A 57,671-nucleotide genomic window follows, 5' to 3' on the forward strand; every position below is an offset into this window, starting at 1 on the left:
ATGCCGTGGGCCTCTATGCCGCTGTCTAACTCCTGCAGCTCAGGGCTGGGCTGAAAATCAGGCCTCGTCTCCTCCGGCACGTGCTCCTGGCGCACTTCACTTCTGACAGGGGCCTCTGTATTATTTCCCGGTGCCGGGCGGTAGCTTACGGACCTGGGCTGCTCCGGCTGCCTGTAGGAACGGACAACCGTCTTTCTCTGCCCTCCCCCTGCCGAAACGGCCTGCTGGTCCACAGTCGCAGGCGCGGCTGCCGGCCTGACCGGTTCTGACTGAACCGGTTCTGACTGGATTGGCTCCGGTTGTATCAGGTCCGGCTGGATCAATTCTGCCTGAACCGGCGCTGTCAAAGAGGCCTTTGCCTCTTCCTGTTCACAGAGCAAATCTATAATTTCAGCTTTCCGCATAACGCTGCATCCCTTGATTCCCTGAGCCTTTGCAAGCTCCTTCAATTCCGTCAGCGGCAATGTTTGTAATTTTTCACGCATATAATTCTCCTTCTGAATTTTTATAAGGAAGTCCGATTGTTAAAAAAATATCGGCTGCCTGATTTCCATAAAAAATCAAGCCAATGTTTTGCAAGTTTGGGAATGACCTACGATAGAATATCGCAAACAGATGGCCGGAAATGATTCCGGCCCAAATCACGCTAAATCAGGTCGTATGATACGCTCATTATATACCTTAACAGGAAAAAAGAAAAGTCATTTTTTCAGAAAACTCAAGTGTTCTTTTATTTTTTTCTCATAGCCATTTTCCGTAGGGCGGTAAAAAGAGGCGTCCTCCATGCCATCGGGAAGGTACTGCTGCCTGACATAATGGTTTGGATAGTCATGGGCGTAAAGATAACCCTGTCCATGGCCCAGCTTTCCCGCTCCCTTGTAATGGGAATCCTGCAGATGAACGGGCACAGGCATGGTCTTCTGGCTTTCCACCGCATGAAGCGCTTCAAATACAGCGTTACAGGCCGCATTGCTCTTAGGGGCTGACGCCACATAGGTGACCGCCTGGGACAGAATGATCTGAGCTTCCGGAAGCCCGATTCTCTCTGCAGCCTGGGCAGCCGATACCGCCACCACAAGAGCCTGAGGGTCCGCATTTCCCACATCCTCAGAAGCACATATCATAATTCTTCTCGCTATAAATTTGATATCCTCTCCCGCATAGATCATCCGGGCCAGATAATATACGGCTGCATCGGGGTCTGACCCCCTCATGCTCTTAATAAAGGCAGATATGGTATCATAGTGGTTGTCGCCCGCCTTATCGTAGCGGATCGCCCTCTTTTGAATGCATTCCTGGGCCACATCCATATTAATATGAATTTTTCCGTCTGATGTGTCCCGTTCTGTCGTCATGACGCCAAGCTCCACCGCATTTAAAGCGGCTCTGGCATCTCCGTTTGCCACGTCAGCTAAAAAATCCATGGCATCCTCATCAATGACAGCCTGATAAGAGCCCATCCCCTTTTCCCTGTCATAAACAGCCCGGCGGATCAGCTCCCTGATATCGTCTTTTTCCAGGGTTTTCAGTTCAAAAATCCGGGACCTGGAAAGAAGAGCCCCGTTTACCTCAAAATAAGGATTTTCCGTGGTAGCGCCGATGAGGATAACCGTCCCATCCTCAACAAAAGGAAGGAGGTAATCCTGCTGCCCCTTGTTAAAACGGTGAATCTCATCCACAAACAGGATGGTCTTTTTCCCGTACATCCCCAGGGCATCCTTGGCTTCCTTTATGATCTCTTCCATGTCCTTTTTCCCGGCCACAGTCGCATTTAACTGCTTAAAATCCGCGCTGGTGGTATTGGCGATGACCCTGGCCAACGTGGTCTTTCCCGTCCCCGGAGGCCCGTAAAAGATCACTGACCCCAGCTTGTCCGCCTTAATGGCCCGGTAGAGCAGCTTATCCTTTCCGATGATATGCTGCTGCCCCACCACCTCATCAAGGGTGGAGGGCCGGAGCCTGGAGGCAAGAGGGGACTCCTTTTCCATGGTGTTTTCCCTCATATAATCAAATAAATCCATGTGCTTTCTCCTGTAATCCTAAAATCCTTTATACTTCCTCCGGATACTTTAAATCCCAGTCATTCCGGATTTTTGTCATAATTCTCATCACATCTTGCGAGTATTCCAGGTGCATTTCATCCGCTTCCCCGGACACCGCTCTCTCCATATCCAGAATTTCATACAGCAGGGCGTCGTCCGTATTTCCTTCCTCAATCACTTCCCGGCTGTTATCCTCCGTATAAGTGATCACCGCCTGATGAGCCCTGGGATATTCGTAAATTTCAATATACCCCTTATCAAAAGCCACCATTCCACGCTTGGGCTGCTTTGCCCTGAGAGAAAGGGATATGGAAGCCATTTCCTGACATTCATTCATCAAAAGGATTCCCGCCTGTTCATCGACACCGGTTGGCGCAAACTTCACCTGGGAGGTGATCTGATCCGGAGCCTCTGTCATAAACCATCTCACAAAAGAAATGGCATAGACTCCGATATCCAACAGGGCCCCTCCCGCGAGATTCCGGTTAAAAAACCGGTTTTTCTCATCGTATTCTTTATAGCTTCCAAAGTTCATCTGAATCAGCCGCAAAGGCCCCAACCTGCCGCTTCTTACAATCTCCCGAAGCTTCTTATAAAGAGGCATATGATAAATGGTCATCGCCTCCCCAAACACCACACGATTGTCCCTTGCGATCTGAACCGCCTCATCCAGTTCCGCAGAATTTAAGGTGACGGATTTTTCACACAGCACATGTTTCCCATTTCTCAAAGCCTCTTTGATATAGGGAATATGAGTATTATGAGGTGTGGAAATATAGATGATATCCAGGTCTTCATCCACAAACATGTCCTGAACCCGGTCATAAACCTTAGTCACGCCGTATGTCTTTGCAAAACTGACAGCCTTTTCATGGGTTCTGTTTCCCACTCCATACAGGGTCCTTCCCTGCTTTTTCATGTTTTCTGCCAACTGCTTTGCGATCTCACCGCAGCCCAGTGTTGCCCATCGGTATTCTTTCATTGCTCCCCCTCCTCCATGACTTGTGCCGAAACTGTCTCATAGGTTCATTATGAACATAACTTGTTCTTTTGTCAAGCGGAGTCCCCGCTGCCTTTCAAAATGCAAAAACCGGAACAGTTTCACACCTGCGTTCCGGTTTTTCTCCCTTACAATGAGACACAAACCGTCTTATTGCAGGACTCCAAATATATAATTCTGTTTTCAATATCGTATAATTCCTTCACAGCCTCTTCCGTAATAATGTCCTTCCCTTTTCCCACGCAATGCTTTTTGTCCTTATAAAGCAGCAGCACATTGGCATCCTCTAAAAATCCGTGATCCGGAAAATGGGTGGTCATGATGACAGTCCTTCCAAGTTTCTTAACCAGACCGCAGATGTGGGAAATAATCCTGGCCTGGTTTCCAAAGTCTAAATTGGAAACAGGCTCATCCAGAACCAGTATGGGGGTTTCCTGGGCAATGGCCCTGGCAATCAATGTGAGCTGCCTCTCCCCGCCGCTGATCCTCATGTAATCTTTGCTGCTCAAATCTCCGATTCCCAGCAGCTCTATGGCCTCTTCCACCGCCCGCTTATCTTCCGGACTGAGCCTTCCCATGCCCTGCTGATGGGGATTTCTTCCCATGGCAATGACCTCCTTCACCGTAAAGGCAAAGGGCGGAACGTGGTTTTGAGGGACATAAGCGATCTGCTTTGCCAGCTCCTTCCGGTTCCATTTATCAATGGAAATATCATTTAATGTGATATCCCCTTTCACCGGATTGAGCAGGCGAAGGGCTGACTTAAAAAACGTGGTCTTCCCCACCCCATTGGCCCCCAGCACACACCACATCTCTTTTGAGCCGATGGTAATATTGATATCTTCAATCACCGCATGGCCGTTATAGCCGCAGCTTAGATTTTTCATTTCCATTTTCATCTGTTTCACCAACTGCTTTCTCTCTTACTCATTAAAAATATAAGAAAAGGAATTCCAACCAGGGATGTGGTGATTCCCAGAGGAATTTCTATGGTCATCAGGCTGCGGCATAAATCATCCATGAGCAAAAGGTAAACAGCCCCTAAAAGCAGGGAGCCTGGAATCACGTGTTTAAAGTTAGGCCCCATGACCATTCTCGTCAGATGAGGGACGATCAGCCCGATCCATCCGATTGTCCCGGTCACCGATATGGAATAAGAGGTCAAAATAGTGGCCGAAATGGTGATGACAGCCTGCAAAAGCCTGGTGTTCACCCCCAAAGCCTTTGCCTCATCCTCCCCTAAGGAAAGGATGTTGATTTTATTGCTGCAGATTACCAGAACCCCGATGCATACGGAAAACGGCACCACCATGCCCAGGACATCCCGGTAAGTGGCCTTATTCAAGCTTCCCATGAGCCAGAAGGTGATTTCCGGCAGCTTATTATCCGTATCCGCCGTATATTTCATCAGAGTGATCAGGGACTGAAACAAACCGCTGACTAAAATGCCTCCCAGCACCAGCAAAAAAACCGTATTGTTTCCCTTTCCAATCCGGGCCGCAATAAACCAGGTCATCATAACAGCCAGAAGTCCGAATAAAAAAGCCATCAGCTTGGTGCCCCCAATGCCCACTGACAAAACAATGCCCAATACCGCACCGAAAGACGCTCCCGAAGACGCTCCCAAAAGGTCCGGGGACACCAGAGGATTTTTAAACATCCCCTGGTACGCCGCACCGCTGACCGATAAGGCTCCCCCCACCAGAATGGCGGCAAATATCCGCGGCAGGCGAACCTGATAAATAATGTGGGCGACCTGCTCGTCCTCAGAGCGCCCTAAAAGGGCGTGTACAACACCTGATAAGGATATGGGGTAACGTCCGGCCAGCAGGGACACAAGCACGGAAGCCAGCAGGAAAATGACCAGCATCCACAGCATCTGCCCAGGCAGTATTTTATTTTTTGTTCGCTCCAAGCCCCATCATCCTATCTTCATTTTCTTAATATTTCCTTTTTGGAAGGTCTCTCCCACCCTTGTCTCTCCAAGGCAATAGGAACAGAGGGCCGCAGGCATGGCAAACCGCAGACGGCAGTCCTTAAGACGGCCCGAATCAAGACTTTTCCCCTTGCGGAAATACTCCGCTCCGTCAAAAGAGCCCTGCCCCGTAATTCCGTTTAGAAACAGGATGTCCGCCTTTGGATTGGCCATCTTCACCTTAAAGGCAAAGACCTCCCGCTCCGCCTGGGATACAATATCCCCCTTCGTGATCATGACCAGGTCCGCATAGCGAAGCATGGGCCCGATCTTATGGGGCGTATTAATGCCTGATAAGTTGTCAATGACGCACACGCCTAAAAATTCCCGCAAATGGGGAGAACACCGGTTGCAAAGCCCGGCACTTTCAATCACGAGATATTCAAAGCCATTTTTTAAGCCCCACTCCACACACTCTTCGATGTTGCTGACAAAGAAGTGGTCCGGACATAAATTTCCTGAAAGCCCCACAACAGAGCTGATCTGATGCTCTTCAAACCGCTCTGCGTCAGAGCTGGATAAGCAGTCAAACTTTGCCACTCCCACCTTGTCCTTTCCCAGTTGTTCAATAATCCGGATCAAAACAGAGGTCTTTCCCGCAGAAGGAGGGCCGGAAACCGTAATTAATTTCATGGGCATAGCACACCCCCTGGATGCAGCCTCTCCCACTCCTGCCAGAAGACTTCCAGACAGTGTTCTGCCAGAGAGGGAATATCATGGCTGCGGATAAAATCCCAGCCAAGCCACTGGAAACCGGCTCCAGGAGGCAGCTTGGCATCCACCTCTCCATTCATAGGTGGCGTATAGGCCTTTACACAGGCTTCTGCAAACTCCCTTCCGGCAATATAATCTGCAATGTCCTTTACCCTCTCCGCATCATCCTTTCTCACCAGCATGTACATGGGCAGGGTAATGGCTCCGTCATCGGGCCAGACAATCTCCACGTCCTCCCGCACACAGGTCTGGGCAAAAAACCAGGAAACCAGATAAACTGCCCCGCCTTCAGACCGGTTGCTCCCGGCGGTCTTGGACATAACGCTTCCGTGAAGGGCATGCTTCACATTCCTGGCAAACTTCCTGATTCCTTCCTCTCCATACTCCTTGTAAAAGTATAAGAACAGGGCATTGGAAATGGTTTCCCGGTCCTTTCCAAAGATGATGATGTTGTTTTCATAAATGGGGTCCAGCAGAGCCTCCAAAGTCCTGGGAACGGGAAGATCGCCCAGACGTTTTTTATCGATTAAAAATGTTTCCGCCATCACGCCGTAAACCTGATAAACATCTTCCGGATCACAGAGACCGGCTTCCATTAAGGCAGGATTCACCTTATCATAAAAACCTCCGGTGAACATCCCCTTCATCTTCTTCTGAAAGTCCAGTCCCAGGTATTCATTGAATTCCTTTGAAAAGAACACCCCCGGAAACTTCTCAGGATCGCCGTGGTCCCAGGCTTCCTCACACGTATCATCGGTCATTTTTCCGAATTCCAGATAACACTTTCTGGAAACCCCGTGCTGCTTTCTATATTCCCGTTCAATCTCTTCCAGGGCATCCCGGAAGGTGAATTTCATGGGACAGATGGTATTTCCGTAAAAATCCAGCTTTTCTCCCGGCTCAAAGTCCTCCAGCAAATGCTGGCGCTCCGCCTCTGCCTTTAAAACGACATTGTCCAGATGATACAAAAAAAGCTCCTGATTGATTCCCCGCACATAAAGCAGGGTTCTCAGCATGGTATCCGGGCCCGCCACCTTTAAAAAGTCCTCCGGCCGCTCATAGTCAAATCCATTGGAGCGGAATACCTCAAAGCTCTCCGGATAATGCTCCAGAATTTCCCTTACCTTCATCGTTCCTGTTATCACAAAAAACCTCCTGACTAAAGCGTGGTCACCGATGTTTCCGCCCGTTCTCCCGCGCGGAGCATCTGCAGCAGCTTTGTTGTTTTTCTGTCCATATCTTCCAAGTCTTTTAAATTCTGTTTTTCCAGAGCGCTGGTTTCCAGCACCGCCTTCATGCCGCCGTTTTCAATGATAATGCGCTTGTCCCCCATCAACGCAAGGATGGGGTCATGGGTGGACATGAGCACGATTTTCTGCTCCTGAGCCAGCAGATGCAGCGCCTTTTTCCGGTCCACTCCCGCATTTTCAATTTCATCAATCAGCACAATGGGAGAAGCGCTTAAAAATGCGGTATCCGCAATCATGAGAGCCCGCGACTGGCCTCCGCTCAACTCCGTCAAAGGCGTTTCCCTGGAAAAACGCTCTCCAGCCAGGTCATTGGCGGCATCAAAAATCTTCTCAACCACCCGGTCAAGGTCTTCTATCATCCGGCTCTCCCCGTGAAGGCGCAAAAAGTCAAAAACCTTCAGATCCATAACAAAGTTCATGTTCTGGGACAACTGGGCGATGAGCTTGTTTTCAATTTGAAAGCGTTCCCTTTCACTGGGAACGCGTCCGTCAATGAGAATCTTCCGTTTTGTCTGGGTATCGCCCTGAGCCAGGCACTCAATGTCTGCCAGCAGACAGCTTTTTCCGGAACCCGTAGGCCCCATCACAGTGATGATTTCACCTTTTTCAATGGAAAAAGTGAGATTTTCCTGTTCCCCCAGTTTGTTTTGCCCTCCCATAATGGTAATCTTTTCCACACTCTTCTTTTTCTGTTTCAAGGCTTCCATCCGGTTTAAAAACAGGATAAAATGCTCTGCAAGCTGGGCGTGGGAGGCACCGATATCCTCCAGCAGGGCTTCGGGAACTTCCTCAATATACTGCCTGACCGTCAACTGAGGCCGGTCTGAAAAGCCCTCTATGCCGGAGGCTGCAAAAAAGTCACCGGCATAAGGATATGTGTTTGAAACACTGGCTATGTCATCTGTCAATACTTCATTCGTTATCATGGCTTTATTCACTTTCGCAGAGCGTTCTTTGTGATGGTTTCAACATCTTCATCGCTCAGTTCCACATGGTAAAACAGCTTGTAGAATTCCTTTGTCTCTTCTTTGATATCGTAATCCACATATTCCGGATACAAAATGGAATGAACCCATTTGATTCCGATGATGGTATTGACGGAAGGGGGCCTGTCAAACCAGTTCTGAGGCTGCATAGGCGTTTCAAATACGAGTCCGCTCTTCACTGCCGGAATGGTGGACCACTTGCTGTCAGTGGTAACGGTGGTATAGCTGCTGGAATCTGCAAATCCGTTGTCCACGCTGCAGATGATCAGCTCAGGAGCCCATTGCATGACCTGCTCAATGGTGACAGCGGTCCGTCCGTATCCCGGCGTAATTTCGCAGTCAGCCACATTGATGCCGCCGCATAAGTCAATCAACTGGGAATGGGATGAGCCTGAAGGGTCGGTGTGAAGGCCGTCCTGCTCCTCCGCATAGTAAACCCGGATTTTTTTATCCTCCGGAATCTTGGCTGTGATCTCCTTTGCACGGTCCAAAGTGGCCTCTGTATACGATGCCAGCTCCTCTCCCCTGTCTTCCCTGTTAAAAAGCTTTCCTAAGAAACGGTAGGTTTCCGGTAAGTCCTGCAAATCGCTTTTCACCAGCACCACCGGGATGCCGAGCTGCTTTTGAAGCTGCTCTGCCTGGTCAATGCTGCCCTGGTCCGTTCCGCTGGATAAGACCACATCGGGAGCGGCCTTAATGATCTCTTCGATATTTCCCTGATTCCCTTTGCCGTACCAGCCGCCTAAATGGGGAAGATTCACATAGTAATCGGTCAGGTACGCCTTTTCCGCATCGGATATAATTACATTGACACCGGCCACCATCCTGTCGTCAAAGGTATACATCAGCATGGTTCCAATGGGGCTGGTTGAATATACGCTCTTAATTTCTCCGGGCAGTTCAAGCTTTCGCCCTGCATGGTCTGTAACCTCCTGAACGGCCAGGCCATCCTGTGATGCCTGGGAGGATTCCTCCGCTGCTTGTCCTGACTGGGCGGCTGTGCTTTCTGCTGTTGTCTGTGTCTCCTGTGCCTGTGAACCGGTTGTGTCTGCTGTTGATTTGCAGGCGCTGAGTGCAACTGTGATGCATAAAACCAGCCCTGCCATATAACAGCTTGTCTTCATTGTCTTTTTCCACATGATATGGGATTCCTTTCTTTTTTCGATATAAATATCTTAATATATCGGGATTGAAAAATCAAGAAACAAAAATATTTTTTAATTTCAGCACATTCTCCTTGCTATTGGCCCGAAACCTTTGTTATAGTAAAACTGAGGTGATTAACTATGCGTGTAGTGACGAGAGTGAGAATCGGTAAAAATAAAATTTTCATGGGAAAAGGCGTGAAAGAAATGCTGGATGCCATTGAAATGCATAAATCTATCAAAAAAGCGACAGAATATACAGGAATCTCCTATCCAAAAGCCATCCGGATGGTCCGGACCCTGGAGGAGGAGCTGGGATTTCCTGTGGTCATTTCTGAAAAAGGGGGAAGTGAAAGAGGCGGAACCCGTTTGACGGAAAAAGGCAGGGAAGTGCTGGAAACTTACCGGAAAATCGAGAAAGCCGTGGAAGAATATGCGGAAAATCTCATCCGTCAGGAGTTCCATTTTTAGAGCCTTCCCTTGATTTACATAAGATTTATTCTGACCATTTGACCCCGGAAGAGAAATTGACGCTATTTAATGCCATTTAAACCTTGCATTTTTCGTTCTTTTCCTTTACAATAATAAGTATGAAAACATTAAGAACACTAAAAGAAGTATTTTTATCCTCGATTCCTCTGGTAATCATTATTGTTCTGGTTTGTGTCTTTATAGCGCCCATGAAAAACCCCTCTGATTATGTTAAGCTGACTTTAGGTTATGCCAGCGTTGTGTTCGGTCAGGCCTTTTTCCTGGTTGGATTGGATTCCAGTATCCTTCCCATCGGAAAAATCGTAGGCAGCTCCTTAATCAAATTTAAAAAGGGAATTTTCATCATCTTTTTCGGCGTTTTATTCGGAATTCTTGCCACAGTAGCGGAACCGGCTCTGGCAGTTTTAGCACAGCAGACTCACATGATTATGGAGGAAGTCAACAGAACTGTTTTTGTATGGGTCTTAAGCTCAGGAGTGGGGATATTCGTAGGCTTCGCCTTATTCCGTATCATTAAGGACTTAAATATCAAGGTCATATTCGCAGTACTTTATACCATGGTATTTTTGACCGTAATCCTGGTCCCGGAAGAATTCGTGGCCCTGGCATTTGACGGAAGCGGCGCTACTACCGGAGATATTTCAGTCCCATTCATCCTGGCCCTGGGCATCGGTATTTCAGCGACCATGTCAAAGCATAAGACCAATGATGACACCTTTGGAATCATTGGAATTGCTTCCGTAGGCCCCATCATGGCGGTATTTATTTACGGCATCATTCTCAGCATCAAGCACGACGGAGTTATTCCTCCTGCAGGGCTCTATGATCCGGGGGCGGCAGAGAGCTTTACCGACATCGTAATTTCCAATATTTCCGGTGTGGCTCTGGCTTTATTCCCCATTGTTATCGTTTTCTTACCGTTCCAGCTTTTCCTCAAGTTCCCGAAAAAGCAGTTTATCAAGATGATGCTGGGCATCATACCCGTTTACGCAGGTCTGCTCATCTTCTTATCGGGAATTGATTACGGCTTTGCATTTGCAGCAAAGTACATCGGCGAGGTATTCTTGGAGACTTCCCGCCCCGATTGGTTTAAATGGCTCCTTCTGCCCCTGGGATTTGTCTTAGGAGCGGCCATAACCTTATCGGAACCGGCGGTAACGGTCTTAGGAGAACAGCTTGAGGAAATAACCAACGGCCATATCCAGAAAATGACGATCCGGATCACCCTGGCACTTGGAATCGGATTTGCCTCCCTGCTTTCCATGCTGAAAATTTTAACCCAGATCAATATTCTGTGGTTCTTGGTCCCGCTCTATTTCTTATCCATCATTATGATGCGGTATACATCTTCTCTTTTTGTGGGGCTGGCCTTCGATTCAGGAGGCGTAACAGGCGGTGCGCTGACATCGGCCTTTCTGACACCGCTCACTCTGGGCACGGCCCAGGCTGTTGCCATGTCGGCAGGTTCCAAGGCCCAGTCTGTGCTGACAAACGGATTTGGTATCATTGCATTTATCTCAGTAACTCCTCTCATTGCAGTTCAGCTCCTTGGAATCATTTATGAAGCTAAGGTCAAGAAGACATTAGAACTGAACAAAGAGCATGAGACGAAAGAGTTTGAAGAGCTGTCCATGTATGCCGGTGATCTGGAAGAAGACAGCCCGGATTACACGGACGACATGAACGACGACGACGAATATAATATAGAAGAAAGCTCCGGCTTACAGGAGGATGCCTATGAACAATCAAGCAATTGATAATATTGAATTTCTGATATTGATTGCCGGAAGAAAGCAAAAAGATGCAATACTGGAAAGAATATGCAGCATTGACTGCCGGGTTGTCAATACGGTATACGGAAAAGGAACCGTAAAGCCCAATTATCTTTTGGATATGCTGGGTCTTGTTCCCGAAGAAAACAAGATTATTATGACTTCCGTATTGCCAAAAGAAAAAGCGGATGCTATATTTACTATGCTGCTGGATGAATTTCACTTTGGCCAGCCCAACAGCGGCATAGCCTTTACCCTGCCTATTTCAGGCATGTCATTTTAACTTTTATTTTACCAGGAGGAAACAAACCCAATGGATGGTTGTGATCAAATGAAAGCACTTTTTATTATAGTCAATGCCGGCTTTACGGAAGCTATTATGGATATCGTAAGGGCGGAAGGCGCAAACGGTGCTACTATAATAAATGCGAGAGGCGAAGGTGCGCAGCATGAGTCGTTTATGGGCATCACCGTAGACTCTGAAAAAGAAATCATTCTGACGATTACCGATATCCCCACAGCAAAACATATCATGCATGCAATCAAGGAAAAAGCAGGCTGGAAATCTCCCGTACACGGAATATGTTTTGCAATGCCGGTAAATAAGGTCATTGGAATGAGTTCTGTTACCCCAAAGAAAAAAGAAGACACTGAAACAAAATCATAAACAAAATATAAGCTCCTGTTCCATGGGAATTGCAAAAGCGCATTCCCATGGAACAGGAGCTGTTTTTGCCCCGTAGAGCCCTCTCAGTCCACCAGCAGCTCATCCACTGTAACAAAGGTGTATCCCTGCTTAATCAGGGTATCAATGGCCTCCAGAGCAGCCTCTACGGACGTGGGATACACATCGTGAAGGAGGATGATGTCTCCCGGCTCCACATTCTTTACGATATGCCGTACCACCTTTCTGGCGTTTTGGGCTTTCCAGTCGAGAGGATCGATATCCCACATCACCACCGTCATGTCAATGCTGCACTCCAGCTCCTCCGTCCAGGAACCGTAAGGCGGGCGCAGATACTGAGGCCGTTTCCCGATGATGGCTTCAATCTTTCTGTTGTTCTCTTCGATCTGCTCACAGGCTGTTTTAATGGTCTCCTTGCTCATCTGGACGTGGCTGTAGCCATGGCTGCCGATCAGATGGCCATCCTGGTACATCTGCTTTACAATGGCCTCCTTGCCCTCTACATTCTCTCCCAGTAGGAAGAAGGTGGCATGAACCCCTCTCGCCTTAAGCCCCTCTAAAAGCTTAGGCGTGTAGACAGGGTCAGGTCCGTCATCAAAGGTCAGTGCAATCTGCTTATCTCCGGAAAACTGCCTCCGCACTTCATCAATCTCCTCTGAATCCCCATTTACAGGAATAAACAAAGTATCCTTTGCCTGCACATAAGAATGGTACATTCCCTTAAGGAAAACAACATCCAGTGCCAGAACAAACAAAAGACAAGCGATTTTCCATCTGATCCCACTCATGAATAAGCCCTGCTTTCTGCCATTATTATTTAATCTATGGGCCGTTTCCCAAAAATAAAACCAAAACTTCCGTGTTTTTTCTTCTCCCCTCGTTCCCCGTTTCAGAAAGCCAGAACAGCAAGAAGGGCTGCCCTCCATTCTGAAAATGGGGACAGCCCTTCCTGCAAATCAAAGATTCAATTAAGCCATGCAAACGTTAACTGCCTGCAGACCACGATTTCCTTCTGTTGTCTCGTAAGTTACTTTCTGGCCTTCTTCCAGAGTCTTGTAACCGTCAGCAACGATACCGGAGAAATGTACGAAAACTTCCTCGCCTGTTGCGTCATTTACGATAAAACCATATCCTTTAGCTCCATTAAACCACTTTACTGTACCGTTGTTCATAACGTGTACCTCCTGAAATAAATAAAAATTATTTGTTATATCGCCTGAAACAAAAATCACATATTTTTGTAAATCATCATCCGAAAATAATGACTTACAAAAATATGTGAAATCATAACTCCATTCGATAATACTCATTCATTCTAACCCAAATACACAGAATTGTCAAGACTATTCTGTTATTTCTCCGCATGATTTCTTCCGCGAAATTGGAAGGCCGCATATGGAAAAAACAGGGTCCTGCTTTCCTGAAAAAGCAGAACCCTGTCCGTACAGACAAAGAAAAATTACTTTAAAGTAACTTTTGCGCCTTCAGCCTCTAAGGAAGCCTTGATCTGCTCAGCTTCTTCCTTGGAAGCGCCAGCCTTAACTACCTTAGGAGCGCCGTCAACTACGTCTTTAGCTTCCTTTAAGCCTAAGCCTGTAGCTTCACGAACAACCTTGATAACTTTAACCTTGTTAGGACCAACCTCTGTTAATTCAACGTCGAACTCAGTCTTCTCTTCTTCAGCTACTGCAGGACCTGCTGCTGCAACTACTACGCCTGCTGCTGCGGATACACCGAACTCTTCCTCGCAAGCCTTTACTAATTCGTTTAATTCTAATACAGATAACTCTTTGATCGCTTCAATAAACTCAGCTGTTGTTAACTTTGCCATGATAATATACCTCCGTATTTGATATGTTTGATTTTTTTAAGAAAATTATGCCTCTGCTGCTTCTCCGCCCTGACCGTCTGCGATCTGCTTGAGTACGCGTGCAAAGTTTGTGATAGGAGACTGGATGCTGCCCAGTAATCTTCCGAGAAGGATTTCTCTGGAAGGAATGCTGGCGATCTGTCCCATTGCCTTTGCGTCATAATAAGCGCCTTCCACAACACCGCCCTTAATCTCTAAAGCCGGAGCTGTCTTAGCGAATTCAGCCAGGATTCTTGCCGGAGCTGTTGCATCTGTCTTGGATACAGCGAGTGCTGTAGGTCCTTCCAGGCTTGGATCTAAAGCCTCAAATGCAGTGTCTTTCGCTGCGAAACGGATCATGGTGTTTTTATATACTTTATAAGTAACACCAGCATCTCTCAATTTCTTACGAAGCTCTGTATCCTGAGCAACTGTGATACCGCGGTAGTCTACAACTACGGCTGTCTCAGCGCCATCCAGTAAGTCCTTGATTTCGCTTACGATCGGCTGTTTTAATTCAACTTTTGCCATTATGGTTTACCTCCTGTTTAGTCTAAGCCTGCAGTTTCCCGCAAAGCCTGCTCGTATAAACTGCAAGGGAATCAGACATAAAAAACCCCTCTGCCCAAAGGACAGAGAGGTCTACAAATTCATTTTAAAAAATGATTCTTGTACATTCCTCGGCAGGCGTTTGCACCTTATGCCTTGCGGCACCTGCTGTCTTCGGCAGTTAATACTGAAATATTATAACATCATTTATAATTCATGTCAACCACAAAACAAAATTAGTTCATTAACTTCGCTACGTTCAGCTTTACGCCAGGTCCCATTGTGGAAGCCAGGGTAACGCTCTTTAAATAAGCGCCCTTAACTGTACTTGGTTTTGCTTTGACGATTGCATCAACAAGCGTCTGGAAGTTGTCCGCTAACTGTTCTTCTGTGAAAGAAGCTTTTCCAACTGGCACGTGGATAATATTTGTTTTATCAAGTCTGTACTCAACCTTACCAGCTTTGATGTCGTCGATTGCCTTTGCTACGTCCATGGTAACAGTTCCGGCTTTGGGGTTTGGCATTAAGCCCTTTGGTCCCAGGACACGTCCTAAACGGCCTACAACACCCATCATGTCCGGTGTAGCAACAACTACATCAAAATCCAGCCAGCCTTCGTTCTGGATCTTCGGAATCAGTTCCTCAGCTCCAACGTAATCTGCGCCTGCAGCCTGTGCCTCATCAGCCTTAGCTCCCTTTGCGAAAACTAAGATCTTTACAGTCTTACCTGTTCCGTGAGGAAGTACAACTGCACCACGGATCTGCTGGTCAGCGTGACGGCCGTCACAACCGGTTCTGATATGAGCTTCAATGGTTTCGTTAAATTTAGCACTTGCATTGGTCTTTACTAAAGAGATTGCTGCCGGTGCATCGTAGAGAACAGAACGATCTACTGTCTTTGCTGCCTCTGCGTATCTTTTTCCTCTTTTCATTCTAAATAACCTCCTAGTGGTATTGTCGGGGATTTTCCCTCCCACGTTCTTAAACATCTTTTAAAGGAAGTTCGATTCACCATGGGGCTCATCGAACGGCTAAATTTATGCCTCTACAGTAATTCCCATGCTTCTTGCTGTACCAGCGATCATGCTCATAGCAGCCTCAACGGATGCAGCATTTAAATCTGGCATTTTCAGTTCTGCAATCTTCTGCAGTTCAGCTTTGGAAATGGTAGCTACCTTTGTCTTATTCGGTACTGCAGAGCCGGATTTAAGCTTGCAAGCCTTCTTTAATAATACAGCAGCCGGAGGAGTCTTGGTGATGAAGCTGAAGCTTCTGTCTGCATAAACAGTGATAACGACCGGAATGATCATATCTACCTGATCTGCTGTTCTTGCGTTGAACTCCTTTGTAAACTGTACAATGTTTACACCATGCTGTCCAAGTGCCGGACCTACAGGAGGAGCTGGTGTAGCCTTTCCTGCCGGGATCTGCAATTTGATATATCCTGTTACTTTCTTTGCCATAATAAGGCACCTCCTAATAAATGTGGTATTGTCGGGGATTTCCCTCCCACGAGCTTATATGAATATAAGCCGCTTTTACTTGTTACATCTTTTTCACTTCGATGAAATTCAGTTCTACCGGTGTCTCACGGCCGAACATCTCAACACTCATGGTGATGGTTTTCTTACCTTCGTTGATGGACTTGATGGCACCAACGGTATCTTTCCATGCACCGGAAGTTACCACAACGGTATCTCCCACTTCAAAGCCTACAATGATCTCCTCATTCCGGAAGCCGAGCTTATCCATCTCTTCTTCTGTCAGAGGAACCGGTTTTGATCCAGGGCCTACAAAGCCTGTCACCCCGCGGGTGTTACGCACCACATACCATGTCTCATCGTTCATGATCATGTGGATCAGTACGTAGCCGGGGAACATCTTCTTATCGGCCTTTTTCTCAATGCCATTTTTAATCTCAATGACAGATTCCAGGGGAACCGACACCTCCAGGATCTGCTCCTGCAGACCTCTGTTTTCGATGGTCTTCTCAATGTCGACTTTTACTTTGTTCTCATAACCTGAATAGGTATGGACTACATACCAATTTGCTTCTGACATAAACTCACCTCAACCCTAAGATAGAACTGAGACCAAATCCGATGACCAGATCAAGAATCGCAATAATCAGTCCTAAAGCAACCGATGCTGACATAACTGCAGCAGTCTGCTTCATTACGGTTTCTTTGGAAGGCCAAATGATTTTGGAAAACTCGGCCTTTAAACCTCTGAAAAAGCTTTTCTTCCGAGCACCTTCGTTGTTCACTGTATCTCCCATAATTTCACGTCCTTTACAAACCGATTACTTTGTTTCCTTGTGCATGGTATGGCTCTTACAGAATCTGCAGTACTTCTTGGTTTCCATTCTGTCCGGATGAGTCTTCTTATCTTTGGTCATGTTATAGTTACGCTGTTTGCATTCAGTACATGCCAGTGTGATTTTTGTGCGCACGACTTCCACCTCCACTTAAATTTTCGTTGTTGTGTTTTGAGTCTTCCTCTTTGCGTCAAACAATTTTGAGCATAAAAAAAAGACCTAGCTCTTCCATTCGCCCAATAAATATAACACACAGGCCAGGATTCGTCAATCTTTTTTTATGAAAAACTATCGTCTTTACGGCATTTTTGTATTATACCATGGGAGCAGGAAAATTGCAAGATGAGACAGCAGGATTTTTGCTCCTCAAATCCCCTTATTCTTCTTGTACCACGGCAGGCACACGGAGTATAATATTATTCATGACGGTCTTTTGTAAATCCATAACAAAGAAAATGAGGTAATGATTATGAAGCAGATAGAACTTAAAAAAGGCAAAATCAAGATTCCCGCAATCGGACTTGGCTGCATGAGAATTACAGGGCGGGATAAAAAAGAAGCGGAAGCATTGATCAAAACAGCCATGGAAAACGGCGTCAACTTTTTTGACCACGCCGACATTTACGCGAGGGGAGAAGCAGAGTCCTTTTTTGCAGAAGCCATCACCATGAATCCTGCAATCAGGGAAAAAATGATTTTGCAGACAAAATGCGCCATCAGGCCCCGATGCTGCTATGATTTTTCCAAAGAGCACATTTTAAACTCCGTAGACGGCAGCTTAAAACGCTTAAAAACCGATTATGTGGACTTTCTGCTGCTTCACAGGCCCGATGCGCTGATGGAACCGGAGGAAGTGGCTGAGGCGTTCTCTACTTTGGAGAGACAGGGAAAGGTGCGGTATTTCGGTGTGAGTAATCACAATTCTTATCAGATTGAACTGTTAAATAAATATTGTAATGATAAAGTGATCATCAACCAGCTTCAGTTCGGCCTTGGACACACCGGGATTATTGATTCCGGCATCAATGTAAATATGATAAACCAGAATGGCTACGATGTGGCCGGCGGAATTTTGGAATACTGCCGGTTAAAGGATATTACGGTTCAGGCCTGGTCCCCCTTCATAAGCAGCGTTTTTAAAGAAGTATTCCTGGATAATGAGAAATTCCCGGAATTGAATAAGGAACTGAACAGGCTTGCTGAAAAATACGGTGCGGACAATTCTGCCGTTGCTGCAGCATGGATATTACGGCATCCGGCCCGCATTCAGGCCATTGTGGGAACTACCAGTGCAGAGCGGTTAAACAGCATCTGCAAGGGAGCTGACTTTGAACTGACCAGGGAGGAATGGTATTCCCTGTATATGGCGGCAGGGAAGATATTACCGTAACAGAACAGACTCCATTTATCAGGAAACAATGAAAAAAGGCGTTGATTTCTTTCTCAAGCAAATCAGCGTCTCTTTATATGTGTATATGTGCTTTCAATGTTTTTTCTTATGTTCCTGGTAAGCCTTTGCCACAGCTTCTGCAATAATGGCGACAATTATAACAAAAATTATTTCCCAAAACTGAGATCTGATGACAGCTATCCAGGATGCATTGGTTGAATGCTTTTCCGCAATTACCATTCCTGATATAATAAAAATATAACCCAAATTGCCAATAATTTTATTCATTGTCTCTTACCCGGCCTTTGTGATGGAACGTAAGACTGATCAGCTTTTCATATATCATTCAGTCACCGCAATAAAGTTTTGTACATTAAAAGTATATCACAGACAGTGTAATTGCTCAATACAGAAACGGATGGTTATGTTAACTCAAACCAGAAAAAGGCGGACTGTCCATCTGAATCAGTCCGCCTTTTCCCATTCACATATCTATTATGGCCTCACAGCCGTTCCGTCAGGAAGCCGTGAAAACAGCCAGCTATGGTCCATATCCACCGCAGGATACTTCTCTGCCGCCTTTTCATCAAATCCAACGCCAATGCCCGGCTGGTCATTGACATAGGCATATCCGTCCCTCACCTCAGGACAGCCTGGGAATACTTCCTGCTCCTCTTTGGTGAAGCCGGAGAACTCCTGTATTCCAAAATTATGGCTGTTTAAATCCAGATGCATCTGAACGGCCATTCCAATAGGAGATAAGTCATTGGGTCCGTGCCATGCAGTCCGCACTCCGTAAGCCTCGCTGAAATGAGCCAGCTTTCTGGCTGGAGTGAGGCCTCCGATGTCGCTTAAATGAACCCGGATGAAGTCGATCCACTGATTCTGGATGATGGTCTTCCACTCATTAGGATTGGTAAACAGCTCTCCCATAGCCAGCGGAAGGGTGGTGTGATACCGGAGGGTTTTAAAGAACTCCACATGCTCCGGAGCGAGGGAATCCTCCAGAAAGAACAGCTTGTACTGCTCCATTTCCTTGGCAAATTCCAAAGTCTCAGAAAGGGTGAGGCGCTCATGAACGTCGTGCATCAGCTCCACTCCCCAGCCGATATCCGTTCTCACACGGTCAAACAGCTTGTAAACGCTGTCCATATACATCCTGGGATGGAAATAAGCTCCGCCGGGGGCATTTTCCGGCTTCACCATGCGCTGAATGCTGCCGTCAAAGTTTCCGCCGTAAGTTCCCATATGGCACCGGATATAGCGGTAGCCCTCATCCATGTAGCCGCGGATGCACTCCTCCACCTCTTCGATGGACTTTCCGTCGGCATGGCGGTAAACGGCCAGACCTTCCCTGCACTTTCCGCCTAACAGGCTGTAAAGAGGCATTCCTGCACGTTTTCCCTTGATATCCCACAGCGCTTCGTCCACGCCGGAAATGGCGTTATTCAGCACAGGCCCGTTTCTCCAGTAGGAGCTGCCCATCATCATCTGCCAGATTCCTTCGATGTCATCAACCGGATGTCCCTTCAGCATGGGACGCAAATATTCCTCAATGGCAGTCACCACCGCCTTATGCCTCCATGTGAAAGTGGCGCAACCGTAGCCGTATAACTCCGGCTCCGTCGTCTCCACTTTTACAACCACCAGATTGATGTTTCTTGGAGCTGTCACAAACACTTTAATGTCCTGGATTTTTATGTTATCCATCTTTATTACCTCCGTAAATCGTACTTTATGCAAATTAGCTTTTTACAGCTCCTCCCGTCATTCCAGCGATGAAATACTTCTGGAAGCTCACAAATAAAACCACCAGAGGAAGGCTGGATATGCTGGATGCCGCCATTAAATCATTCCACTTGATCTGATACTGGGAATTTAAGGAAATGATTCCTACGGTCAGGGTTTTTAAATTGTCCTTTGACACGAGAACAGAAGAATACATGTATTCATTCCATCCATTAAATAATACAAACATGGCTACCGCCGCAATTCCGGGCACGATCAGGGGAAGGATGATGTTCCAGAAAATCCGGAAGCTGGAAGCCCCATCCACTCTGGCCGCCTCGTCAAGCTCTAAGGGAATGGTCCGGAAATAGGACACGATCATCCAGGTGCTGAATGCGATGTTGGTAGCGGCATATACGATCACCAGACCGAACAAGGTGTTGACAAGCTTATATCTGGAAAGCACCGCGTAAAATGGCACCACCAGCATGACGCTTGGAAACATCTGTGTAATAAGAAGAAAGCTCATAAGCTGTTTTTTTCCCTTAAACTTAAATCTGGTCACTCCATACCCTGCCAGACAGGCGAAGGCCACACAGATCACCATGGCGGAAAGGCATACGATTAAGCTGTTCATGGTCATGCGCCCAAAGTTATACGTATTGAAAAACTTATGGAAGGAATCCAGGGAAAATGGGTCCGGAATCCATTTGGGCTGGGGATAATACGTCTGAGGCTCTGTTTTAAAAGCCGTGGATATCATCCACAAAACCGGAACCACAATAAAGGAAGCCATAATGACCAAAACCACATAATTGAAAATCATGCTGTTTCGTTTCTTTTTTGTTCTACTCATCATCTCTCGTCACCGCCTTACTCACCAGACTGATCAAATAGCAAATGAAAAATACCAGGATTCCCCAGGCAGAAGCCTTTCCGAATCTCAAGTCATTAAATGCCGTACCATAGATGCTCAAGCTGATTAAATTAGTGGCTGTTCCCGGACCGCCTGCTGTCATGGTGTAAACCAGGGTGTACTGCTTAAACCACCACACGCTGTCCAGAATCAAAACCGTGGTCAAAATGGGCTTTAAAGCCGGAATCGTGATGTATTTAAACTGAGCCCATTTGCTGGCTCCGTCGATTTCCGCTGCCTCGTAATAGTCCTTTGATATGCTTTGAAGTCCGGCCAGGATCATGGTCATGACCAGAGGAAAGCCCTTCCATATGCAGACAAAGACCACTGCCGGAAACGCCAGCTCCTTGCTTCCCAGCCAGGATACATTGGTGGAGATGAGCCCGGCGCCTTTGAGCACGCTGTTTAAAATTCCGTACATGGGGTTCATGATCCAGGTGAACAAAAGAGCCACCACTGCCTCCGGAAAAAACCAGGGCAGCATGAAGATCACACGGAAAACCGTTCTTCCCTTGAATTCCTTGTTCAGCATGCTGGCGAGAATAAAGCCCAGGAGAAAATGCCCGCCCACCACTAATACCATGAACCAGGCGGTCAGCAGAACAGACTGGTAAAAGGCCGCTTCCTGAAATGCCGCCGTATAATACTTAAGTCCGACAAAGTTCCATTTTGTAACAAGGTTCGTATTGAAAAAGCTGATATAGAACCCGTAAATCATAGGATAGATAATAAGGGAGGCTAACATAACCACAATCGGCAGGGTAAAGTAATATCCCTGTCTCTGGGATTTCACTTTGACTCGTACAGTTCCATCTTTGCTCATAACCTTCATCTTACTCCCTTCTTAATTTTTTGAGGGAGGAATTCTCCTCCCTCATTTTTGCCGTTAGTTGTAATCTTCTAATAACTCATTGATATCGCTGATCAGGGTCTTCACCGCTTCTTCGTTTGATTTCTCATTGGAGAATACGGAAGCGTATGCGTTTCCAAGAGCGCTCTTTAAGCCGCTGACACCGGCAAACTTAACAGTTGGGCGGCATCCGTCTGCGATCTGCTGTAAGTATCCTGCATAATCTTCTCCGGATACGTACTCTGCCTTCTGGCCTTCTGCGGTAGCCGGAATCTTTCCGCTGCTCTGCCAGAACTGCATGTCCTTGTCATGCTCTACAAAGAATCTCAAGTAGTCGATAGCAGCTTCCTTCTCTGCATCGGTAGCATGGGCGCTGACTGCATAGCCTTCTGTTCCAAGCATGGTTCCTGGGAAATCGCCAGGCATTTTAAAGGAGCCTAAGTTGCCTTTTAAGTCAGGGTTGTTGGCATAAGCCACGCCGAGAGCGTTCGGTCCTGTTAAGAACATGCTGGCATAGCCCATTGCAAAATAATTGGCTGCTGTGGGGTAATCCACTTCTGTGATACCGGTAGGAACGATGCCTTCCACATTCATGTTGGTCCATCTGGAGAATGCATCCATGAACTTCTGATCTTCTGTGATGTCAGTTGCCCATTTTCCGTTGTCTTCGGTCACACACTCAATTCCGTTTGACCATAAGTATGCCATGAAACGGCTCTGTCCTGAGGAGTTGTTGGAACCAACCATGTCAAATCCCCACTCGTCCATCTGTCCGTCGCCATTGGTGTCCTTTGTAAGTGCCTTTGCAGTCTCTACAAATTCTTCCCAGGTCTTTGGAGTCTCCAGGCCTGCTTCTTTGAAACGGTCCGTACGGTAAATAACGGCTGTCGGCTGAACAGCTACCGGGAAGTAGGACATTTCCTCGCCCAGCATACAGGACTCTACAACGCCGTTAGCAAAAGCGGATTTTAGATCTTCCGGCACAAGCTTGCTGATGTCTGCTGTCAAGCCCAAGTCGTGAAGGGTTGCCACTGCGTCTGCTGATGTGAAGAAAATGGTCGGCACATCATCGGGTGTGGCTGCCATAGCGGAAAGCTTTGTGTAGATGTCGTTGGTGCTGACTGCCTGCACCTCGATGGTCACATTTGGATTTGCTGCCATGTACTCCTCGGCATACTTATAAATATACTGGCCGTGGGGGTCCTCTCCTGCATATCCGTCAAAGACTGTGAGGGTTACCTTTTCTCCCTCTGCTCCTTTGTCTGCGGCGCTTGATTCTCCGCCTTCTGATCCTTTTGCAGCCGCTGTTGTTTCACTCTTTGCTGCACCTGAGCCGCAGCCTGTTACTGCTGACATAGCCATAAGGGCTGAAAAAAATAATGCGAGAACTCTTTTTCTCATAGCTGTTTTCCTCCGTTCATGATGATTGGTTAATTTCCTTGGGTGATTTCATCATAGCTCATTCTCCCTGTTTATTCTGCATAGATTTTAGTCAATTATCACCATTTTTTAATTATGTATGAGGAGGTTTCTCTTCCTTTTTTCTTTTCATCCAGCTCTCCTATGGAATTTAAAATCGTAAACGATAATTTTTCTCTTCAAAAAGAATCAATATATGTATATTTGTTACAACTTTGTCATTGTCCCCATGACATAAAAAAAGGCCGTAATCTCTCACGGCCTCTGCGGGTCTCCCTTGCTTCTTTCAAACCATTCCAGAATGGATTTCCGGTACTGCAAAGGGGTGGTTTCCATAACGGACTTAAATTGTCTCAAAAATGTATTCACGCTGTCATACCCGCACGTTGCGGCAATCTCCGTGACGGTTTCATTGGTGTTTTCAAGCAGTTTTGCCGCCTCGCAGATTCGGACGGCATTTATGTATTTCACCAGATTTTTGCCGAAATACTTGTTAAACTCCTTGCTGATGGTGGCCGGATGGAGATAAAAAAGCTCACTCAGCACCTTTAAATCTAGGTTTTCCTGATAATGCCCATCAATGTGGTCCTTAATGGCCCTCATCCGCAGGTTCATTTCAGACAGTTCGCTTTCTGTCCGCTCCAGCTTAAATACCCGAAACATCAGGATGGCAATTTCCGTGATGACCGACCGCTCCATCATGGAACGGAAGGGCTGATGAACATCCTGTTCCCCATAAAGTTCCTTTAACAGTGTGATGATGCGGTTAAATACGTGCTCATCCACATGCTTATAATGGGCCTCATGGGCCTGGGGCGCGGGGGTGGAAAAGACCTTTTTCAAATCTTCCCCAAGATTTAAGCTCTCGTAATAAGCGGGTCTGACCGACAGCCCGTACCTTAAGAAAGGAAGGGTCAGGAGCCTCCTCTGGTGATGCTCCTGCCCTCCGATTACCATAATATCTCCCTTTTCCAGAAGATATTTCTTTCCGCTGACGTAATATTCCGCAGACCCCTCTTCCACAAACAGGATTTCACTTGCGGAATGGATGTGATGCATTTCATTTTTTTCGTATTCACCGGACCTGGAGATATTGTAATTGTCTTCGCTCAGGGCCCTGAAATGATCCGGTTCCCAGTAGTCATTGATCCCTATTTCCATATCTCCTCCTATTGACAATCAGACGGATATAACCTCCAGATACCGTTTCAGCGCATCCTGCCAGGATGGCAGGCGTTCAAAGCCGTTTTCCTCCAGCTTGTCCTTGTTCATGCGGCTGTTTGAGGGGCGCTTCGCCTTTGCAGGATACTGGTCGGAACCCACCGGCTCCACCTTTACATCCATGCCTGCCTGTTTAAATATCTCGCAGGCGAACTCATACCAGGTGCACAGCCCTTCATTGGTGGCATGGTAACGTCCGTATTTGTCCGTTTCAATCATATCCACCAGAAGGCGGGCCAGATCATAGGTATAGGTAGGAGAACCTGTCTGATCGGCAACCACGGTCAGTTTATCATGGGCTTTTCCCAGATTTAACATGGTCTTTATAAAGTTCTTTCCATTCACTCCAAACACCCAGGCAATGCGCACGATGAAGTATTTGGTCAAATTCTCTTCCACTGCCAGCTCTCCCTGGTATTTGGTACGGCCGTAGACACTCAAAGGCTCTCTCTCATCATCCGGCTCCCAGGGACGCGTTCCCTGGCCGTTAAATACGTAATCCGTGCTGATGTACATCATCTTGATGTCCAGATCACGGCAAACTCTGGCAATGTATTCCGTGCCCGTCGCATTGACCCGTTCACACAGCTCTTCATTGTCCTCAGCCGCATCCACTGCGGTATAAGCCGCACAGTGGATCACACTGTCAGGAGCAGCTTCTCTTATGACTCTGTTTACGCTCTCTTCATCGGTAATGTCCATCTCTTCGATATCCACACCGATGGTCTCATGCCCCCGTTTTTCCAGTTCATTTACCACATCAAATCCAAGCTGGCCCTTTACGCCAGTTACCAATACTTTCATAGCTGCCTCTTTTCTTCCTGATTAAAAAGTTTGCGGGCATCTCCGTAAACTGTTACGGAAAAATTATGCCAGAGACTTTCCGTACATGTTGTCAAAATAATTCTGGTACTCTCCGTTAACGATATGCTTCCACCAGTCTTCGTTATCCAGATACCACTGGATGGTCTGGGCGATTCCTGTATCAAAGTTGTATTTCGGCTTCCAGCCAAGCTCTGTTTCCAGCTTCTTCGGGTCAATGGCGTAGCGTCTGTCATGTCCCGGACGGTCTGTCACGAACTTGATCAAGCTCTCCGGCTTGTCCAGGGCCTTTAAAATGGTTTTTACCACCTCTAAATTGGTGCGCTCATTGTGTCCGCCTACGTTGTAGACCTCGCCCACTTCACCCTTGTGGATGATTAAGTCAATGGCCTCGCAGTGATCGGAAACGTGAAGCCAGTCTCTGACATTTTCTCCGGTTCCGTATACGGGAAGGTCCTCATCTGCCAGAGCGCGGCTGATGATCAGGGGAATCAGCTTCTCCGGGAAATGATATGGGCCGTAGTTATTGGAACATCTGGAAACGGTCACCGGAAGTCCGTAGGTCCTCTGGTATGCCAGAACGAAAAGGTCTGCGCTGGCCTTGGAAGAGGAGTAAGGGCTTGACGTATGAAGGGGAGTTTCCTCTGTAAAGAATAAGTCAGGGCGGTCCAACGGCAGGTCTCCGTATACTTCATCGGTGGATACCTGATGATACCGCTTGATTCCATAGGTGCGGCAGGCATCAAGCAGGGTGGTGGTTCCCATGACATTGGTTCTCACAAATGCTCCCGGATCGGTAATGGAACGGTCCACATGGCTTTCTGCTGCAAAGTTCACCACCATGTCCGGCTTTTCCTTTTCAAAAAGGTCGAAAACAAAGGTGCGGTCAGCGATATCGCCCTTTACAAATTTGTAATTAGGCATATCCTCAACAGGCTTTAAAGTCTCCAAGTTTCCTGCATAGGTCAATAAATCCAGGTTGATGATCTGGTACTGGGGATACTTGTTCACCATGTGATGTACGAAATTTCCGCCGATAAATCCGGCTCCGCCGGTAACAATGATTTTCATATATATTCTCCTTTATCCGTGTAATTTGTCAATATATTTTCCTGCAAGGACATCCATCAAATACTGTCCGTACTGGTTCTTCTTCAAAGGTTCAATGCTTTCCATAAGCTGATCCCTGGTGATCCAGTGATTTAAATATGCGATCTCCTCCAGGCAGGCAATCTTCCTGTGCTGGTGTGTCTCCACTGTGCGGACAAACTCAGTGGCATCCACCAGGGATTCATGCGTTCCCGTATCAAGCCACGTAAAGCCCTGTCCTAAAAGCTCCACTTCCAGAACGCCGGCTTCCAGATAAATGCGGTTCAAATCCGTGATTTCCAGTTCCCCTCTCGGTGAAGGCTTTAAGTTCTTAGCGTATTCCACCACCTTGTTGTCGTAGAAATAAAGGCCGGTCACACAGTAATTGCTCTTAGGTTCAGCCGGTTTTTCTTCTATAGAAATGGCCTTTCCCTCGGAATCAAACTCTACAATTCCAAAACGCTCCGGATCATCCACGTAATATCCGAATACGGTTGCACCTTCTTTTTTGTTTGCCGCATTTAAAAGCCGCTTGTTCAGACCATGGCCGGCAAAGATGTTGTCGCCAAGGATCATGGCTACGCTGTCATCTCCGATAAAGTCCGCGCCAATGATGAACGCCTGGGCAAGTCCATCCGGTGAGGGCTGAACCGCATAGGACAACTGGATGCCAAACTGGGCTCCGCTTCCTAAAAGGGCCTCAAACCGGGGCGTATCCTCTGGGGTGGATATGATCAGAATATCCCGTATTCCCGCACTCATCAAAACAGAAAGGGGATAATAGATCATAGGTTTGTCATAAATGGGCAGTAACTGTTTGGAAGTTACCATAGTCAATGGGTAAAGTCTGGTGCCGGAGCCTCCGGCAAGAATGATTCCCTTCATTTGTTCCTCCTCCATATCATCGTTAAGCATGATTTCTTTTTACCATCATACAGGGTGACGTAAGGTCACTGTCAAGTGTTTTATATTTTTTTATGTGTTTTTTATGCTATTTTATGCAGATAAATGCTCCCGCCTGCTTTGTAATGTGAATAAATCCCTTCTTCTCCATCTTTTTTTCCAGAAACTCACGGAATTCATCATAGCGGTCACTCAAGTATTCCTGCTGGTTTCCGTGGCACGATAAGATGTATTCCAGGAGAGCCCCTCCATCCCGGACCTCCAAATGATCCTGAAATACCCTTTTTTCCACAGACCGGAAGCAGGACTTTAAAATCTCTTCTCCGTTTTCAAGGCCGAATACGTCGTATAGATTCACCTCGGAAAGGGCGATTCTGGAGTCAAACTCCTTTACAAGCTGGCTGATTTCCTTCATATGATCCGGACCGTAGGTACTGCAGAAAAATGTGCCTCCGGGCTTTAGGATTCTATGAACCTCTTTCAGGGCAGAATCCAGGCTATTTACATAAAACAGCACATGGTTTGCAACGGCAGTATCAAAGCTTTCTTCCGGTTTTTGAATCCGGCGGCAGTCAAAGGCCTCAAAGGAAAAGCTGCCGGGAATTGTCTTTAAGCGCTCCTCCACATCCCGGACCATCCCTTTCGATACATCAGATAAACAGATTCTCGCATCAGACGGAATCCGATAGCCGTTAGCGTACCACAGTTCCCCATTTCCGCAGCCCAGTTCAAGGACACTTTTGCCGTCCAGCGGTTCCATAAGTTCATATAACCATTGAAACCAACTGGTTGGGTTTTTGGTGTATTTCTTATGAAGGCCGATGCGGATGCTCAAATTGGCCGCATCCTTATACTGTTCCACAAGGGACCGCTCCATATTGGTAATATGGATTAAGTGAAGAATTTTATTCCAGTCCACAGACTGATTCTCATTGACCAGCCTTGAGGTTTCCGTAAGTGTCTGCTCTACCAGCTTCAAATGTTCGATCCGTTTTCTTATGAGGTTTAACTGAAGGCGGAGAGACTCCTCCACATAATCGTTGTCATCGTCATTGATGGTGATGGAGCGGATTTCATCTAAGGAAAAGCCTAAGTATTTTAAAGAAAGAATCTTCTGGAGCTTTGCAAAATCAGAATCCGTGTACAGCCGGTATCCCCCTTCGCTCATTCCCGACGGCTTTAACAAGCCCTGCTTGTCGTAATAGCGGACGGTTCGTATGGAGACATTGGCTTTTTTGGCAAACTGGCCTGATGTGTAGTATTGGTCCATCCGTCAACCTCCTTTCTGCTTCCCATTTCAGAAAATAAGCCTGTATGAAATCACAGGCTATACCATCATCTGATAATTTTCAATATCCAGCAGCTTCCCAAACTTCACGCCCACTTCCCTGATAGTCCCGCAGTGGACGAATCCAAGTGTTTCATGAAGGCGGAGGCTGGCTTCATTTCCCCCTGTTATAACGGAAACGACTGTATGAATGTCATCCCTCTCCTTTGCCATGTCCAAAATGGCAGAGGACAGCGCTCCTGCAATTCCCCTGCGCCTGTAATCTTTATCAATATAAACAGACAGCTCCACCGTAGCCGCATACGCCTCCTTGTCCCGGTAAGAAGAAAGGCTGGCATAGCCCACGGCTTTTCCGTCTTCCTCCGCCACGATCAGGGGATGATTTCCGACATTATGCGCCTTAAACCACTCCATCCGTTCTTCCATGGTTTTCGGGTTTAAGTCAAAGGTGGCCAGTCCGTATTCTACCTCATAATTATAAATATCCAGCAGCGCCGGCATATCATTTTCTTTCGCAGTTCTGATTATCATGTCTTCCTCCTGGTTTCAACGAATTTCATAACCATATCATACATCAATCTATTGTCCCCGTCCAATACAAATCGCAAGGAAATAAACATTTTTCACTCCCGCTTTTTTTAACGCGCGGGTGCATGCCTCTATGGTGCTTCCTGTGGTATAAATGTCATCCACCAGGATCACTGTCTTCACTCCCGGCAGAATTTTTCCTATTCCAAACGCCTCCTCCAGATTCTTAAGCCGCCCGGAAGGATCAAGCCCTTTCTGAGGCATTGTCTTTTTATTTCTCATCAGCATCTGAGGATAAACCGGAATTTCAAGACGTTTTCCCATCCGGCGGGCTAAAATTTCCGCCTGATTATAGCCCCTTTCCCTCATTCTGGAGGGGTGGACCGGAACAGGCACCAGAACTTCCGCTTCCATGCGCCGGATCAGCTTTTCATATCTGGCGCATATGGCGTCCCCGTAAAAGTCCAGGTATTCACGTTTATTCTTATACTTTATCTTAGCCATGGAACGCCCTGCATTTTCATCGTAGTTTATGAGGGCCCTTCCGTATTCAAAGGTACGTTTATGGCGGACGCAGTCGAGGCAGTATTCCGCTTGATCACTTATGATTTCCTTTCCGCACTTTTTGCAGACCGGGTCCTTTACAAAGGACAGGCGTTTCATGCATTCCTGGCAAATCAGCTTGTTTTTAGGCATAACAATCCCGTCACAGACAGGGCATCGTCTGGGAAATAATAAATCAATGAAAAATGAAAGATACATATAGAAGAAATCTCCTTGAAGTGAAAAATTGAAAAAGAAATATTATAAAAAAGATGAAAGTTACAAGATAAAAGTGGCAAAAGGAAAGTTGCAGGACGATAACTGCAAGATGAAAGGGGCAGGACGATAGCTGCAAAAATAGAAAAGACAGAAATAGAAAACACAAGAACAATAAAGCTGAAAAAAGAGAAGGTTTACAGTAAGAAAAAGACAGAGAAACAAAAAGACATAAAATATGGTATGGGCAGACTCACATCCCTTGTCTGCCCAAAGAATCTACGTAAATAACAAAAAGCCCGGAAATCTCGCTTCTCCCACCTAATCCAGCAGGCTGATTTCCAGAATCCGCTCCTTCAACCCGGAATACCTCCGCTGTTCCATTTCATTCCCTGCCATCTCATGAAACACCTCCGGCATTCCAACCAGGCAGACACAGGATTTAGCGCGGGTCACCGCAGTATAAATTAAATTCCTGGTCATCAGCATCCTGGGGCCGGAAAATACCGGGATAACCACTGCCGGATATTCACTGCCCTGGGACTTATGAATGGTGATGGCATAAGCCAGCTCCAGCTCCTCCAACTGCTTAAAGCTGTAATCCACAGCTTTTCCTTCGTCAAATTCCACCGTCACCAGTTCTGCAAAACCGTTGATTTCCCGGATGACTCCAATATCCCCATTGTATATCCCAGTTCCTCTGTCAACAGGAATCCCATATTTGTTTTGGACCACCCATTCAATATTATAATTGTTCTTAATCTGCATGACCTTATCGCCCACCCGGTAAGTGACTCCAGACAATTCCTTTTCCGCCTTTTCCTCAGATGGGGGATTTAAATACTCCTGCAATATGGAGTTGAGCCGTTCCACGCCTATGGCCCCTTTTCTCATGGGGGTCAGAATCTGGATATCGTACGTTTTTGCATTGACGTAACCAGGAAGCTTATCCTGAACGAGAGTGATCATGGCATTGATGATGGCATTGGGCTCTTCCCGCTTAATAAAAAGAAAGTCATTGCTCTTTTTTCCCAGAGGAACCTCTTCCCCTGCGTTTATTTTATGGGCATTGACCACAATGTCGCTTTGTGTTGCCTGACGGAATATCTTAGTTAACATAACCACATTAAAGCTTCCGGAATCAATCATGTCCCGAAGCACATTTCCCGGACCAACGCTGGGAAGCTGGTTCACATCTCCCACCAGAATCAGCCTTGTCCCCGGATTGATGGCTTTTAGTAAGGACTGCATCAAGTGGATATCCACCATGGAAGTCTCGTCAATGATCACAGCATCCGCATCCAGAGGATTTTCTTCATTCCGGTCAAAATGCATATGAGCAGAGCGCTCATCCCCAGGGACTCCGGTCAGCTCCAAAAGCCGGTGAATGGTCCTGGCCTCATATCCTGTGGCCTCTGTCATCCGCTTTGCCGCCCGTCCAGTGGGCGCTGCCAGGAGAATTTCCATTTCCTCCCTTTCAAAGAACCGGATAATGGTGTTAATGGTAGTCGTCTTTCCGGTTCCTGGACCTCCGGTGATGATGAGAAGTCCGCTGTTAACCGCCTCCACCACCGCCTGAGCCTGCTTTTCATCAAGCTCCATTTCCGTTTCCTTCTGAAGCTTTAAAAGCCTTGTTCTGATTTCCTCCTCAGCCATACTTCCCTTGACATTTAAATCGTGAAGCATCTTTGCAACATTCAATTCCATGTAATAATACTGTGAGGAATAAACGGTGCGCCTGCCCTCTGTTTCCCGTATGACCAGCCGCTTGTCAAGCTGCATATCCATCAGATGCTTTTCTATGGACTGTTTGTCCACCTTAAGGAGCTCCGAAGCATGGTCTAAAAGCTCCTCCTCCGGCAGATACGTATGCCCGTTTCCGGCAGCCTGTAAAAGGGTATAGAGAACGCCGCATTTGATCCGAAAATCCGAGTCTGTAAAAATCCCCACTTTTCTGGCGATTTCATCGGCCATTTTAAAGCCCACGCCGGGAATGTCATCGGCAAGCTGGTAAGGGTTTTCTTTCAGCACCCCGTAAAGCCTCGGCCCGTACTCCTGATAAATCTTCACCGCCAGATTCATGGAAATGCCGTAATTCTGGAGAAACATCATGGCCTGGCGCATCTCCTTCTTTTCCTCCACCTGCTGGGAAATGGACATGGCCAGCTTTTCGCTGATTCCCTTGATCTCAGAAAGCCGCTCCGGCTCCTCCTCCAGAATACGGAAGGTATCGGCCTTAAAGCGTCGGATGATTCTGGCGGCCAAAGCCGCACCAATGCCTTTGATGGCCCCGGAACCCAAATACCGCTCCATGGCAGCCGTGTCCTCCGGAGATTTGATCTCATAGCTTTCCACCGTCATCTGTTCTCCGTAAACCGGATGCTCGGTCATGGCCCCTACGGCCTCTACCATCTCTCCCTCGCTGATGTAATGGAAGCTTCCCACGAGAGTGTACTCTTCTCCCTCATCCACAAGGCTTAAGACCGTATAACCGTTGTCCTCATTTCTGTATTTGATTTTCTCCACAAATCCGCAGACTGTCGCCATGGTTCCTCCCGTAAATGCATAAATACAAGCGGACCGCCGCAGAACAAGCCCTGCCGGAATCCTTCGATTCCGCCAAGGCGTTGTCCCAAAGCAGTCCTGTAAACCCAAGAGCCGGCTTTGTTTCGCGGCTCTTTCGGTTAAAATTCTGTTTTACTGTCTCCGCCGTGCATATATTCAATAAACTTACCTGTACCAATCGCCACAGCAGTCAAAGGATCTTCTGCGATCATGGTGGTGATTCCTGTCTTCTCTTCAATCAGGGCATCCAGTCCGCTTAAAAGGGAACCGCCTCCGGTCAGCACAATGCCGCGGTCAAAAATATCGGCTGCCAGCTCCGGTGGAGTTCTCTCAAGCACGTTGTGAACGGCATCCACGATCTGCATGGCAGGCTCTTTTAAAGCGTCCAAGGTTTCATCAGAAGTAACGACAATGGTCTTTGGCAGACCGGTCACCAGGTTACGTCCGCGAACCTCCATGGTCAGAACTTCCGGCCTTCTGTATGCCGCTCCAATGTTGATCTTGATTTCCTCAGCCGTTCTCTCACCGATTAAAAGGTTATGTTTTTTACGCATGTAGCGCACCAGAGCCTCGTCAAAATCATCGCCGGCAACCTTAATAGAGGTACTCACAACAGTTCCTCCAAGAGAAATAACCGCAATATCAGAAGTACCGCCTCCAATGTCCACGATCATATTTCCGCAAGCCTTTGCAATATCAATTCCGGCTCCAATTGCTGCTGCCACCGGCTCCTCAATAATAGCCACTTCCCTGGCTCCTGCCTGGTAAGTAGCGTCCTCTACTGCCTTTTTCTCCACCTCAGTTGCACCGCTTGGAATACAAACGCTGATTCTCGGCTTTCTTAAGGTCTTTTTTCCCACTGCCTTATTGATAAAATATTTCAGCATCTTTTCTGTTACAGTATAATCGGAAATAACTCCCTGGCGCAGCGGTCTTACTGCCACAATATTACCCGGCGTTCTTCCGATCATCAGCCTGGCTTCTTCTCCTATGGCTTTGATCTTGTTGGTATCGCGGTCAATGGCCACTACAGACGGCTCTTTTAATACCACGCCTTTTCCCTTAATATAAACCAGAATGCTGGCTGTTCCTAAATCAATTCCAATATCATTGGACATCATCATCACAAATTCCTCCTGCTTAACTTATCCCGTTTCCAAACTTCTTTTATCGTCAAATTTTTACTTATTTCGCTTATATGTCACAGTTTCCTTCTTATTATATACAATAAGCATTGGATTTGAAAGGGTTTTTTTTATTTTTATTTTCTTTATACTTTTTTTAGAATTAGTACACATTCTTGTCACATTTGCACCGTATACTGTAAATACGTTATCCGAAAGGGTAACGGGCCTTTTGTTTCAAGTAACTTACTTGAAATCACAAAGCTTTTTCATACTCATACCGGACGGTGCAAACCGTCCGGCCCCCCTAAAAAATTTATTACCCACTTTCATTAATTGAAAGTGGGTTTTTTAATGACTTCTTATACTCTCATAGAGAGAATTTCACACAGGGCTCCAAACAAAGCCTGACTAAGGTCCATACACTGCAAAGACGCCAGGGTAAGTTCATCTCTCTCCTCTATCATCTGCTGTATTTCTCTCTTTAATTCATAGGAAATCTGAGCTCTGTTAAGAATTGCAGAGGATTCCCTTTCCACATCCACATTTACTGCCTTTTGGCAATCTTTCAGCCTGATGTACAGCGTTTCTCCCACGCTCATAGAAGATATTTTCACACAAAGAATCTTCCTTTGCCCGTCATATGTAGTTTCTGGATTTATTTTTATCCCGTTTATCATTACTTCCGGCTCCGCAAAACCTATGTTCCTGAAATTCAATTCCCAGGAACGTTCGGAGGGAACAACTTCCAAAGCTCCTTGCCCCTCTATGGTAAACTCCGGATTATTTCCCCATTTAAAAGCAAAACAGGTAGAAGCCCATTGTTCCTTTTGGCCCAGTTCCTCTCCATTTTCCCAAAGAGTGAAGCTTCCATGAGCTTCCGGGAAAATATCCACCGCAAGTTTCTGCGGGCTTCCTGTGTCATTGGATACATCTTTGCTTCTTACCAGGATTCCTCCTGCCTTTGCCAGTACCGGAACCGCCTCAAGAGGGCGGTAAAGCTTCAGTTCCCGGCCTCCCTGATAAATCCGCCCGTTCTGAATATCAAACCATAACCCGGAGGGCAGCCAGGCTTTGACACAGCCAAGCTTTGTCTGGGGATCTGACGGTTTCGTTACCGGAGCAATCAACAGCTCAGAACCGAAATAATATTCATTAGGATACTCATAGGCCTTGTTGTTTTCCGGTTCCAGCCAATACAAAGGGCGCACGAGAGGAATTCCATGCTTATGTGATTCCAGGTTCATAGTATGCAGGTATGGGACCAGTTCATGCCGCAGCCTTAGGTACTGCTTCATAATATGCGCTGCTTCCACCCCATAATTCCACGGTTCTTTTCCCGAAAAAGGATTGTTGGAACTGTGAAGACGGTTGATTGGCGAAAAAACACCTAATTCTACCCATCTGACAGTCAGTTCCTCATCTCTGACACCCAGCATATGCCCTCCGATATCATGGCTCCACCAGCCGTATCCTGCATTACTGGCCGAAGCTGTAAAAAACGGTTGAAAGTCCAGGCTTTTCCAGCTTATAATGGTATCTCCTGAGAATCCCACAGGATACCGATGACTTCCCAATCCTCCATAACGGGAAAAAGTAAGCCCCGCCCCACCCTCTTTTAAGCTGTCCAGATAATGGTAGTGGTTTAAAATCCAGAGAGGGTCCAGCCCGTCTGTTCCCGATTCACTTCCCTGCTGCCAGTCAATCCACCAGAAGTCCACACCGTCCTTTTCCAGGGAGTGATGGAGGATATCAAAATACGCCTCTATAAAACGCGGGTTTGTCACATCAAAGGAAACTGCCTCCCCGGTTTCCGGATCTGTTCCCATAGCTTCTGCCATGGCCGGATACAGCTTCTCATGAGCCCGTATTCCGTCAGCCGGATGTACATTTAAGGTGACCCTCAGACCATTGCCGTGGAGCCATTCCAAAAAGCGTTCCGGCTGGGGAAAAAGTTCTCTGTTCCAGGTATAACCGGTCCAGCCGCTTCCATACTGTTCCGGTATATCCACAAGATGCCAGTCCATATCGATGACAGCAATGGAAAAAGGAATTTCTTCTTCCTTAAAACGCATAATCAGGGCCTTATATTCTTCTTCCGTGTATTGATAGTACCTGCTCCACCAGTTGCCAAGGGCCCAGCGGGGAAGGAGGGGAGTCCTTCCGCACAAAAGGCAAAAATCCCTGATACATTCCTGGTATCGGTGTCCATACCCAAAGAAATATAAGTCAGTCCCCTTATATTCCCTCGCTCTTATCCAGCCGTCTTCCCCTATTACCATGGTTTTGCTGTCGTCTAACAGCCCGTATCCATCCCTGGAAATCATGCCGGGCTCCAGGGGAATCTCCCCGTCTGCGCTGTCCAGAGTGCGGGCAGTTCCCTCCAGACAGTTTATTTTATCTCCATAATGCCATTGTCCGTTCCTCCCGGTTTCCGGCCGGATCAATACCTTTATCCTAAGTGTGTCCGATGCAAAACTCCCATAACGGTATTCCAGACGCAGGTACCCGGTTTCAATAGAAAGCATTTCTCCATTCTGCTTTGCAGAAAAATCCGGAACAGGAAACCGGCGGTTCATAACGGTCTGGGTTGCCCGATCCTCAAACACTCCCTCTTCCTGATACTCCATTCGGATTAAGGAGGGGGTTAAAACGGTAAAACGCCAGCAATCACCTTTTACAACCGACTGAAGCCCGCATGCCGGCTCTCCATATATGCTGATATCCCTGACCATTTTCTTCTACTCCTTCATCACTCTATTACCACCATGGTATAATACTCCAGCATTGGCAGATCAAACGTAACATAGCCATTTTCATAGGTAAACTCCAGGGGAGTCAAAATTCCTTCCCTGTAATCCGGAGAAGCCGCCCACACCCGCTGCGGTTCCTTGGCACAGGCATGCCTCACCTGCTGGTCATACTTCACCACAGGCGGTGTCTGGGCAAGGCCTCTGTCCACCCAACTGTCATGGGAAGCTCCGTCAAAGTTGAGCAGATGGAGGATTTCCCGGTCCGGTTCCCCTTCCTGTTTCTTTATCCTGGTAAAAGAAGTGACATTTCCCGGCTTTAAGTCAGAGCCTGTCCTTTTGCCTCCAATGTAGGTTTCATCCTTTATCTCGGATAAACCGGTTCCCCTTAAAAGATTTTCATAGGCAACCATAAAAGAGTACGTATTTCTTATATCCTTCTCCAGGGCACCGGAAATCCTCATAGAATTACCGGGATAATATTCACTGGACAGCATACCCGTATCTCCCAGCTCCAGATGGCTGGCTCCCGAAGACATGAGCACTGAATTAATATAATTGATGGATGATGTGTTGAATTTCTCCGATTTAGGCGCACCGTAATTCATATAAGCAGCAATGACAGTTCCTTTTTTGCCCTTTGTGCTTTTATAAATATCATCCACCTTTTTCTTTAACTCGGCATAATCCGGTGTATCCCCCGGCCACACCTCCATATAGACAATATCGTAATCCACAGCCCTTAACTGCTGCTCCATGCCATAAGCTGAAACAGGGTTGAAAATCACCTTTGTGTCCATCTCCTTTACAAGACGGTTCAGCATAGGCACGTATGTATTGTCCAGTTGAATGGCATTTCCGTCATAATCGTACCGGTTCCCTCTGGACCCCAGGGAATCTACCTGGATTCCGTCATAAGGATATGCAGAAAACAATTCATTGTGGGCTTTTATATAGTAATCCTGCCACTCTTTATCAGCAGGATTCATGAGCCACAGCTTTTCTGTTTCCCAGCCAATTCCGGACATATCATGCACATCCTGATTCTGATGGCGTTCATCGCTGTACATCCCCCATTCCGGCTTTACACCTGCCTCCTCATAGTTATCATAGACGCCGAATATGAGGTTGTAAAAGAAAGACTTCATATTCATGGAATGACCTGTATGAATGGTATTGAGTACGGTCTGCTTCCGGGCAGTGGCACGGTTTAAGGTCTGCCATGTTTCAGCCGGATTTTCAGGAGTCCCGGCAAGAGGCTTTTCCTGGGTATCGAACACATCATAGTAAAACAGGCCATTAATATGGTGATTTTTCAGCCGTTCCAAAGACTGTTTCACTTCCTCATCAGTCCTGTCCATTTTTGTCACATACCCATACCTGGGAAATACGTTCCAATCCGAAGACACATCCACTCCTGTCATCGCATAATCCATCATTTTTCCATCACGGTATAAATACACCTCAAGAGTGTATCCGGTAAAATCCCTGTCAGGAGCCTGAAAGGAAAAGGAGTAACTGCCTCCCCCCACGGTGATATGTGTGGAATTCTGCCATAGGGTTTTCTCCATATGCCGCAGCTCGACCCGGATTTCTCCGTTCCAGGCTTCTTTAGCCCCTCCATGGAGCACTGTAGCTGTCACCGTATCCCCAGGACTGTACATGCTTTTATCCGTATGGACCTCCTTTAACCAGGTTCCCGGATTGCTGACTCCTGCCATTTCCTGTTCCGTCATTTCCCTCTTTCCCTCCTGGGCCCAGGCGGGGCTTCCATGTACTGCCCCGCCGAGAATCATTGCCGCACTCAAGACCATTGCTGCCGTTTTCTTTATCTTCATTGATGCTACCTCCTATTTCACCTGCTCCAGTACAAGGGATGCAACCCAGCCGAATGCATCTCCCTCCTGCCCGGTAACCGTGATTGTATCCGTTGGTTTTAACCATAGTGTTTGGGGCAATGAATCGGAACTCATCCCGTTATCTCCGTAATCAGAAGGCTTTCTTAAGATTTCCCCAATTGCCTTATGATTGAGCTGAACAGAGAACTTCTGCCTGGTTCCATTGGATATCACCATGAGCTTATATTCTCCTTCCATAAAATCCGGATTATCACTTAACGGAATCTCCAATGACTCTCCTGGCTGTAAATCTGCAGCCGGAAGGTACATACTCGCTTTGCCGTAGGCCTGTCCCGGATACCGGTACTCCTCCTGAGCTTTGGGCTCCGGAGATGGGGCAGGAATCAGAAGCATCTTATCCACCCAGCCCCAGGGACCTTCTGCCTCACTTCCCGGCGCACTGATGGTGATGACATCCTCTTTTTGAAGGGAAACAGGGCGAAGAAGAGTGTCCAGGGTCATACCGTTCATGGAGAAATTCGTTTTATTCCGGGTAATGGAGCCCAGAAGTTTTCCATTTACCTTCACTCCCAGAGCCGTCCGGTCTCCGTTGCTGCTGACTGCAATGTAGTAAGTGCCTGCCTGAAAAGAGCCGTTGCTTCCCAGAGGAATCTGAATTTCTTCTTCCGGCTGTAAATCAGCAGCAGGATTGTCCTTCTGCTTTCTATAAAACTCCTCGGCCTGCCATGTAAACGGCTTCCTGCCCGTCTCTTTTTCTTTGTGTGTCACTGGATTTAAGGTCACATAGTCGATCCAGCCGTATCTTCCGCCCCGTTCTCCTTCGATTCCCAGGATATCTCCAGCCTTTAATTCCATAACTTTTCCCATATCATCATCTGTCATGGAATCCATTCCGTAGTTTGTTCCTTTTCTGCTGATTCCACCTGCCGCCATGCCGTTTACCTTGATGGTAAACGCTTCTCTGTTGCCGCAGGAACGGATGGTCAGCTTGTAGGTTCCGTCGGCAAATCCGCCATTGTCCGATACCGGGATAAGAATCTGCTCTCCGGGCTGTAAGTCTGCCGCAGGGTTGTCTTTTTGCTTCGTATAATAAGCCTCTCCCTGGTAAATCAGCTTTCCATTCTCCGTTGCCGTCTGGGGGCCATAATTCTGGAATAGTTTTTCAGCAGCCCAATTGGCGATCCTTCCTCCAAATCTGGAAGCCATATTCCGGTTTGGCGCTTTCCGGGTGCTGTCTAAAACAATCCGGTCAATCCAGTTTCCATAATTATCTGTATCCTGCTCCGGAAAATAGATTGTAAGCATATCTCCCGGCTTAAGCGCAATCAAACCATCTCCCGTTTCCTTTGTCATATATTGCATGCCATATCCGGAGCCGCTCCGTTCTCCGCTTATTGCTTCCGTCCCATTGACTAACACTTTATAGGAACGCATGGTTCCTGTGGTATACATGGTAAATAAATATTCCTTATTCTCAAAACCCATGGAGGCCAGAATGGGGATTTCCAACCGCTTTGCAGGTTCGTCTAATTTGGCGACCTTTCCCCCTTCTTCCAATACATCGCTATAAAAATCCTCTGCCTCCAGTGTGATCTTCCTTTTGGCTTTCGGCTGTCCGTCAGGCTTTTCATCCGTTTCTTTCAGTTTTACATAATCCACCCAGCCATAGGGGCCAGGGCGTCCGCCCTGAGTGGTTCCGGGAGCATAGACCGTAATCACATCATCCTCATTCAAGCGGAGCACTTCCCCCAGAACAGATTCCTTCATGTCCTCCATGCCAAAGCCTGCAGCCTCTCTTCCAATTACTCCAATTGGCACATCATTTACTTTAACGATATATTTTGTCCGGTTTCCGTTTGCTGCAATGGAAAGCCGGTAATTTCCGCCCGAAAAACCAGGTGCATCGGAAAGTGTAAATGTGATGCTGTCTTCCGGCTGCAAATCCGCTGCTTTTCCGCCTCCTGCCGTCTGACTGTAGTAATGCTCACCTTCATAATAATATTCCGTTCCAAGGCCTACGTTAATCAATCCATAACAGCTTAGATGGCTGGTGGTGAATTCAATGCGCCCCTCTGCCTCATTGATCGTAAAGGCCAGTCTGGTTTTCTTTTTATCGTCTGAAATATAATATAATGACAGCTTTTCCCGGTCAAATTCCTCATCAATGGGAAGGCTGATTTTCAGTTCACCGGCAGGCTGTACCGGCACCCCATCCATAAGCAGTGATATCTCATAAAAATGCATAAAAGGCGCCTGCCCCTCTTCAAATCCAAAGAGACTGCTGATCTCCTTCAGCCTGTCCTCATCTACTTCCTCTGCCGATAAAACTGCTCCGAAAGGAACCACTCCCTTTTCCGCTGTCACCGTCACACCGGTTAAGACTTCTGTTTCCTCAAAGGGCTGGCAGGGCACGAGTCTGATAAAATCCACCCAGCCATAATTATTATCTGCCCGGACCGTGAGGGTATCGCCTTTTTTCAATTTAAAATTCCCAGGCACGGTATATATCCCGTAGCTTCCCCAGTCCGTTGTTTCCTTCGTAAGGGTTCCAGTCTCTTTTTCATTCACAAAAACCGTGTAATTCTGATAGCCGCAGGCTCTGATCATCAGATTATAGACGTCCGTTTCAAAGCTGTCCTCTTCCGGCATTTTAAATTCAACGGCATCAAGGGGCTGGAGATCTGCGGCCTGCCCTAAATCTGCCGTTTTATGATAAAAGCTCTCTCCTTCCAACTGCCAGATATTCCCGTCTGCAACCCCATAAATTCCGTATTCAGACAGAGTGGCTTTCAAATATACGTTGACCCATTGGAAAAACACCTCCTCCGGTTCACTGTCAGAATCCTCCATATAGTAAAGCCTGCTCTCATCCTGGCTGTAGCCTTTTGGAGCCGGAATATAAACCGTTACCTCTCCGGCCAGATCCTTAAGGGAAATTTCTGCCCCGGCCTCTTTTAAAGTAACTTTATAAAATTCTGATTTCTTTCCGTCTTCCTTAAACAGGTCCCGTATGGCAGCAGCCTCTCCCTTTGTAAGTTTTTTTGCTTCAATCTGCGTTTCCAAAGGAAGGACCCCTTCTTCTGCAGTGATGCGGATTCCCGTAGGCTGATGGGTTTCATCAAATTTAAGAGCTGTATCTGCCGTTTTTACAAGACGTATGTAGTCAATATGTCCCCAGCTTCCATTGGTGTCTGCCAGCTTAATTTTACTGCTTTTTTCAAGAGATATCTCCTGGTCAAAAAAACAGTCCTCGCAGCTTCCCTTCTCCCACCTTCCTTTTCCCGGTGTGGATACGGTGCCTTGTTCTATTCCATCTATGGTTACCAGCAGCTCACTTCGCGCTCCATTGGCCCCCACATAGAGCTGATACAGACCCGGCTGAAAACCGGATACCTTTGAAAGGTCAAAAGTAATGTTTCCTCCGCTGTTTAGTTCCGCTCTGTCGCCGTCGCCGTGTAAACCGGCGCCTCCGCCTAAAGCGGCTATGCTGCCATCCTCTGCCTCTAACCAGTATACCGGTGCATCAATCCGCTCAAGCTTTGTCCAGTCCAGGTGTCCGTATTTATTCTCTGCCTCTTTTATGGAAAGAGTATCATTCTCCTCCAGTTCCACGGTTCCATGATAATAATACTCTTCTAAGTCTCCGGAACCAAACCCTCTGTCTGCCTTGACAATGGTTCCCTTATTCCCTCCGTCAACAAGCACATTTACCGCCTGGGTGTTGCCGTTCATACGGACAGAAATGAGATACGTTCCGGCCTGAAATCCGCTCAGTTTACTGAGATCATAGGTGACACTGCCTCCGCTCTGGAGTTCCATTCTGTCCATTTCACCGCTTAAAGAGGCCTCAGAGCTGGTCGCCAGATTCCCATCTTCTGCTTCCATCTGATAGATTCCATCTCCTGCGGCATATGTAACATTTATGACAACCGCAGCCTCACTGGCTGTAGCCTTTTTGACATACTCCGCCTGGCTGGCTGTAGCTGTCCCCAAAGCCTCTCCTCCAGCCCCATCACCGGATTTCTCTCCGGTTTCCGGATTCTCCGTTTCTTTCTGATCGGTCTCTGTCACCTGATTAGACCCTTCCGTTTCTCCATATACAGGTACGGCTAAAAGGCTGTTCACTGTCAGGGCCGCTGCCAGCATGCCCGCCAATATTTTTTTCACTTACACCCCTCCTATTCTTCGACTGCATCCCAGTAAATGTATTCTGCCTCGTCATCCGTCACCGGACTTAAGACTTTATTACCGGATTCATCCTTCTCCTCTGTGAAAATATGGTAACCGTATGTATCATCTCTATCGTGTTCTTTCACAATCTTATACTTGTTTCCATCAGAAGCAGTGTAGTAATTACCGCTTTTTGATCCCTTCATCACCCTGCCGGACTCATCCACCAGAAACATTCCCGTTCCATAGGAACTCTGTTCCGCCACCGTAGGAAGATAGACCACCTCGTAATTCTCTTCCTGGGCCGCTACCGCCATGCCCTGGTAATACAGCCTTCCTGCCGATACGCCCGTCACTCCCTGGCCTTTATAAAAGCCGCCTTTCGTGTCTTCTGAGAAATAATAGTAATAGGAGTAACCGTCACTGCCATAATCATCGCTTTTGTTTTCCTTCAGCATATAACCGGTCTGGAGCGCTGCGTTGTCCATAAAGCAATAAAAACCGCCGGGGAAAAGCTGCCCCTTTTGTCCCCCCTGCAGGTAGATCATGCCGTCAATTCTGGTCCCTGAATCCTCGATGCAGTAATATTTCCCATTTATTCTGACCAGATTTACGTCTGTTGACCAGTTTTCAAATTCATAGCTTCCCATCTCTTTGATCTTCGTCGCCTTTCTCCTTGCCGCCACGGAGACCTCCGAATCCTTTGCCGTATTGGTGACAATATAGCCTGATGAAGAGGCATAATAACTTCGCTTATCCGCGTCGGATTTATCCCCCGGTTTGACGGAATCGAACCAGCGGCTCACAGCCAGTGAATTATCGTCCTGAAGCCCGTACATATAGAAGTCAGGGGCCTTGTTATATTCTGCCCTTTCGCTGTCCAAAGTCTCATCGTCTACCTTTACATAGCGGGGAGACTGTCCTTCTCCCCTGTCGTAAATCCAGCCGGTCATAGGCCTTCCTTCGCCGTCAAATATATACAGTTTTCCTCCGACGTTTTCTTTTGTCCGGTAGTATATCTTCCCGTTTTCCTTAAAACAGTACCATCTCCGGGTATAACCGCCGTCCTGCCTGCGCTCAAAGACTTCTCCCTGTTCAAGCACCGCATCTTCCGGAGACAAAGCCTCTGCCCAACCTTTGGCCATCTTTCCGTCTTCCCGTGCGTAAAAAACGTGATCCTCCATCGTATTTGACGTATGGGGAGAAGGTTTCATATCTCTGGGGCAGGATATCCAGCCGGTCAGCATCTTTCCGTCCTCTCCCATAAAATATGTCTCTCCGTCTAATTCCAATCTTCCGCTATACATAACTCCTTTATTGTCAAAATAATACCATGCATCGTTTTCATCATCATAAAGCCATCTGCCGGCCATCATTGACCCATCATCATAATAAAACCATTGGCCCTTCTCCTCTGTCCAACCCTCTGACGCCCAGGCATGGGTGACAGGCCCCATAGCGAGCATTACCGTACAGGCGGCACAGCCGGCTCCCATTTTAAACCACTTCATTTTAGACTTCTCCCTCCACATGACTGTATGCCTATTCCTTAACGCTTCCCATTACAATTCCGGTTATGAGATATTTCTGCAAAAGCGGATAAATAAGAAGGAGAGGAATGACTGATACCACAATTTTAGCCGCATTTAAATTTTGTTTTGACACTTCCATGGCATTTACCAAGCTGCTTAAACTTCCTCCGGAATTTAAAATGTCCTCCAGTTGGATGCTTAAAGACTGTATATATGTCTGCAGCGGATAATTGGCCACTTTTGTCATATAAATCAGTCCGCCGAAAAAATCATTCCAATTTCCCACAATGCTGAATAATGCAATGGTTGCAATGACCGGTTTGGAACAGGGTATGTAAACCTTGCTCAGTACCTGCATGGGAGTGGCTCCGTCAATGACAGCCGCCTCTTCCAGGGATTTGGGGATTCCTATAAAGAAATTCATCACCATAACAACGCTGAATATGGGAACTGCCCCCGGCAGTACCAGAGCCCAGACGGTATTGATCAGCCCCAGATTCTTAATCACCAGATAGGAAGGAATCATGCCGCCGGAAAACAGCATGGCAAAGATCAGAAGATTCATGTAAATACTTCTCCCTCTAAATTCCCGTTCCGACTTAGACAGGGGATATGCCATAAGCACAATTAATACAATATTCAATATGAGCCCTGCCGCCACCCGGAAGACAGAGATTCCGAAAGAACGCCAGAACTGGCTGTCATCCATGATTTTCTTATAGGCCGCAGTGGTGAACTTAACAGGTACAAAGCCCACCACATTGGCTGCCGCCGCATCGCTGCTGCTGAATGAGATAGCCAGTATGTTTAAAAGAGGCAGGAGGCATATGAGTCCCAGAAACAGAACAATTAAGTAAATACAGCCTTTCCCAACGTTTCCGGTGATCCCTTTTTTCACAACCATAATCATACCTCCTAAAATATTTTACGGTCTGTAAACCGTTTTGCAAGCTCATTGGCAGTCATCATGAGAATCATGCCCACCACTGAGCGAAGCAGGCCCACTGCTGTGGAAAAACTGTACTGCCGACCCATGAGACCTACCCGGTATACATAAGTGTCCAGCACGTCACCGGTCTGATAAACCATTGGGGAATACAAATTGTAAATCTGATCAAATCCTGCGCTCAGTATGCTGGTCAGGCTCATGGCTGCCATAAGGAGAATGATAGGCAGAATTCCGGGAAGCGTAATATTCCATACCCGTTTCCACCAACTGGCTCCATCTATGGCCGCTGCCTCATGAAGCCCCGGATCAATGGAGGTGATGGCCGCCAGGTACACAATGGAATTATATCCGAATTCCTTCCACACATCCGTAATAATGATCAGAGGCCGGAACCAGGTATTGCTTCCCAGAAAGTTTATCTTATTCAGGCCGATGGCTGCCAAAAACTGGTTTAAGGGGCCATCCAGATTCACCATATTGACTACCACTGCCGACAGAACGACCCAGGAAAGAAAGTGAGGCAGATATACGACTGTCTGTACTGTTTTTTTCAGAAATTTGATTCGTATTTCATTTAAAAGAACGGCGAACACAATAGCCATCAGTGTTCCCGAAAGAATCTTTCCCACCGCAATGATTAAGGTATTGATAAAAATCCTTCCCACATCAGGGATAGAAAACATGTATTGGAAATTTTTCATTCCCACAAACTTTGAACCGAGTATTCCCTTTGCAGGAACGTAATCCTGAAATGCCATGAAGATTCCAAACATAGGGACAAAACAGAATATCATGATAAAAATCATTCCCGGCAGCATCATTCCATGGTACATGGCCTGTGATCCCATCTTTCCTGCTGCCGCTTTATTCAGGAAATACCGTTCTTTTTTCATTTCTGATCTCCCCCGTCAACTTCTGACTGAATTTCTTCTGCAATTGCTCCTCCCCCCTGCTGCTTCCAGGAAGCCACAAAATAAGATTCAAAATCTTCCACCGGCCTTGCTCCTGTGACAATCGCCACAAATGCCTCTTCCTCCAAAGTCCCCAGATTTGCACCGTTGCTCTTCATGGTTTCTGTGATTCCCCAGAAAACCGGATTTTTCCATGAGAAATATCCTTCTTTTGTCAGATGGTCAATCAAGTTTACGCCTTCCATACGTGATGTGTACTTGGACCAGTCTGCTGTCTCGGCCTGTTCCGGATTCGCCAGATATTTTTTTGCAGAATCAACAATGCTTTTGGATTCAGCAGTCTTCACTTCATCCAGGGTGATTTCTCCATTGACGCAGCGGCTGATATCAGAGTAATCATCAAGCAGGGAGGTGTAAGCATTCACTTCCAGGGAAATGGGCCTTGCAGTGCCATCCACTCCCTGACTGATGTAATTGGCAACTTCCGGTTCTTCCTGGGCCAGGTTTTTGTTATTGACCATTTCGTCAAAGTATAAGTTAGTCATCTTAATCAGGACTTCAGGATTTGAATATCCTTTGCGGACAACCATGTAACCGCTGCCTGAATTGCTGTGAACAGCATTTACATTGCCCTGCTGGTCGGCAATTGCATAGGCTGCAAATTCCGCTCCGCTGTCCATTGCTCTTACATTATTTAACAGCCAGTCCGGGATATGCCACGGTCCAAATGCAATTCCTGTCTGCCCATTGGTGAGGAGAGCGGTGATGTCATCCCATGTCCTTGTGCCGAACTGAGGGTCTACAATTCCTTTCTCAAACCACTGAGCCATCTGTGCCAGAGCTTCCTTCATCTGGGGAGTTGCTGAGCCGTAATAGACAGTTCCGCTCTCATCCTCTAACCATACCTTAGGATGGGCCTGGAATGCTGCTGCAATTGCATTCATGGCATAACCGCTGCTCCCATCGTCATTGGCCGTCAGATAAGGAACAAATGCCATACCCACAGGGTTGCCGCTGTTTCCCGGATCTTTTTCCACAAATGTGCTTGCAATCATCTCCAGCTCTTCTATGGAAATCCGTTTATCCCCATCTTCATCCACCTTTAAGCCCAGTTTTTCCAGCCAGTCCTTTCTCACATAGGTCACGCTGGGAGCGCTGTCTAAATTAGTTCCCGGTATGGCCATAAGGCGGCCGTCATATGTAGCCATATCCAGACATCTTCCATCATAAGAATCATAGATGGCCTTAATATTGTCACTGGCATATTGGTTGTATACATCAGTCAGATCTTCAACAAGACCATTTTCCACCAGCTCGTCCAAAACATCCTTGGAGCCTACCTTCATGACATCCGGAAGTTCTCCGGAGGCAATTGCCAAGGATACCTGTCTGTCATAGTCGGCTCCGTTGGCTTCAAAATCATTTACCACTTTCACGTTCAGCCTGTTCATTAAATATCTGGTATAAGCATTGTCCTCATAGGTATCTCCCTCCGGAAATTTTGGATTGGCAATTGTGCTGCGTCCCATACGGCAAGTCAGGGTATCTTCATAAGCACCGGCGCTTCCTTCCACTGCTTTTACCGGCTGCTGCTCCGCTTTCTTGCTGCATCCCGCCATAAAAACCACTGACGCTGCTGCCAATACTGCTGTTCCTCTTATCCAATATTTCTTCATTTTTTCATTCCTGCCTTCCTGCACCTTTTCATTTTATGCATTCTATAATTTTAGTATAGACTCAGGAGGAAAAACCGTAAACGACAATTAATACCGTTTTGCAGTACATTTTCATGTTCCTGCAAACCACAGAAAATGCCGGTCAATTTTCATGACCGGCATCCTGTAAAAACTGCTCCTGCTCTTTTTCCACCTTGGGAATCTTAAGGGTTACTCTGGTTCCTTCTCCCACCCTGCTTTCAAAAGTGAGCCCATAGGACTGCCCATAATAAAGCTGTATTCTATGGTGGACATTCTGAACTCCGTATCCTTTTGTCCCGGCGGTGAATATCCCCTCCAGAACATCCTCCGGAATTCCGCAGCCATTATCCTCCACCGTAAATATAAGTTCACCCTCCTCCTGCCTTCCCGTCACCTTAAGCACCCTGTCTCCTGGAACTGTCTTATGGTCCAGGCCATGCACAATGGCATTTTCCACCAGAGGCTGCAGCAGAAGATTCAGCATCTGATACTCTTCCATGCCCTCTTCCAGCTTAAGGATTGCTTCAAATTTTCCTGAATGCATCATCCGCTGAATGTGCACATAAGAAGAAGTATTGTCCCACTCTCCTTTTATGTCAATCACATTTGTCCCCTTATTCAGCGTAGTCCTGTAAAAGGTGGACAGAAGCTGGGTCATCTTGCTGATATCTTCCTGCCCTGCCATAATGGCTTTCCAGTTAATCAGGGATAAGCTGTTATACAAAAAGTGAGGATTGATCTGTGCCTGAAGGGCCTTCATCTCATACTGCTGCTGGAGAATCTTGCTTTTGTAAACCTCGTTGACGAGATGGTTTAAACGCTCCATCATCTTTCCAAAGCGGTTGATCAAAAGTCCAAATTCATCTCCTGACTCCGCCTGTGCATCTACGGTCATATTTCCTTCTTCAATCCGGTCGATGTTACGGATTAATTCCGCCAGGGGACGCACCACACTTTTAGAAAGAAGAAGGCTGGCCAGTAAAATTACGGCAAGGCACAAAATAACAGTCAAAACAATAAGAGCCGTAATACTTCCGGCAGAGGAAGATATTTCCTCTAAGGGCCGGTAAAGATAAATCTTCCAGCCATTGCTCCCTATTTCATTTCTGTCGATGACGTACTTATCCGCCTCTTGTGAACCTTCTGTCAAATCTGAAATATCCAGCCCATCATAAGCTGTTTCACCTGTTTTAAAGGCGGAATAGGAAAATACGGGATTCTGTTCTTCATCTATGATAAGAATTCCGTAAGAGCCGTCAAACAAATGGGTCATGTATCCAAAGACAGAGTCATAATCCAGCTCTATATAGACCACATTCCGATTAAAATTAAAATCAGGGTAAATCCTGCAATACATCTTTATAATCCCGGCCTTTTCATCCGCAAGCCAGTGAATATTATAATCTGACGGGCCCCCGGAAAAGTCCTCCATGCGCTCAACAGGCATTAAAATGTTCCCATGGGGATATAAGGTGGAATTGGAGCTGTAAAGGGATATCTGTTTAATCTGAGGATTCAAGCTCTTCATCCTCGCTATGGTAGGGGTAATCACATCCCGGTAAGTCAGATACATGTCCAGGTTGCTTTCATACTGGCGGGCCAGGGCCTGCTGGATTTTCGTATCCCACGTAATATTTTCCATTACATGGACATAGGTTTTCAAGGTTGAATCCAGGGTGACCACGCTTTGATTCAATGTTCCGCTTAAGGCTTCTTTTTCTCTATTGATCAGAAGATTCCTGGTCTGAAAATAACAAAAAGCACCCAATATGATGACCGGAATCAGGCTCACGGTCAAATGGCTGAGAAGCACTCTTTTGCGAAATGCCAGATTCCTGTACCATCGGTTCAGCTTATCCATCGGTTTACGTCCACTCCCTTTCTCACTTCCTGTATTGATCCGGTGTCATTCCGTATTCATTTCTGAAACTTCTGCAAAAATAGGAAAGATTCGCATATCCCACCTGTTCACTGATATCGCTGATTTTCATATTTGTACCGAGAAGCAGCTCTCTGGCTTTTTCCATCCTCACATTTTTTATATATTTGTTAATCCCGATTCCCTTTTCCTGTATGAAAATACTGCTGAGATAATGAGGGGTCAAATACACCTTTTCTGCCAGTATATCCAGACTCAGACCTTCTTTATAATTCGCTTTGATATACTGCTCCACCAAAGCAATGGTATGTTTGGAAGGGTCTTCTTCCGGTTTTACCTGTGCTTCTAAATCGTCTGCGGCTGTCCACAAAATAGCCTCCAGCTCATCAAAGCTTCCACAAGAATAAATCTTTTCCACCATGGCCGACAGGCTTTGTCCGCCTCCAGGCATGTCTTCATACAGGACTTTTAAAATATTGGAGCATATAAACCTGACATAGATATAAGATTGGTAGCCGTTATTTCTGCACTGTTCCAGCAGAACTGACATGTCTTTCCTGACTCTGCAAATATCCCTGCAGGAAACATCTTTTTCGATTTCAACCAAAAGCTGGCTGTCATTAAATGCCGGCCTGGCCTCTTTCTGCTTTCTTTTATCCAACGGATAAATATAAACATCCCGGTAGAAAAACCTCTCTTCCAGACATTCTTCCGCATTTTCGTAGGCCTTCCCGATATCCTCCGGCCCTTCTATCTGAGGACTTATGGCCAGATAACACCGCTTCCCATACACTTTTTCTATCTCCAGGTGGAGGAGCCTTCCAAGTTCTCTCCCATATGATTCATCCGGGCAGCCTTCTTTCAGAAAGAAAACCCCCTGGGAAGGCGTGATATCCAGAAAATCATAGTCATATGGAATCACATCTTTAAAGTGATGAAAAAACTTTTTCATTTCCACAGCTTCATTTCCAAAAAAGTCTTCCTCGAATTCCATCAAAATCAATCTCTTATAATCTGACAAAAACCGCAGGCTTTCTTCCTCATATTCCTGGTTCAGCGTCTGGTAAGGAACCTGATTCAACAATCTGGATACCACATAATTCTTATAAAAACGGTGTTTGTGCCCTGCCTCTTCTGCTCCCCGTTCCATCCGTTCCAGAACCAGGGATATAATCCGCTCCAGTTCCGAAGGGTTGACCGGTTTTAGAATATAGTCAACTGCCTGCAAGGATAAGGCCCTTTTCACATATTCAAAATCATCGTACCCGCTGAAGAAAATAATCTGAATATTGGGATACAGCTTTTTGGCTTCAGTGGCCAGCTCAATTCCATCTAAAAATGGCATCTTCACATCGGTAAAAAGGATGTCAGCCGGGTTATTTTTTAAGATATCCAAGGCCTCCATGCCATTGACTGCCTCAGTAATTTCAAAGGAAAATCCACTTCTGCGCAGAAGAAACTGAATCCCTCTGCGCTCGTCATCTTCATCGTCTGCAATCATTAAACGATACATTCCATGCTCCTGTCTTTTTCATTGCTGTTTAGATTCCAAAATATCCATCTGCTTCTTAGAAACACTTTATTTTTCAGCTATATACATTCTGGCTTCATAGGGTCTGAGAATTTCCGGTTCCTCTATGTGACGGTAGTTATGAATCAGCAGTTCCATATGATCCCACTCCTTTTGCAGAGGGCAGGACCGAAAGCTTTCGAAAAAGTTGCACACCACAAGAATACGGCTTTTCTCATCTTCTCTTGTATAGGCAAAAATCTCCTCATCATCTTCCATGAGCATCTGGAATCTTCCAGCCGACAGCACAGGATGCTGCTTCCTGAGCCGGATTAACTGCCTGTAATATTCAAATACGGAATTCATATCTCCCATTTGATTCTTCGCATTAATTTCTTTATAGTTGGGATTTATCTTAATCCAGGGCTGTCCCTCTGTAAAACCGGCCTGATGGCTGTCCTCCCATTGCATGGGAGTTCTCGCATTATCACGGCTTTTTTTATAGATGGACTCCATTACGTCTTCCTTGGCGTATCCCTGTTCCAGCCGCTCTTTGTATATATTCAGGGTTTCAATGTCCCTGTAATCCTCTATGCCGTATTTCACATTGGTCATGCCCAGCTCTTCACCCTGATATATGTAAGGTGTTCCCTGCATTCCGTGAAGCAGTGTTGCCAGCATTTTGGCGGATTCCACCCTGTAGGGACCATCATTTCCCCATCGTGAAACAATTCTGGGCAAATCGTGGTTGTTCCAGAACAGACTGTTCCATCCGCAGCCATGAAGCTGTTCCTGCCATTTGCAAAATATCTGTTTTAGCTTGAGAAACGGAAGAGGTGCCAGGTCCCATTTGCCCTTTCCTTCCTGTTGGTCCAGACCGATGTGCTCAAACTGGAACACCATGGAAAACTCGCTGTCATCCGGATTGCTGTACAGTTTTGCCAGTTCCGTATCCGCTCCCCAGGCTTCCCCAACCGTAATCAAGTCATGATTCTGAAATGTCTCCCTGCTCAATTCACGGATGAACTCGTGGAGTCTCGGTCCGTTGTTGGTAATTCCCTTATCCGGTTCCTTGGCGATCTGATCGATCACATCCAGCCGGAACCCGCCTGCTCCTTTGTCAATCCACCACTGGATCATATCGTATATTTCGCGGCGGACCCTAGGGTTTTCCCAGTTTAAATCCGGCTGCTTTACGGAAAACTGATGAAAATAATACTGCCTCAGTTGCGGAACCCACTCCCATGCAGAGCCTCCAAAACATGCTCTCATATCGTTGGGTGCCTTATCTTCCTCCCCATCCCTCCATACATAGTAATCGTGGTATGGGTTGTCCTTTCCCTTCTTCGCCTCCTGAAACCACCGGTGTTCATCGGAGGTATGGTTTAATACCAGGTCCATAATAATCCGGATATTGCGTCTTTTTGCTTCCCGTATTAATTGCTCCATATCATCCAGGGTGCCAAACATTGGATCAATATCCCGGTAATCGGATATATCGTATCCATTATCATCCTGAGGAGACTGATAAACCGGAGACAGCCAAATGGCATCAATCCCCAGATTCTCAAGATATCCCAGCCTGTCTATAATTCCCCTGATATCTCCGATTCCATCCCCGTTGCTGTCTTGAAAGCTGCGGGGATATATCTGATACACCACTGCATTTTTCCACCACTTCTCTGTCTGCTTCACTGTATTTAATCTCCCTTCCCATCACCTTAGAATCTATTATAGAAACAAAAGTTTTCTGTGTATATAATAATATGTAACTATTTGTTTTCCTTTTTCCTGTTCCGTCTGGTATACCCGTATACCAGGGAAGACATCCGGTTGATGAGAAGCCAGTGTGAGACATAAAAACCAGGATTCAGCCTTTGCGGCTGACACCCTGGTTTTCATTTTTATTCTTTATCAGGACAACCGAAGAGCCCAATCCTTACAATCCAAAACCCTGGTTGCAACCCCTTCATAAAATTCCGGTTCATGGCAGATTAAAAGAATGCTGCCCTTATACGCTTTTAACGCCCTCTTTAACTCTTCCTTTGCCTCCACATCCAGATGGTTGGTCGGCTCGTCCAGAAGCAGTAAATTAGTTTCCCGGTTGATCAGCTTGCAAAGCCTTACCTTAGCCTGCTCGCCTCCGCTGAGAACCCGGACCTGGCTTTCAATATGCTTGGTGGTCAGGCCGCACTTAGCCAATGCTGACCGCACCTGATACTGAGTATAGCCGGGGAACTCCTTCCAGATTTCTTCAATACAGGTGGTTGTATTGCCGGGAGCCATTTCCTGCTCAAAATATCCGATGGATAAGTAATCTCCCAGTTCCACCTCTCCCTCAAGGGACGGCGTCATTCCCAGAATGCTTTTTAACAGTGTGGTCTTTCCGATTCCGTTGGCTCCCACGAGAACCACCTTTTCCCCCCGCTCCATATACAGGTTCAAGGGTCTGGACAGAGGTTCGTCGTAGCCGATGACCATATCCTTTGTTTCAAAAATGCATTTCCCTGCTGCACGGGCTTCTATAAAATTGAATTCCGGCTTCGGTTTATCCTTTGCCAGTTCGATCACTTCCATCTTATCCAGCTTTTTCTGCCTGGACATGGCCATATTTCTGGTGGAAACCCTGGCCTTATTCCGGGCCACAAAGTCCTCCAGCTCGGCGATTTCCTGCTGCTGCCTCTTATAGGCTGCCTCCAACTGGGCCTTCTTCACCGCATGAACCTCCTGGAACTTATCATAGTCCCCCACATAACGGTCCAGACTCTGATTTTCCATGTGGTAAATGATATTGATAACGCTGTTTAAAAACGGAATATCGTGGGAAATCAGGATAAAGGCATTTTCATATTCCTGAAGGTAACGCTTTAACCACTCAATATGCTGGGCATCCAGATAGTTGGTCGGCTCGTCCAGAAGCAGGATGTCCGGCTTCTCCAGCAAAAGCTTTCCGAGTAAAACCTTGGTCCTCTGGCCTCCGCTCAGCTCCGTCACATCCTTATCAAGTCCCATGTCCGTAAGTCCGAGGGCTCTTGCCACTTCCTCCACCTTGGAATCAATGATATAAAAATCGTGGGCCATCAAAAGGTCCTGAATGGTTCCCAGCTCCTCCATCATGGCAGCCAGAGTCTCCTCATCGGCTTCTCCCATGCCATCGCAGAGCTCATTCATCTGCTCTTCCATCTGAAACAGGAAAGCAAAGGCGCTTTTTAACACGTCCCGTATGGTCATTCCCTTTTCCAAAACTGTATGCTGGTCCAGGTAACCGGTACGGACCCGTTTGGCCCATTCCACTTTCCCCTCATCAGGCTGCAGCTTATCGGTAATAATATTCATAAATGTGGATTTGCCTTCTCCGTTTGCTCCGATCAGCCCGATGTGCTCACCTTTTAACAGCCGAAAGGACACATCCTGAAAAATGGCCCGGTCGCCAAATCCATGTGTCAGATGTTCTACGTTTAAAATGCTCATTGAAAAACTCCTCTATTGATAATTGGCGGTTTTATCCAATACTTTTCCGCCTTAATACGAAACAACATAATTCTACACGACAAGAAGAATTAAAGCAAGCAAAAATACCATATAGCCGCAGTTTTGCCCCCTGATCCCCTCTCTAAATAAAATTTTTAAGTAGCAAAAAAAAATTTTATTTTTTTCATAAAAACAATATGAAAAACTGCACTAATATGTTATTATAAAAAAGTACCTTTCTGTACATTTTGTTTATGAAGAAACCATGGGGAAGGGAGACTGATTAAACTGATTTTTTAAAATGGATTCAGGTACAAGACATCAGCGGATCCGGCACTTTTACGGATTTAGGAATGCTTACAATCAAAAGGAGAATGGTAAAATGAATCAAGATGTAATGGAAACTCCATTAAAAAATGAACCTGCAGGAACAGAATCCTCCAGGACTGAAGAAAACAATTTAAAGTATACCCTTACTGACAAACCACCAATATCGGTTTCCCTGCTTTTGGGATTCCAGAATATTGTAACAGCCTTCGGAGGCATCGTAGCTGTTCCCCTCATTTTAGCTGGAATGGCAGGCTTTGACGTCAGAAACAGTGCGTACCTGGTAAGTGCTGCTTTGCTGGCCTCAGGCGTTTGCTCTATAATCCAGTCAAGAGGAATCGGCAAAAGGCCTTTCCGGGTGGGAAGCGGCCTTCCGACCATCATGGGTACGGATTTCGGATTTGTTGCTCCGGCTTACAGCATTATTAACACCATGGGCGGCGGTATGGCCGGCTATTACGGCGCCAGCATGCTGGGTGCTGTACTGGAACTGATATTAAGCTACTTCATCAAACCACTTATGAAGTTTTTCCCTCAGGTTGTTACAGGAACTGTAATTACACTGATCGGTGTAACACTGATGCCTGTTTCTATGGACTGGATTGGCGGAGGACAAGTCGGTGACCCAGGTTACGGCGCTCCTATCAATATCGCCATTGCTCTTGTCGTATTTATCATCATCGCCCTGTTAAACCGTTATGGAAAGGGCCTGGTGAGCACTGCATCCGTTCTGATCGGTATCGTTGCAGGCTACGTTATATGTATTCCCCTTGGAATGGTTGATTTCAGCCAGGTTGTAAATGCTCCCTGGGTTGAATTCCCACAGATATTCCGTTACGGCGTCGACTTTAATCCTAAGTTTGTAGTTCCTTTTATTGCAGGATATCTCGTTACAGTAATTGAGACCGTAGGCGTTGTTCAGGTTATCGGTGAAGTTACCCATACAAAGCTCACTGATGAGGACATTGCAAACGGCGTACGTGCCGATGGATTCGGTTCCCTTATTTCCCCAATCATGGGAAGCGGCCCTGTGGCTACATTCAGCCAGAATGCAGGTCTGATCCCACTTACACGCTGTGCTTCCCGCAGGGTAGCGATTGCTGCAGGCGGACTGCTGATCATGATGAGCCTTTTCCCAAAACTGGCAACCCTCGTTTCCATTATGCCTGCTCCGGTTCTTGGCGGTGCTGGAATCTTAATGTTTGGAACTGTAGCCGCATCCGGTATTCAGTCCCTTTCACAAGTTAAATTTAACAACCGCAACATGCTGATCATCGCTTCTGCTATGGCAGTAGGCCTTGGAGTTACCATGAGACCAGCTCTTGTGGCAAACCTTCCCGGCATTTTAAACGCCCTGTTCTCTTCCGGTATTTCAGCAGGTACCATTGTAGCGCTTGTGCTGAATATCATCTTAAAAGAAGAAGACGGTGAGTAAAACCACAAATTAGACCGGCTGCCTGTGCAGACTGTCAGATCATATAGAAGGAGCGTTGCAAAATGGCAGATTCACGCCATGAAGCAAGGCTCCTTCTGCTTTGCCGAATCAAGTTGCAAAATATTGAAAAAACATTTATGATAGAGCCAAAAGAAGAAAGGATTCATCTTATGTACGTCTATACATGGTATCAATGGCTGATGTTTTTTTATTCGTATTGCTTTTTTGGCTGGATCTTTGAATCTGCTTACGTTTCTATAAAAAGCGGGGCTTTCATCAACAGAGGATTTCTCCGCCTTCCTCTTCTACCCCTGTATGGGAGCGGGGCCATTCTCATGCTCTTTCTGACCCTTCCGGTACAGGATAACTTATTTCTCGTATTTCTCCTGGGCATGATTGGCGCCACAGTATTGGAATACGTGACCGGTTACGTCATGGAACGGCTGTTTAAGATGAAATACTGGGACTACAGCGATAAGCCCCTTAATTTAAATGGCTATATCTGCCTGACCAGCTCCCTTGCCTGGGGTTTTCTCACCATCATGCTTACGGAATTCATCCACAAGCCTGTGGAATGGCTGATTTTCCAGATCAGCCCCGCCTTGTGCACCGCTCTTTCCCTTGCCCTCTTCGCCCTGTTTCTGGCCGACGCCATACATTCCACAAGAGAGGCCCTGGATCTTGGCCGTGTGCTGGAATCCATGACAAAGCTGAAAGCAGAACTGGAGGAAGCCCAGGTCCAGATCGCCCTGTTAAAGGCTGAAACCACAGATAAGGTGGCAGAAATTCGTACTGAGGTGCGCTTAAAGGCCGCCTCCTTAAAAGCTGAAACTGCCGATGCTTTAAAGGAATCGGTTCTGGCGGAACACCTCCAGTCACTGACAGAAGCCAGGGAAAAGCTGACAACCCGCTTGACCATTTCCACCAAAGGGCTTCTGCGGCGAAATCCTTCCGCTTCTTCCCGTCTCTTTGGAGAGGCATTGAAGGAATTAAAGGAACATTCCAGAAAATACAGAAAATCAGAATAATTAATCTATATCATGACCGCAAAAAGTCTTCCATAACAGAAAAAGGAGTGAATGGCATCTCAGCCACTCACTCCTTTTTTATGAATAAATTTCATTTACCAGCTTTATGCCATCATCTTATCCACCATAGCCATCACCGCATCTCCGAGATCCGCAGACTTTTTATCTGCATCCTCCATGGAAGCGCCCTTGATGCCATAGTAAAACTTGATTTTCGGCTCTGTTCCTGAAGGTCTGACACACAGCCATGCGCCGTCAGATAAGTCATAGTAAAGCACATCAGACTGAGGAAGCCCGGTGGGAGCAACCTCTCCGGCGCTCATATCCTTTACTGTATCCAGCTTATAATCTCTGGCGGAAAGCACCTTGTAGCTGCCTACCTCCAGCGGAGTATCATTTCTCATGGTCTCCATGATTTCCTTGATCTTCTGCTGGCCCTCAATGCCCTTTAAGCCAATGGACTTCACAGCATCTTTGTAATAGCCGTATTTCTCATACATGGCGATCATGGCATCCCACAAGGTCATGCCCTTTGTCTTATAATAAGCAGCAGCCTCACAGAGAGCCACAGTTGCGGAAATGGCATCCTTATCGCGGGCATACGTTCCGATGAGACAGCCGTAGCTTTCTTCCAGACCGAACATATACGTTCCCTGTCCGGTGGCCTCTGCCTTTAAAATCTGCTGGCCTATGTATTTGAATCCGGTCAATACCTCAATGAGCTGGCAACCGTAAGCCTTTGCAACCGCATCCACCAGATTGGTGGTTACAATGG

Annotated in this window: 51 protein-coding genes and 1 other annotated feature (2 of these 52 only partly in view); of the genes, 7 read left to right on the forward strand and 44 right to left on the reverse strand. The window is 46.7% G+C overall.

What is annotated here, in order from left to right; translation table 11 throughout:
* From rho to QM657_RS04580, 9 genes are all read right to left on the reverse strand, one after another.
* Positions 1-485, reverse strand: partial view of a transcription termination factor Rho gene (gene rho, locus QM657_RS04540; RefSeq protein ID WP_415065360.1) — the 5' portion only. Its footprint begins 1,108 nt before the window's first position; the window shows 485 of its 1,593 coding nt (coding positions 1-485); it begins with the start codon at positions 483-485; its stop codon lies beyond the left edge, outside the window.
* 216 nt (positions 486-701) lie between these two features.
* Positions 702-2,021 (reverse strand): replication-associated recombination protein A, encoded by a 1,320-nt coding sequence (locus QM657_RS04545; RefSeq protein WP_415065361.1) that lies wholly within the window; start codon positions 2,019-2,021, stop codon positions 702-704.
* Between the two features lie 28 nt (positions 2,022-2,049).
* Positions 2,050-3,024 (reverse strand): Gfo/Idh/MocA family protein, encoded by a 975-nt coding sequence (locus QM657_RS04550; RefSeq protein ID WP_415065363.1) that lies wholly within the window; start codon positions 3,022-3,024, stop codon positions 2,050-2,052.
* Between the two features lie 146 nt (positions 3,025-3,170).
* Positions 3,171-3,935, reverse strand: coding sequence for an ABC transporter ATP-binding protein (locus tag QM657_RS04555; RefSeq protein WP_415065364.1), 765 nt, complete (start codon positions 3,933-3,935; stop codon positions 3,171-3,173).
* Positions 3,936-3,946: 11 nt separating this feature from the next.
* Entirely contained in the window at positions 3,947-4,957 is a 1,011-nt protein-coding gene (locus QM657_RS04560; RefSeq protein WP_415065365.1) for a FecCD family ABC transporter permease, read from the reverse strand.
* A 6-nt stretch (positions 4,958-4,963) separates the two neighbouring features.
* On the reverse strand, positions 4,964-5,656 hold the full coding sequence (locus QM657_RS04565; RefSeq protein WP_415065366.1) for a GTP-binding protein: 693 nt from the start codon (positions 5,654-5,656) through the stop codon (positions 4,964-4,966).
* A complete protein-coding gene (locus QM657_RS04570) occupies positions 5,647-6,876 on the reverse strand; it encodes an ABC transporter substrate-binding protein (RefSeq protein WP_415065368.1) in 1,230 nt (409 codons plus the stop codon). Before QM657_RS04570 ends, QM657_RS04565 begins: the two co-directional genes overlap by 10 nt.
* Before the next feature lie 14 nt (positions 6,877-6,890).
* Positions 6,891-7,907 (reverse strand): ATP-binding cassette domain-containing protein, encoded by a 1,017-nt coding sequence (locus QM657_RS04575; protein ID WP_415065369.1) that lies wholly within the window; start codon positions 7,905-7,907, stop codon positions 6,891-6,893.
* A gap of 8 nt (positions 7,908-7,915) precedes the next feature.
* Entirely contained in the window at positions 7,916-9,106 is a 1,191-nt protein-coding gene (locus QM657_RS04580) for an ABC transporter substrate-binding protein (protein WP_415065370.1), read from the reverse strand.
* Positions 9,107-9,253: 147 nt separating this feature from the next.
* Between QM657_RS04580 and QM657_RS04585 the strand changes: the two genes are divergently transcribed.
* The 4 genes from QM657_RS04585 (at position 9,254) to QM657_RS04600 (ending at position 12,043) form a co-directional block, all read left to right on the forward strand.
* Positions 9,254-9,583: a winged helix-turn-helix domain-containing protein gene (locus QM657_RS04585; RefSeq protein WP_415065371.1), complete on the forward strand. Its 330-nt coding sequence runs from the start codon at positions 9,254-9,256 to the stop codon at positions 9,581-9,583.
* 119 nt (positions 9,584-9,702) lie between these two features.
* Entirely contained in the window at positions 9,703-11,361 is a 1,659-nt protein-coding gene (locus QM657_RS04590) for a DUF1538 domain-containing protein (protein WP_415065372.1), read from the forward strand.
* Positions 11,342-11,659: a hypothetical protein gene (locus QM657_RS04595; protein WP_415065373.1), complete on the forward strand. Its 318-nt coding sequence runs from the start codon at positions 11,342-11,344 to the stop codon at positions 11,657-11,659. Before QM657_RS04590 ends, QM657_RS04595 begins: the two co-directional genes overlap by 20 nt.
* A gap of 30 nt (positions 11,660-11,689) precedes the next feature.
* Positions 11,690-12,043, forward strand: a complete 354-nt coding sequence (locus QM657_RS04600; RefSeq protein ID WP_415065374.1) for a P-II family nitrogen regulator — start codon at positions 11,690-11,692, stop codon at positions 12,041-12,043.
* Between the two features lie 83 nt (positions 12,044-12,126).
* On the opposite strand, the gene QM657_RS04605 is transcribed toward QM657_RS04600, so the two are convergent.
* The 9 genes from QM657_RS04605 to rpmG all read right to left on the reverse strand — a co-directional run bounded on the left by QM657_RS04605 (position 12,127) and on the right by rpmG (position 16,911).
* A complete protein-coding gene (locus QM657_RS04605; RefSeq protein ID WP_415065375.1) occupies positions 12,127-12,849 on the reverse strand; it encodes a polysaccharide deacetylase family protein in 723 nt (240 codons plus the stop codon).
* Positions 12,850-13,029: 180 nt separating this feature from the next.
* Positions 13,030-13,233, reverse strand: a complete 204-nt coding sequence (locus QM657_RS04610) for a cold-shock protein (RefSeq protein WP_013271149.1) — start codon at positions 13,231-13,233, stop codon at positions 13,030-13,032.
* Positions 13,234-13,520: 287 nt separating this feature from the next.
* Positions 13,521-13,892: a 50S ribosomal protein L7/L12 gene (gene rplL, locus QM657_RS04615; RefSeq protein ID WP_415065376.1), complete on the reverse strand. Its 372-nt coding sequence runs from the start codon at positions 13,890-13,892 to the stop codon at positions 13,521-13,523.
* Positions 13,893-13,937: 45 nt separating this feature from the next.
* Positions 13,938-14,441: a 50S ribosomal protein L10 gene (gene rplJ / locus QM657_RS04620; RefSeq protein WP_415065377.1), complete on the reverse strand. Its 504-nt coding sequence runs from the start codon at positions 14,439-14,441 to the stop codon at positions 13,938-13,940.
* A 70-nt stretch (positions 14,442-14,511) separates the two neighbouring features.
* Positions 14,512-14,655, reverse strand: a sequence feature (ribosomal protein L10 leader region).
* Positions 14,656-14,695: 40 nt separating this feature from the next.
* Positions 14,696-15,391, reverse strand: a complete 696-nt coding sequence (gene rplA, locus QM657_RS04625) for a 50S ribosomal protein L1 (RefSeq protein WP_415065378.1) — start codon at positions 15,389-15,391, stop codon at positions 14,696-14,698.
* A gap of 105 nt (positions 15,392-15,496) precedes the next feature.
* On the reverse strand, positions 15,497-15,922 hold the full coding sequence (gene rplK, locus QM657_RS04630; protein WP_415065379.1) for a 50S ribosomal protein L11: 426 nt from the start codon (positions 15,920-15,922) through the stop codon (positions 15,497-15,499).
* A gap of 82 nt (positions 15,923-16,004) precedes the next feature.
* A complete protein-coding gene (gene nusG, locus QM657_RS04635; RefSeq protein WP_415065380.1) occupies positions 16,005-16,520 on the reverse strand; it encodes a transcription termination/antitermination protein NusG in 516 nt (171 codons plus the stop codon).
* A 4-nt stretch (positions 16,521-16,524) separates the two neighbouring features.
* Positions 16,525-16,737 (reverse strand): preprotein translocase subunit SecE, encoded by a 213-nt coding sequence (gene secE / locus QM657_RS04640; RefSeq protein ID WP_415065381.1) that lies wholly within the window; start codon positions 16,735-16,737, stop codon positions 16,525-16,527.
* A gap of 24 nt (positions 16,738-16,761) precedes the next feature.
* Complete coding sequence (gene rpmG, locus QM657_RS04645) at positions 16,762-16,911, reverse strand: 50S ribosomal protein L33 (RefSeq protein WP_013271142.1); 150 nt, start codon at positions 16,909-16,911, stop codon at positions 16,762-16,764.
* A gap of 334 nt (positions 16,912-17,245) precedes the next feature.
* Here rpmG and QM657_RS04650 point away from each other — a divergent pair, with 334 nt between their 5' ends.
* Positions 17,246-18,166 (forward strand): aldo/keto reductase, encoded by a 921-nt coding sequence (locus QM657_RS04650; RefSeq protein WP_415065382.1) that lies wholly within the window; start codon positions 17,246-17,248, stop codon positions 18,164-18,166.
* Positions 18,167-18,259: 93 nt separating this feature from the next.
* Here the strand turns inward: QM657_RS04650 and QM657_RS04655 are convergent, their stop codons facing one another.
* The 25 genes from QM657_RS04655 to QM657_RS04775 all read right to left on the reverse strand — a co-directional run bounded on the left by QM657_RS04655 (position 18,260) and on the right by QM657_RS04775 (position 54,106).
* Positions 18,260-18,454, reverse strand: coding sequence for a hypothetical protein (locus QM657_RS04655; protein ID WP_415065383.1), 195 nt, complete (start codon positions 18,452-18,454; stop codon positions 18,260-18,262).
* A gap of 207 nt (positions 18,455-18,661) precedes the next feature.
* Positions 18,662-19,876 carry an enolase C-terminal domain-like protein gene (locus QM657_RS04660; protein WP_415065384.1) on the reverse strand — a complete coding sequence of 405 codons (1,215 nt, stop codon included), beginning with the start codon at positions 19,874-19,876 and terminating at the stop codon, positions 18,662-18,664.
* 34 nt (positions 19,877-19,910) lie between these two features.
* Positions 19,911-20,753: a carbohydrate ABC transporter permease gene (locus QM657_RS04665; RefSeq protein WP_415065385.1), complete on the reverse strand. Its 843-nt coding sequence runs from the start codon at positions 20,751-20,753 to the stop codon at positions 19,911-19,913.
* Positions 20,743-21,642, reverse strand: a complete 900-nt coding sequence (locus QM657_RS04670; RefSeq protein WP_415065386.1) for a carbohydrate ABC transporter permease — start codon at positions 21,640-21,642, stop codon at positions 20,743-20,745. Before QM657_RS04670 ends, QM657_RS04665 begins: the two co-directional genes overlap by 11 nt.
* Before the next feature lie 54 nt (positions 21,643-21,696).
* Positions 21,697-23,061 (reverse strand): ABC transporter substrate-binding protein, encoded by a 1,365-nt coding sequence (locus tag QM657_RS04675; RefSeq protein ID WP_415065387.1) that lies wholly within the window; start codon positions 23,059-23,061, stop codon positions 21,697-21,699.
* Between the two features lie 273 nt (positions 23,062-23,334).
* Positions 23,335-24,240 carry an AraC family transcriptional regulator gene (locus QM657_RS04680; RefSeq protein ID WP_415065389.1) on the reverse strand — a complete coding sequence of 302 codons (906 nt, stop codon included), beginning with the start codon at positions 24,238-24,240 and terminating at the stop codon, positions 23,335-23,337.
* An 18-nt stretch (positions 24,241-24,258) separates the two neighbouring features.
* Positions 24,259-25,104: a dTDP-4-dehydrorhamnose reductase gene (rfbD, locus tag QM657_RS04685; protein WP_415065390.1), complete on the reverse strand. Its 846-nt coding sequence runs from the start codon at positions 25,102-25,104 to the stop codon at positions 24,259-24,261.
* A gap of 63 nt (positions 25,105-25,167) precedes the next feature.
* Positions 25,168-26,193: a dTDP-glucose 4,6-dehydratase gene (gene rfbB, locus QM657_RS04690; RefSeq protein WP_415065391.1), complete on the reverse strand. Its 1,026-nt coding sequence runs from the start codon at positions 26,191-26,193 to the stop codon at positions 25,168-25,170.
* A 12-nt stretch (positions 26,194-26,205) separates the two neighbouring features.
* Positions 26,206-27,096, reverse strand: a complete 891-nt coding sequence (rfbA, locus tag QM657_RS04695; protein WP_415065392.1) for a glucose-1-phosphate thymidylyltransferase RfbA — start codon at positions 27,094-27,096, stop codon at positions 26,206-26,208.
* A gap of 106 nt (positions 27,097-27,202) precedes the next feature.
* On the reverse strand, positions 27,203-28,384 hold the full coding sequence (locus QM657_RS04700; RefSeq protein ID WP_415065393.1) for a MerR family transcriptional regulator: 1,182 nt from the start codon (positions 28,382-28,384) through the stop codon (positions 27,203-27,205).
* Between the two features lie 57 nt (positions 28,385-28,441).
* Entirely contained in the window at positions 28,442-28,933 is a 492-nt protein-coding gene (locus tag QM657_RS04705) for a GNAT family N-acetyltransferase (RefSeq protein WP_415065394.1), read from the reverse strand.
* A gap of 48 nt (positions 28,934-28,981) precedes the next feature.
* Positions 28,982-29,692, reverse strand: a complete 711-nt coding sequence (locus QM657_RS04710) for a double zinc ribbon domain-containing protein (RefSeq protein ID WP_415065395.1) — start codon at positions 29,690-29,692, stop codon at positions 28,982-28,984.
* Between the two features lie 318 nt (positions 29,693-30,010).
* Entirely contained in the window at positions 30,011-32,236 is a 2,226-nt protein-coding gene (locus QM657_RS04715) for an ATP-dependent RecD-like DNA helicase (protein WP_415065396.1), read from the reverse strand.
* A 137-nt stretch (positions 32,237-32,373) separates the two neighbouring features.
* Entirely contained in the window at positions 32,374-33,378 is a 1,005-nt protein-coding gene (locus QM657_RS04720; RefSeq protein ID WP_415065397.1) for a rod shape-determining protein, read from the reverse strand.
* A 362-nt stretch (positions 33,379-33,740) separates the two neighbouring features.
* Entirely contained in the window at positions 33,741-36,113 is a 2,373-nt protein-coding gene (locus QM657_RS04725) for a TIM-barrel domain-containing protein (protein ID WP_415065398.1), read from the reverse strand.
* 17 nt (positions 36,114-36,130) lie between these two features.
* On the reverse strand, positions 36,131-37,966 hold the full coding sequence (locus QM657_RS04730; RefSeq protein ID WP_415065399.1) for a glycoside hydrolase family 66 protein: 1,836 nt from the start codon (positions 37,964-37,966) through the stop codon (positions 36,131-36,133).
* Between the two features lie 12 nt (positions 37,967-37,978).
* Positions 37,979-42,154: a hypothetical protein gene (locus QM657_RS04735; RefSeq protein ID WP_415065400.1), complete on the reverse strand. Its 4,176-nt coding sequence runs from the start codon at positions 42,152-42,154 to the stop codon at positions 37,979-37,981.
* Positions 42,155-42,165: 11 nt separating this feature from the next.
* A complete protein-coding gene (locus tag QM657_RS04740; RefSeq protein WP_415065401.1) occupies positions 42,166-43,668 on the reverse strand; it encodes a hypothetical protein in 1,503 nt (500 codons plus the stop codon).
* A 31-nt stretch (positions 43,669-43,699) separates the two neighbouring features.
* Positions 43,700-44,593: a carbohydrate ABC transporter permease gene (locus QM657_RS04745; RefSeq protein ID WP_415065402.1), complete on the reverse strand. Its 894-nt coding sequence runs from the start codon at positions 44,591-44,593 to the stop codon at positions 43,700-43,702.
* Positions 44,594-44,604: 11 nt separating this feature from the next.
* Positions 44,605-45,531, reverse strand: coding sequence for an ABC transporter permease (locus tag QM657_RS04750; protein ID WP_415065403.1), 927 nt, complete (start codon positions 45,529-45,531; stop codon positions 44,605-44,607).
* Positions 45,528-47,225: an extracellular solute-binding protein gene (locus QM657_RS04755; protein WP_415065404.1), complete on the reverse strand. Its 1,698-nt coding sequence runs from the start codon at positions 47,223-47,225 to the stop codon at positions 45,528-45,530. The genes QM657_RS04750 and QM657_RS04755 overlap by 4 nt, the downstream gene beginning before the upstream one ends.
* Positions 47,226-47,367: 142 nt before the next feature.
* Positions 47,368-49,107 (reverse strand): sensor histidine kinase, encoded by a 1,740-nt coding sequence (locus tag QM657_RS04760; protein ID WP_415065405.1) that lies wholly within the window; start codon positions 49,105-49,107, stop codon positions 47,368-47,370.
* Between the two features lie 22 nt (positions 49,108-49,129).
* The gene (locus tag QM657_RS04765) at positions 49,130-50,638 is read right to left on the reverse strand and encodes a response regulator transcription factor (RefSeq protein WP_415065406.1); all 1,509 of its coding nucleotides are present in this window, start codon (positions 50,636-50,638) and stop codon (positions 49,130-49,132) included.
* Between the two features lie 66 nt (positions 50,639-50,704).
* Complete coding sequence (locus tag QM657_RS04770; protein ID WP_415065407.1) at positions 50,705-52,330, reverse strand: glycoside hydrolase family 13 protein; 1,626 nt, start codon at positions 52,328-52,330, stop codon at positions 50,705-50,707.
* A 219-nt stretch (positions 52,331-52,549) separates the two neighbouring features.
* Positions 52,550-54,106: an ABC-F family ATP-binding cassette domain-containing protein gene (locus QM657_RS04775; RefSeq protein WP_415065408.1), complete on the reverse strand. Its 1,557-nt coding sequence runs from the start codon at positions 54,104-54,106 to the stop codon at positions 52,550-52,552.
* Positions 54,107-54,488: 382 nt separating this feature from the next.
* On the opposite strand from QM657_RS04775, the gene QM657_RS04780 reads away from it, so the two are divergent.
* Together QM657_RS04780 and QM657_RS04785 are read left to right on the forward strand one after the other, a co-directional pair.
* Entirely contained in the window at positions 54,489-55,868 is a 1,380-nt protein-coding gene (locus QM657_RS04780; RefSeq protein ID WP_415065409.1) for a uracil-xanthine permease family protein, read from the forward strand.
* A gap of 170 nt (positions 55,869-56,038) precedes the next feature.
* The gene (locus QM657_RS04785) at positions 56,039-56,896 is read left to right on the forward strand and encodes a putative ABC transporter permease (protein ID WP_415065440.1); all 858 of its coding nucleotides are present in this window, start codon (positions 56,039-56,041) and stop codon (positions 56,894-56,896) included.
* 104 nt (positions 56,897-57,000) lie between these two features.
* Here QM657_RS04785 and QM657_RS04790 read toward each other — a convergent pair whose 3' ends face one another.
* A protein-coding gene (locus QM657_RS04790; RefSeq protein ID WP_415065410.1) for a phospho-sugar mutase crosses the window boundary here: on the reverse strand, positions 57,001-57,671 show its 3' end. It continues 1,069 nt past the right edge of the window; 671 of the gene's 1,740 nt are visible here — the last part of the coding sequence; the start codon falls outside the window, past its right edge; its stop codon occupies positions 57,001-57,003.

Origin of the sequence: Lacrimispora sp. (assembly GCF_047605665.1) — a bacterium.
Lineage (GTDB): Bacteria > Bacillota > Clostridia > Lachnospirales > Lachnospiraceae > Lacrimispora.

Excerpts from the sequence above, each read along its gene's own strand:
- QM657_RS04545 (WP_415065361.1), bottom strand. The coding sequence starts at position 2,021 with ATGGATTTATTTGATTATATGAGGGAAAACACCATGGAAAAGGAGTCC.
- QM657_RS04550 (WP_415065363.1), bottom strand. The coding sequence starts at position 3,024 with ATGAAAGAATACCGATGGGCAACACTGGGCTGCGGTGAGATCGCAAAG.
- QM657_RS04555 (WP_415065364.1), bottom strand. The coding sequence starts at position 3,935 with ATGGAAATGAAAAATCTAAGCTGCGGCTATAACGGCCATGCGGTGATT.
- QM657_RS04565 (WP_415065366.1), bottom strand. The coding sequence starts at position 5,656 with ATGCCCATGAAATTAATTACGGTTTCCGGCCCTCCTTCTGCGGGAAAG.
- QM657_RS04575 (WP_415065369.1), bottom strand. The coding sequence starts at position 7,907 with ATGATAACGAATGAAGTATTGACAGATGACATAGCCAGTGTTTCAAAC.
- QM657_RS04580 (WP_415065370.1), bottom strand. The coding sequence starts at position 9,106 with ATGTGGAAAAAGACAATGAAGACAAGCTGTTATATGGCAGGGCTGGTT.
- QM657_RS04585 (WP_415065371.1), top strand. The coding sequence starts at position 9,254 with ATGCGTGTAGTGACGAGAGTGAGAATCGGTAAAAATAAAATTTTCATG.
- QM657_RS04590 (WP_415065372.1), top strand. The coding sequence starts at position 9,703 with ATGAAAACATTAAGAACACTAAAAGAAGTATTTTTATCCTCGATTCCT.
- QM657_RS04595 (WP_415065373.1), top strand. The coding sequence starts at position 11,342 with ATGAACAATCAAGCAATTGATAATATTGAATTTCTGATATTGATTGCC.
- QM657_RS04600 (WP_415065374.1), top strand. The coding sequence starts at position 11,690 with ATGGATGGTTGTGATCAAATGAAAGCACTTTTTATTATAGTCAATGCC.
- QM657_RS04605 (WP_415065375.1), bottom strand. The coding sequence starts at position 12,849 with ATGAGTGGGATCAGATGGAAAATCGCTTGTCTTTTGTTTGTTCTGGCA.
- QM657_RS04610 (WP_013271149.1), bottom strand. The coding sequence starts at position 13,233 with ATGAACAACGGTACAGTAAAGTGGTTTAATGGAGCTAAAGGATATGGT.
- rplL (WP_415065376.1), bottom strand. The coding sequence starts at position 13,892 with ATGGCAAAGTTAACAACAGCTGAGTTTATTGAAGCGATCAAAGAGTTA.
- rplJ (WP_415065377.1), bottom strand. The coding sequence starts at position 14,441 with ATGGCAAAAGTTGAATTAAAACAGCCGATCGTAAGCGAAATCAAGGAC.
- rplA (WP_415065378.1), bottom strand. The coding sequence starts at position 15,391 with ATGAAAAGAGGAAAAAGATACGCAGAGGCAGCAAAGACAGTAGATCGT.
- rplK (WP_415065379.1), bottom strand. The coding sequence starts at position 15,922 with ATGGCAAAGAAAGTAACAGGATATATCAAATTGCAGATCCCGGCAGGA.
- nusG (WP_415065380.1), bottom strand. The coding sequence starts at position 16,520 with ATGTCAGAAGCAAATTGGTATGTAGTCCATACCTATTCAGGTTATGAG.
- secE (WP_415065381.1), bottom strand. The coding sequence starts at position 16,737 with ATGGGAGATACAGTGAACAACGAAGGTGCTCGGAAGAAAAGCTTTTTC.
- QM657_RS04650 (WP_415065382.1), top strand. The coding sequence starts at position 17,246 with ATGAAGCAGATAGAACTTAAAAAAGGCAAAATCAAGATTCCCGCAATC.
- QM657_RS04655 (WP_415065383.1), bottom strand. The coding sequence starts at position 18,454 with ATGAATAAAATTATTGGCAATTTGGGTTATATTTTTATTATATCAGGA.
- QM657_RS04660 (WP_415065384.1), bottom strand. The coding sequence starts at position 19,876 with ATGGATAACATAAAAATCCAGGACATTAAAGTGTTTGTGACAGCTCCA.
- QM657_RS04665 (WP_415065385.1), bottom strand. The coding sequence starts at position 20,753 with ATGATGAGTAGAACAAAAAAGAAACGAAACAGCATGATTTTCAATTAT.
- QM657_RS04670 (WP_415065386.1), bottom strand. The coding sequence starts at position 21,642 with ATGAAGGTTATGAGCAAAGATGGAACTGTACGAGTCAAAGTGAAATCC.
- QM657_RS04675 (WP_415065387.1), bottom strand. The coding sequence starts at position 23,061 with ATGAGAAAAAGAGTTCTCGCATTATTTTTTTCAGCCCTTATGGCTATG.
- QM657_RS04680 (WP_415065389.1), bottom strand. The coding sequence starts at position 24,240 with ATGGAAATAGGGATCAATGACTACTGGGAACCGGATCATTTCAGGGCC.
- rfbD (WP_415065390.1), bottom strand. The coding sequence starts at position 25,104 with ATGAAAGTATTGGTAACTGGCGTAAAGGGCCAGCTTGGATTTGATGTG.
- rfbB (WP_415065391.1), bottom strand. The coding sequence starts at position 26,193 with ATGAAAATCATTGTTACCGGCGGAGCCGGATTTATCGGCGGAAATTTC.
- rfbA (WP_415065392.1), bottom strand. The coding sequence starts at position 27,096 with ATGAAGGGAATCATTCTTGCCGGAGGCTCCGGCACCAGACTTTACCCA.
- QM657_RS04700 (WP_415065393.1), bottom strand. The coding sequence starts at position 28,384 with ATGGACCAATACTACACATCAGGCCAGTTTGCCAAAAAAGCCAATGTC.
- QM657_RS04705 (WP_415065394.1), bottom strand. The coding sequence starts at position 28,933 with ATGATAATCAGAACTGCGAAAGAAAATGATATGCCGGCGCTGCTGGAT.
- QM657_RS04710 (WP_415065395.1), bottom strand. The coding sequence starts at position 29,692 with ATGTATCTTTCATTTTTCATTGATTTATTATTTCCCAGACGATGCCCT.
- QM657_RS04715 (WP_415065396.1), bottom strand. The coding sequence starts at position 32,236 with ATGGCGACAGTCTGCGGATTTGTGGAGAAAATCAAATACAGAAATGAG.
- QM657_RS04720 (WP_415065397.1), bottom strand. The coding sequence starts at position 33,378 with ATGATGATGTCCAATGATATTGGAATTGATTTAGGAACAGCCAGCATT.
- QM657_RS04725 (WP_415065398.1), bottom strand. The coding sequence starts at position 36,113 with ATGGTCAGGGATATCAGCATATATGGAGAGCCGGCATGCGGGCTTCAG.
- QM657_RS04730 (WP_415065399.1), bottom strand. The coding sequence starts at position 37,966 with ATGAAGATAAAGAAAACGGCAGCAATGGTCTTGAGTGCGGCAATGATT.
- QM657_RS04740 (WP_415065401.1), bottom strand. The coding sequence starts at position 43,668 with ATGAAGTGGTTTAAAATGGGAGCCGGCTGTGCCGCCTGTACGGTAATG.
- QM657_RS04745 (WP_415065402.1), bottom strand. The coding sequence starts at position 44,593 with ATGGTTGTGAAAAAAGGGATCACCGGAAACGTTGGGAAAGGCTGTATT.
- QM657_RS04750 (WP_415065403.1), bottom strand. The coding sequence starts at position 45,531 with ATGAAAAAAGAACGGTATTTCCTGAATAAAGCGGCAGCAGGAAAGATG.
- QM657_RS04755 (WP_415065404.1), bottom strand. The coding sequence starts at position 47,225 with ATGAAGAAATATTGGATAAGAGGAACAGCAGTATTGGCAGCAGCGTCA.
- QM657_RS04760 (WP_415065405.1), bottom strand. The coding sequence starts at position 49,107 with ATGGATAAGCTGAACCGATGGTACAGGAATCTGGCATTTCGCAAAAGA.
- QM657_RS04765 (WP_415065406.1), bottom strand. The coding sequence starts at position 50,638 with ATGTATCGTTTAATGATTGCAGACGATGAAGATGACGAGCGCAGAGGG.
- QM657_RS04775 (WP_415065408.1), bottom strand. The coding sequence starts at position 54,106 with ATGAGCATTTTAAACGTAGAACATCTGACACATGGATTTGGCGACCGG.
- QM657_RS04780 (WP_415065409.1), top strand. The coding sequence starts at position 54,489 with ATGAATCAAGATGTAATGGAAACTCCATTAAAAAATGAACCTGCAGGA.
- QM657_RS04785 (WP_415065440.1), top strand. The coding sequence starts at position 56,039 with ATGTACGTCTATACATGGTATCAATGGCTGATGTTTTTTTATTCGTAT.